The 57,671-nt window shown below is 71.7% G+C and carries 46 protein-coding genes and 1 tRNA gene (2 of these 47 running past the window's edge); 14 read left to right on the forward strand and 33 right to left on the reverse strand.

What is annotated here, in order from left to right:
• On the reverse strand, positions 1-915 hold the 5' portion of the coding sequence (locus OIE47_RS02380; protein WP_326559822.1) for an O-antigen ligase family protein. Its footprint begins 597 nt before the window's first position; the window shows 915 of its 1,512 coding nt (coding positions 1-915); the start codon lies at positions 913-915; the stop codon falls past the left edge of the window.
• Positions 916-1,266: 351 nt separating this feature from the next.
• The gene (locus tag OIE47_RS02385) at positions 1,267-2,574 is read right to left on the reverse strand and encodes a glycosyltransferase family 4 protein (RefSeq protein WP_326559823.1); all 1,308 of its coding nucleotides are present in this window, start codon (positions 2,572-2,574) and stop codon (positions 1,267-1,269) included.
• 268 nt (positions 2,575-2,842) lie between these two features.
• Between OIE47_RS02385 and OIE47_RS02390 the strand changes: the two genes are divergently transcribed.
• Both OIE47_RS02390 and OIE47_RS02395 read left to right on the forward strand, forming a co-directional pair.
• Positions 2,843-4,735 carry a CocE/NonD family hydrolase gene (locus OIE47_RS02390; protein WP_326559824.1) on the forward strand — a complete coding sequence of 631 codons (1,893 nt, stop codon included), beginning with the start codon at positions 2,843-2,845 and terminating at the stop codon, positions 4,733-4,735.
• A gap of 275 nt (positions 4,736-5,010) precedes the next feature.
• The gene (locus OIE47_RS02395; RefSeq protein WP_326559825.1) at positions 5,011-6,114 is read left to right on the forward strand and encodes an L-dopachrome tautomerase-related protein; all 1,104 of its coding nucleotides are present in this window, start codon (positions 5,011-5,013) and stop codon (positions 6,112-6,114) included.
• A gap of 63 nt (positions 6,115-6,177) precedes the next feature.
• Here OIE47_RS02395 and OIE47_RS02400 read toward each other — a convergent pair whose 3' ends face one another.
• On the reverse strand, positions 6,178-6,942 hold the full coding sequence (locus OIE47_RS02400) for an SDR family NAD(P)-dependent oxidoreductase (protein ID WP_326559826.1): 765 nt from the start codon (positions 6,940-6,942) through the stop codon (positions 6,178-6,180).
• A 146-nt stretch (positions 6,943-7,088) separates the two neighbouring features.
• Here OIE47_RS02400 and OIE47_RS02405 point away from each other — a divergent pair, with 146 nt between their 5' ends.
• Positions 7,089-7,730, forward strand: coding sequence for a TetR/AcrR family transcriptional regulator (locus OIE47_RS02405; protein WP_326559827.1), 642 nt, complete (start codon positions 7,089-7,091; stop codon positions 7,728-7,730).
• A gap of 112 nt (positions 7,731-7,842) precedes the next feature.
• Positions 7,843-8,652: a GNAT family N-acetyltransferase gene (locus OIE47_RS02410; RefSeq protein WP_326559828.1), complete on the forward strand. Its 810-nt coding sequence runs from the start codon at positions 7,843-7,845 to the stop codon at positions 8,650-8,652.
• A 108-nt stretch (positions 8,653-8,760) separates the two neighbouring features.
• Here the strand turns inward: OIE47_RS02410 and OIE47_RS02415 are convergent, their stop codons facing one another.
• Both OIE47_RS02415 and OIE47_RS02420 read right to left on the reverse strand, forming a co-directional pair.
• Positions 8,761-11,769 carry a Kelch repeat-containing protein gene (locus OIE47_RS02415; protein WP_326559829.1) on the reverse strand — a complete coding sequence of 1,003 codons (3,009 nt, stop codon included), beginning with the start codon at positions 11,767-11,769 and terminating at the stop codon, positions 8,761-8,763.
• Positions 11,766-16,226 (reverse strand): S8 family serine peptidase, encoded by a 4,461-nt coding sequence (locus OIE47_RS02420; RefSeq protein ID WP_326559830.1) that lies wholly within the window; start codon positions 16,224-16,226, stop codon positions 11,766-11,768. Before OIE47_RS02420 ends, OIE47_RS02415 begins: the two co-directional genes overlap by 4 nt.
• Before the next feature lie 182 nt (positions 16,227-16,408).
• Between OIE47_RS02420 and OIE47_RS02425 the strand changes: the two genes are divergently transcribed.
• Together OIE47_RS02425 and OIE47_RS02430 are read left to right on the forward strand one after the other, a co-directional pair.
• Positions 16,409-19,420, forward strand: a complete 3,012-nt coding sequence (locus OIE47_RS02425) for a helix-turn-helix transcriptional regulator (RefSeq protein ID WP_326559831.1) — start codon at positions 16,409-16,411, stop codon at positions 19,418-19,420.
• 85 nt (positions 19,421-19,505) lie between these two features.
• Entirely contained in the window at positions 19,506-20,258 is a 753-nt protein-coding gene (locus OIE47_RS02430) for a restriction endonuclease (RefSeq protein ID WP_326559832.1), read from the forward strand.
• A 42-nt stretch (positions 20,259-20,300) separates the two neighbouring features.
• Here the strand turns inward: OIE47_RS02430 and cpt are convergent, their stop codons facing one another.
• From cpt to OIE47_RS02490, 12 genes are all read right to left on the reverse strand, one after another.
• Positions 20,301-20,816, reverse strand: a complete 516-nt coding sequence (gene cpt / locus OIE47_RS02435; RefSeq protein WP_326559833.1) for a chloramphenicol phosphotransferase CPT — start codon at positions 20,814-20,816, stop codon at positions 20,301-20,303.
• A gap of 150 nt (positions 20,817-20,966) precedes the next feature.
• Entirely contained in the window at positions 20,967-21,719 is a 753-nt protein-coding gene (locus OIE47_RS02440) for an SDR family NAD(P)-dependent oxidoreductase (protein WP_326559834.1), read from the reverse strand.
• A 36-nt stretch (positions 21,720-21,755) separates the two neighbouring features.
• Positions 21,756-23,387, reverse strand: coding sequence for an aldehyde ferredoxin oxidoreductase N-terminal domain-containing protein (locus OIE47_RS02445; protein WP_326559835.1), 1,632 nt, complete (start codon positions 23,385-23,387; stop codon positions 21,756-21,758).
• The gene (locus tag OIE47_RS02450; protein ID WP_326559836.1) at positions 23,378-24,673 is read right to left on the reverse strand and encodes an L-fuconate dehydratase; all 1,296 of its coding nucleotides are present in this window, start codon (positions 24,671-24,673) and stop codon (positions 23,378-23,380) included. Before OIE47_RS02450 ends, OIE47_RS02445 begins: the two co-directional genes overlap by 10 nt.
• Entirely contained in the window at positions 24,670-25,503 is an 834-nt protein-coding gene (locus OIE47_RS02455) for a fumarylacetoacetate hydrolase family protein (RefSeq protein ID WP_326559837.1), read from the reverse strand. The genes OIE47_RS02450 and OIE47_RS02455 overlap by 4 nt, the downstream gene beginning before the upstream one ends.
• Entirely contained in the window at positions 25,500-26,336 is an 837-nt protein-coding gene (locus OIE47_RS02460) for an amidohydrolase family protein (protein ID WP_326559838.1), read from the reverse strand. Before OIE47_RS02460 ends, OIE47_RS02455 begins: the two co-directional genes overlap by 4 nt.
• The gene (locus tag OIE47_RS02465) at positions 26,333-27,355 is read right to left on the reverse strand and encodes an aldo/keto reductase (protein ID WP_326559839.1); all 1,023 of its coding nucleotides are present in this window, start codon (positions 27,353-27,355) and stop codon (positions 26,333-26,335) included. The genes OIE47_RS02460 and OIE47_RS02465 overlap by 4 nt, the downstream gene beginning before the upstream one ends.
• A complete protein-coding gene (locus OIE47_RS02470; RefSeq protein ID WP_326559840.1) occupies positions 27,352-28,908 on the reverse strand; it encodes a sugar ABC transporter ATP-binding protein in 1,557 nt (518 codons plus the stop codon). The genes OIE47_RS02465 and OIE47_RS02470 overlap by 4 nt, the downstream gene beginning before the upstream one ends.
• On the reverse strand, positions 28,908-29,891 hold the full coding sequence (locus OIE47_RS02475) for an ABC transporter permease (RefSeq protein ID WP_326559841.1): 984 nt from the start codon (positions 29,889-29,891) through the stop codon (positions 28,908-28,910). The genes OIE47_RS02470 and OIE47_RS02475 overlap by 1 nt, the downstream gene beginning before the upstream one ends.
• The gene (locus OIE47_RS02480) at positions 29,888-30,964 is read right to left on the reverse strand and encodes an ABC transporter permease (RefSeq protein WP_326559842.1); all 1,077 of its coding nucleotides are present in this window, start codon (positions 30,962-30,964) and stop codon (positions 29,888-29,890) included. The genes OIE47_RS02475 and OIE47_RS02480 overlap by 4 nt, the downstream gene beginning before the upstream one ends.
• On the reverse strand, positions 30,961-32,046 hold the full coding sequence (locus OIE47_RS02485; RefSeq protein WP_326559843.1) for a mandelate racemase/muconate lactonizing enzyme family protein: 1,086 nt from the start codon (positions 32,044-32,046) through the stop codon (positions 30,961-30,963). The genes OIE47_RS02480 and OIE47_RS02485 overlap by 4 nt, the downstream gene beginning before the upstream one ends.
• Positions 32,047-32,145: 99 nt before the next feature.
• Entirely contained in the window at positions 32,146-33,201 is a 1,056-nt protein-coding gene (locus OIE47_RS02490) for a sugar ABC transporter substrate-binding protein (RefSeq protein WP_326559844.1), read from the reverse strand.
• Positions 33,202-33,356: 155 nt separating this feature from the next.
• Here OIE47_RS02490 and OIE47_RS02495 point away from each other — a divergent pair, with 155 nt between their 5' ends.
• Positions 33,357-34,034: a GntR family transcriptional regulator gene (locus tag OIE47_RS02495; protein ID WP_326559845.1), complete on the forward strand. Its 678-nt coding sequence runs from the start codon at positions 33,357-33,359 to the stop codon at positions 34,032-34,034.
• 123 nt (positions 34,035-34,157) lie between these two features.
• Entirely contained in the window at positions 34,158-34,853 is a 696-nt protein-coding gene (locus OIE47_RS02500; protein ID WP_326559846.1) for a GntR family transcriptional regulator, read from the forward strand.
• 97 nt (positions 34,854-34,950) lie between these two features.
• Here the strand turns inward: OIE47_RS02500 and OIE47_RS02505 are convergent, their stop codons facing one another.
• Positions 34,951-36,552 carry a flavin monoamine oxidase family protein gene (locus tag OIE47_RS02505; RefSeq protein ID WP_326559847.1) on the reverse strand — a complete coding sequence of 534 codons (1,602 nt, stop codon included), beginning with the start codon at positions 36,550-36,552 and terminating at the stop codon, positions 34,951-34,953.
• 233 nt (positions 36,553-36,785) lie between these two features.
• Complete coding sequence (locus OIE47_RS02510; protein ID WP_326559848.1) at positions 36,786-37,370, reverse strand: sigma-70 family RNA polymerase sigma factor; 585 nt, start codon at positions 37,368-37,370, stop codon at positions 36,786-36,788.
• A 79-nt stretch (positions 37,371-37,449) separates the two neighbouring features.
• Here OIE47_RS02510 and OIE47_RS02515 point away from each other — a divergent pair, with 79 nt between their 5' ends.
• Positions 37,450-38,214, forward strand: a complete 765-nt coding sequence (locus OIE47_RS02515; protein WP_326559849.1) for a zf-HC2 domain-containing protein — start codon at positions 37,450-37,452, stop codon at positions 38,212-38,214.
• Positions 38,215-38,253: 39 nt separating this feature from the next.
• Here the strand turns inward: OIE47_RS02515 and OIE47_RS02520 are convergent, their stop codons facing one another.
• From OIE47_RS02520 to OIE47_RS02560, 9 genes are all read right to left on the reverse strand, one after another.
• Entirely contained in the window at positions 38,254-40,293 is a 2,040-nt protein-coding gene (locus OIE47_RS02520) for a bifunctional copper resistance protein CopD/cytochrome c oxidase assembly protein (protein WP_326559850.1), read from the reverse strand.
• Positions 40,290-40,895: a copper resistance CopC family protein gene (locus OIE47_RS02525; RefSeq protein WP_326559851.1), complete on the reverse strand. Its 606-nt coding sequence runs from the start codon at positions 40,893-40,895 to the stop codon at positions 40,290-40,292. The genes OIE47_RS02520 and OIE47_RS02525 overlap by 4 nt, the downstream gene beginning before the upstream one ends.
• A 113-nt stretch (positions 40,896-41,008) precedes the next feature.
• Entirely contained in the window at positions 41,009-41,476 is a 468-nt protein-coding gene (locus tag OIE47_RS02530) for a DUF5709 domain-containing protein (protein WP_326559852.1), read from the reverse strand.
• A gap of 99 nt (positions 41,477-41,575) precedes the next feature.
• On the reverse strand, positions 41,576-41,899 hold the full coding sequence (locus OIE47_RS02535; RefSeq protein WP_326559853.1) for a hypothetical protein: 324 nt from the start codon (positions 41,897-41,899) through the stop codon (positions 41,576-41,578).
• Complete coding sequence (locus OIE47_RS02540) at positions 41,896-42,171, reverse strand: hypothetical protein (protein ID WP_326559854.1); 276 nt, start codon at positions 42,169-42,171, stop codon at positions 41,896-41,898. Before OIE47_RS02540 ends, OIE47_RS02535 begins: the two co-directional genes overlap by 4 nt.
• Positions 42,172-42,235: 64 nt before the next feature.
• Positions 42,236-42,898, reverse strand: a complete 663-nt coding sequence (locus OIE47_RS02545) for a GOLPH3/VPS74 family protein (RefSeq protein WP_326559855.1) — start codon at positions 42,896-42,898, stop codon at positions 42,236-42,238.
• A gap of 28 nt (positions 42,899-42,926) precedes the next feature.
• A complete protein-coding gene (locus OIE47_RS02550) occupies positions 42,927-43,403 on the reverse strand; it encodes a hypothetical protein (RefSeq protein WP_326559856.1) in 477 nt (158 codons plus the stop codon).
• A gap of 619 nt (positions 43,404-44,022) precedes the next feature.
• Positions 44,023-44,097, reverse strand: a tRNA-Val gene (locus OIE47_RS02555).
• A 50-nt stretch (positions 44,098-44,147) separates the two neighbouring features.
• Positions 44,148-44,630, reverse strand: a complete 483-nt coding sequence (locus OIE47_RS02560; protein WP_442792040.1) for a TIGR02611 family protein — start codon at positions 44,628-44,630, stop codon at positions 44,148-44,150.
• A gap of 380 nt (positions 44,631-45,010) precedes the next feature.
• On the opposite strand from OIE47_RS02560, the gene OIE47_RS02565 reads away from it, so the two are divergent.
• Positions 45,011-45,442: an SsgA family sporulation/cell division regulator gene (locus tag OIE47_RS02565; protein WP_121159322.1), complete on the forward strand. Its 432-nt coding sequence runs from the start codon at positions 45,011-45,013 to the stop codon at positions 45,440-45,442.
• Positions 45,443-45,568: 126 nt separating this feature from the next.
• Here OIE47_RS02565 and OIE47_RS02570 read toward each other — a convergent pair whose 3' ends face one another.
• Both OIE47_RS02570 and OIE47_RS02575 read right to left on the reverse strand, forming a co-directional pair.
• Positions 45,569-46,345 carry an SDR family oxidoreductase gene (locus OIE47_RS02570; RefSeq protein WP_326559857.1) on the reverse strand — a complete coding sequence of 259 codons (777 nt, stop codon included), beginning with the start codon at positions 46,343-46,345 and terminating at the stop codon, positions 45,569-45,571.
• A 187-nt stretch (positions 46,346-46,532) separates the two neighbouring features.
• Positions 46,533-48,767, reverse strand: coding sequence for a glycoside hydrolase family 44 protein (locus tag OIE47_RS02575; RefSeq protein WP_326559858.1), 2,235 nt, complete (start codon positions 48,765-48,767; stop codon positions 46,533-46,535).
• Positions 48,768-49,016: 249 nt separating this feature from the next.
• Between OIE47_RS02575 and OIE47_RS02580 the strand changes: the two genes are divergently transcribed.
• From OIE47_RS02580 to OIE47_RS02590, 3 genes are all read left to right on the forward strand, one after another.
• Positions 49,017-49,487 (forward strand): hemerythrin domain-containing protein, encoded by a 471-nt coding sequence (locus tag OIE47_RS02580; protein ID WP_326559859.1) that lies wholly within the window; start codon positions 49,017-49,019, stop codon positions 49,485-49,487.
• Between the two features lie 156 nt (positions 49,488-49,643).
• Positions 49,644-50,786, forward strand: coding sequence for an AraC family transcriptional regulator (locus OIE47_RS02585; protein ID WP_326559860.1), 1,143 nt, complete (start codon positions 49,644-49,646; stop codon positions 50,784-50,786).
• A 47-nt stretch (positions 50,787-50,833) separates the two neighbouring features.
• Complete coding sequence (locus tag OIE47_RS02590; RefSeq protein ID WP_326559861.1) at positions 50,834-51,289, forward strand: RrF2 family transcriptional regulator; 456 nt, start codon at positions 50,834-50,836, stop codon at positions 51,287-51,289.
• Positions 51,290-51,320: 31 nt separating this feature from the next.
• Here the strand turns inward: OIE47_RS02590 and OIE47_RS02595 are convergent, their stop codons facing one another.
• A complete protein-coding gene (locus OIE47_RS02595; protein WP_326559862.1) occupies positions 51,321-51,929 on the reverse strand; it encodes a hypothetical protein in 609 nt (202 codons plus the stop codon).
• A 120-nt stretch (positions 51,930-52,049) separates the two neighbouring features.
• Positions 52,050-55,205, reverse strand: coding sequence for an AfsR/SARP family transcriptional regulator (locus OIE47_RS02600; RefSeq protein WP_326559863.1), 3,156 nt, complete (start codon positions 55,203-55,205; stop codon positions 52,050-52,052).
• Between the two features lie 376 nt (positions 55,206-55,581).
• On the opposite strand from OIE47_RS02600, the gene OIE47_RS02605 reads away from it, so the two are divergent.
• Positions 55,582-57,159, forward strand: coding sequence for an FG-GAP repeat domain-containing protein (locus OIE47_RS02605; RefSeq protein ID WP_326559864.1), 1,578 nt, complete (start codon positions 55,582-55,584; stop codon positions 57,157-57,159).
• 161 nt (positions 57,160-57,320) lie between these two features.
• Here OIE47_RS02605 and OIE47_RS02610 read toward each other — a convergent pair whose 3' ends face one another.
• Positions 57,321-57,671 carry the 3' portion of an NADPH-dependent FMN reductase gene (locus OIE47_RS02610; protein ID WP_326559865.1) on the reverse strand. 171 nt of this gene lie beyond the right edge of the window, so only the last 351 of its 522 coding nucleotides appear in the window; its start codon lies beyond the right edge, outside the window; its stop codon occupies positions 57,321-57,323.

Consider the following 57,671-nt stretch of genomic DNA (forward strand, 5'->3'; position numbering starts at 1 on the left):
GGCCACCACGACCAGCCCGATCGCCGCGCCGAGAATGGCGCTGCGGGTGTTGGTCAGCAACAGGAAGACCAGGGACAACCCGAGCATCACCCCGAGTACGACCCGCAGCCGGCGGCTCAGGAACCGGTACACGGCGAACCCGAAGATCACCATGAACATCAGGTAGCGCCCGAACGTGGTCGACTGGCTGAACGTACCGCTGATCCGGGTGAAGCTGCCCTTGACCTCGGCGGGCGGGTGCCCGAGCAGCGACAGCAGGACGGTGTAGCCGAGTGCCAGGACCAGCGAGACGTAGCAGGCCAGCAGGACCCGGCGGATCGCCGCGGTGTCCGGCATGAGCTGCTCGAGCACCACGAACATCACCACCACGGTGAGGATGCGGAGCGCCTCCAGCAGGCTGTTCGACGGTACGGCCGCACCGAGCGCGCTGACCAGGCTGGTCGCCCCGACCAGCAGCATGGTCCAGCCCATCGGCGAGCCCCGCAGCCGCCCCTGCCGGCTGAACTGGGCGGCCAGCCAGAGTCCGGCGGCGAGCAGGAAGAGCACGGCGAGCAGGGTGGACGGGTCGGTCGCCCGGCCGCTCTCCACGGGTGCGGCCTGGCCGGCGCTCGGTCCGGTGAGCTTGAACAGGTCGACGCAGGAGCGGACCGCGAGCATCAGCAGGACGTACCCGGCGAACCGGGTCAGGGCGAGGACCGCGACCGCGATCCCGGCGACGGCGGCGATCGGCAGCACCACGCCCCGGCGGTCACCGTCGGCCAGCGACAACCCGGCGACCACCGCGATGACCGCGGCGACGACTGCTGCCGCGCCGACGAGGAACCGGGCGGTCGTACCGCCCCGGATCGGCTCGACTCCGACGGTCGACGCACCGACGTCGCGTACGTCGACCAACTGCTGCGTGTGTTGTTCCACCGGTCCCACTGAAGCCGAATCGACGCTGCCCCGACCGCTGCCGGGCGCGGCCATCCCATGTCCTCCCGGACGAAGCGCATGTCCTCCCGGCACGAAGATCGGTTCAATCTAGCCCCGGTCGCTCATCCGGCAGAAGGGGCCGTTACGACGACCGGGCCATCCTCCCCCGGGTTGACCGGTGCCGACCGGCTGAGCAGGGCGGATGCCCCCGACCGGAAAGCGGAGCCGGCGCGGGACGGGGCTGAGCGGGAACACGCGCGGGACGGGGCTGAGCGGGAACACGCGCGGGACGGGGCTGAGCGGGAGCCGACACCGGCGGACCGGGAAGCCGGCACCGGACGGACCGGGAAGTCAGGCGGCGGGGGCTCGGGCGGCGAGCCGGGCGCGGGCCCGGCGGCCGGGGACCCGGGCCAGTTCGAGGTAGAGCTGTTCCAGTTCACGGGTGGCGGTGTCCCAGCTGTACAGGTCGGTCACCCGGTCGCGTAGCGCCTCGGCACCGACCCGCTCGGCCGCCGGGTCGGCGAGCACCGGGGCGAGCGCCCGGAGCAGGTCTTCCTCGTCGCCGTCGCGGAACAGCCGTTGCCCCGGCGCGTCGGACTCCAGCACCTCCACGTGCGGCGCGATGTCGCTGGCCACCACCGGCAGCCCGTACGCGGCCGCCTCCAGCAGGGTCAACGGCAGTCCCTCCAGGCGGGACGGCTGGACGAACCCGGCGGCGTTGGCGTACAGCTCGGCGAGCAGGTCACCGTAGGCGAAGCCGGTGAAGACGATCCGCTCGTCCCCCTCGGCCTCGCGGCGCAGCTTCGCCACGAAGTCGTCGGTGAACGAGGAGCCGCCGACGATCGCCAACCGCATCCGGGTGTCGCTGCGGCGGAACGCCCGGATCAGCAGGTCGGCGGCCTTCTCCGGAACCAGCCGGCCGACCAGGATCAGGTAGCCGCCCGGGGTCAGCCCGAACCGGGCCCCGATCTGCCGGGCCGGTAACGGTCGGGCGGCGTTCACCCCGTTCGGGATGTAGCTGGTGGGGCGGCCGAACCGGGTCTCGTAGTGGGCGGCGAGACCACGGGAGACGGCGACCCGCCGGTGCGGGACGTACCCGCTCATCCAGTGGGCGCTGCCCAGCACCGCCCGCGCACCCGCACCCCACTTGTCGCGCTGGTTGTCCAGCCCGTGCACGGTCAGCACCACCCGGGCCCGGGACAGCCAGCGCGGCAGCGGCGCGACCAGGCCCGGTCCGAGACCGTGGTAGTGCACGATGTCGGGCCGCTCGCCCATCGCCGCCATCGTCGAGGTGGCGGCGTGCACGATCGCGTCGAGGTGCTTGCTCGCGACCGTACGGACCTGGCGCAGTCGTACGCCCCGGTACCGGTCCAGCGGCATGCTGCCGTAGCTCTCCCGGCAGTAGACCGTCACCTCGTGGCCGTAGCCGGCCAGGCGGCTGGCGACCTCCTCGACGTGGCGCTCGATCCCGCCGTACGTGGCCGGCATGCCCTTCTGACCGATCATCGCGATGCGCAGCGGTCGCCAGCCGGCGCCCGGTCCGGCGGGATGCGCGGGAATCTCCCGCCGGACCGGAGCGCCCCGGCCGTGTTGGCCGGGAATGGCAGCTTTGTGAGGCTCGTGGTCTACTTTCTCGGCCTGCAGGTCGGGATGGACCACGGTGACTCCCTGCGTGACTAGATGCTCGCCCGCTGCCCGGGCAGATCAACACCCTGCCACGAACGGGCCGACCAGCCCGCTGAACATCTGTTGGAAAAGATCACTCGTGGTGTTCGTCACTCGTCGAAATGGCGTCCGGATGACGCGGAGACGCTCCGTGGTGTCGCGGGGTCGAACGGTGAACGAACAAATTCCTACAGGTGAAGATGGCGATCCGTGCATGCCGCCGCCTAACCTACCGAAGCTTCTGACCTAAAAGGAGAACTGCATGGGTCGCATCAGCAGGCTGTGGCGCACGGGTATCGCCGTGCTTCCCGTGGCCGCGCTCGCCGTCGTCGCGGCGGCGCCACAGGCACTCGCCATCGACACCCCCGCGATCGTCGTACAGGACGGCGTGACGCAGCCGGTCTTCGGCTACGCGGACGCCATCCGGGAACGACTTTTCATCGACTCCACTTTCGACAGCGACAACGACGGGCTGCGCGACATCATCGCGTTCGACGTCATGCGGCCGAAGGCCACCGCGAATGGCCTCAAGGTGCCGGTCGTCATGGACGCCAGCCCCTATTACTCGACCGTCTGCCGCGGCAACGAGTCCGAGTGCAAGGCCGACCTGGATGGCGACGGCCTGAACGACAAGTGGCCGCTGTTCTACGACAACTACTTCGTGCCGCGCGGTTACGCGGTGATCCTGCTGGACATGGTCGGCACCAACAACTCGACCGGTTGCCCGACCACCAACGCCAACGAGGACAACCTCAGCGCCAAGCAGGCGATCAACTGGCTGAACGGCCGGGCCACCGCCCGCAACGCCGCCGGTCAGGTCGTCAAGGCGGACTGGCACAACGGCAAGACCGGCATGATCGGCAAGTCGTACGACGGCTCGCTGGCCATGTCGACGGCGGTGACCGGGGTCAAGGGCCTCACCACCATTGTGCCGATCAGCGGCCCGACCGAGTACTACGACTACGTGCGCAGCAACGGGGTCATCACCCGGGGCAACAGCTACGTGGCGTCGCTCGCCAACACGGTGACCAACCCGGAGCGGCGGGACTACTGCAAGCCGACCCGGGACGCGATGGCCGCCGTCGACGGCGACGAGACCGGTGACTACACCTCCTTCTGGAACGAGCGCAGCTACGTCAAGAAGGTCCCGAACGTCACCGCGAGCGTCCTGCTCTACCACGGCCTGAACGACGACAACGTACGGCCGGACCACTTCAGCAAGTTCTGGTACGCGCTGGCCGAGAACAACGTGCCGCGCAAGCTGTGGCTGTCGCAGGAGGGTCACGTCGACCCGTTCGACTCCCGCCGCGAGGTGTGGGTGAACACCCTGCACCGCTGGTTCGACTTCTGGCTCCAGGGTGTGCAGAACGGCATCATGGAGGAGCCCCGGGTCGACCTGGAGCGTTCCGCCGACGTGTGGGAGACGTACGCCGACTGGCCGGTGCCGGGCAAGGCGGACACCGAGGTCTTCCTCCAGCCGGGTACCACCGGTGCCGGTGGCCTCGGTCTGGTCCCGACGACGAAGCCGGTCAACGGCGCGTTCACGGACAGCCCGACGCAGAGCCAGAACACGATGATCCTGAACCCGGACACCGTGCAGCCGAACCGGCTGGCCTTCCTCTCCGCCCCGCTCACCGCGCCGCTGCACGTCTCCGGTACGCCGGTCGTGCAGCTGCGTGCCTCGGCCGACCAGACCGACACCAACTTCGGTGCCATCCTGGTCGACTACGGCACCGCCGAGCGGGTCAACCACCGCGCCTCGGGCGAGGGCATCATCACCCTCGAGACCTCCGACTGCTGGGGTGAGAGCAGCCCGACCGACGACGGTTGTTACAAGCAGACCCAGAAGCGGGTGGCGACGGCCGACTACGAGCTGGTCACCAAGGGCGTCATGGACGCCCAGAACCGGCAGTCGATCCGTACCGCGGTGCCGCTGGTGCCGGGTCAGGCGTACAACTTCAGCTTCCCGCTGCTGCCGGAGGACTACGTCTTCCAGCCGGGTCACCGGATCGGCGTGATCATCGTCGGCAGCTACCCGCAGTACTCGAGCCAGGCCGACCAGACTCGGGCCAACATCGCGGTCGCGCTGAAGAGCAGCAACATCGTCCTGCCCGTGGTCGGTGGCACCGCCGCCGCGCACGCCGCCGGACTGTAAGACCCTCGGAACGTCTCCCGCGCAGTTGGCGTTCCACGGGAAAACCCGCAGGCCGGTGGCTCCATCAGCCCCGCCACCGGCCTGCGGCCCCGAACGTGAGTAAGAGCGTCTGGCGAGTTGACAGGTAACTGTCAACTCGCCAGACGCGTTCGGGGTCAGCCCCGGATCGGCGGACCGGTGGCCGAATCACAGCGTTCGCCCGCGAAGCGGTTACCACCGGACAGATGGGGGAAGTACCCGCCGGACACCGTGGTCACGCCGAGGGGGTACGACCCATGAGCGACAGCTTCATGACCGACGAGCCCTGCGGTGACCTGGAGGTGGTCGCCACCTTCACCGGGCCGATGCCGACCGGGGTGAGCGTGTCACACACCGGCCGAATCTTCGTCAACTTTCCGAAGTGGGGCGACGAGGTCACCGCCAGTGTCGCCGAGGTCGTCGACGGCCAAACCAGGCCCTATCCGGACACGGTCTGGAACAGCCCGGCGGGTGACGACGACCCGGACGCGTTCGTCTCGGTCCAGTGCGTGGTGGTCGACCCCGCCGACCGGCTCTGGGTGGTCGACACCGGCAGCCCGTTGCTCGCGCCGACCCGACCCGGCGGCCCGAAACTGGTCTGCGTCGACCTCACCACCAACGCCGTCACCCGGAAGATCGTCTTCCCGGCCGACGTGGCGCTGCCGACCTCCTACATCAACGATGTCCGGTTCGACCTGCGCCGGGGTGCCGCCGGCACCGCGTTCGTCACCGACTCGTCCGGCAACGGGCCGAACGGGATCATCGTGGTCGACCTGGCCAGCGGCGACTCGTGGCGACGCCTGCACGACCACCCCTCGACCAGGACCGAACCACTGACCGATTTCCACCCGCTGGTGGAGGGACGGGAGTTCCTTAAACGGCCGGCCGACGGTCCGCCCTCCCCGCTGACCATGGGATCGGACGGGATCGCCATCTCGGCCGACGGCGGCCGGCTCTACTACTGCCCGCTCACGTCCCGCCGGCTGCACAGCGTCTCGGTGGACGCCCTGGTCGACCGGGGGCTCGACGACGCCGAGGTGGCGGCGACCGTCACCGACGAGGGGGACAAGGGCTCCGCCTCCGACGGGCTGGAGAGCGACGACGCCGGCCGGATCTACCTGACCGCGTACGAGCAGAACGCGATCCTGCGCCGGCACCCGGACGGGCGGCTGGAGACGGTGGCCCGCGATCCCCGACTGCTCTGGCCGGACACCATGTCGATCGCCACCGACGGGTACCTGTACGTCACCGCCAACCAGCTTCATCGGCAGCCGGACTACCAGGGCGGGGTGGATCGCCGGCAGCGGCCGTACGTGCTGTTCCGGACCCGGATCGACGCCGGCCCGGTGCTGCTGCGCTAGCGCCCGGTCCTGCGTGGGTTGGTCGGTCGCTCCGGGACAGGTCCGAAGTGGATGCTCCCAACGTTACTCTGCGCTTTGATCGGGCACGGAGTCCCAGTTGGCCGATCCGGCCAGATCCCCGCCGTCCACCACGAGGTCGGCACCGGTGACGAAGCGGGAATTGTCACCGGCCAGGAACAGGACGGCGCCGGCGATGTCGGCCGGGTGCCCGACGCGCTTGAGGGCGACATGGGCGGTGTCGAAGTCCGCACCATCGGTCATGGGCGTGTCGGTCTGGCCGGGATGAACGGCGTTGACCCGGATGCCGTCCACGCCAAGCTCGAGGGCGGTCGCCTTGGTGAGCCCGCGGACTGCCCACTTGCTCGTGATGTAGCCGCTCATCAGCGGATAGGCACGGAACCCGCCGATTGATCCGACGTTGATGATCGAACCGCCGCCAGCCCGCCGCATGGCTGGAACAACGGCGGTGATGCCGTGGAACAGTCCCACCACGTTCACGTCCAGAGCATGCTGGAACGCTTCCGCGCCGTACTCGACCAACGGCGCCACCGGGGCAATGCCCGCGCTGTTCACCAGCACATTCACCCGTCCGAACGCGCTCTCCGCCTGGGTCACCACCCGGGACCAGTCGCCGGGGTCCCGCACATCCAGTTCCACGAACCGCACACGCTCACCCAGCACGGCGGCGAGTTTTTCCCCTTCGGCCACCCGGACGTCGGCGATCACCACCGCGGCACCGTCGGCATGCAACGCGCGCACCGCCCCCTCGCCGATCCCCTGCGCTCCGCCGGTGACGATCGCCGTACGGCCGGCCAGATCTCCTGCCATGTCGAGCCTCCTTGGTCCTGTGTCTGTTCTCAAGCCACAGCCTAGGATTTCGCTGAACGCCGTTCAACGAGATGAGGGTCACTGAACGCCGTTCAACGAACGGTGCGATACTGGTGCGCGGATGGCGACGAAGGAGCAGTACGCGCGTGACCGGACCGACCACGAAGCGACAGGCCGCCGCTGAGCAGACTCGCCAGAGACTGCTGGCTGCCGCGACAGAGCAGTTCTCCCGGCGCCCCTACGCCGAGGTGACGGTAGGAGACATCGCCCGCACCGCCGGGGTGTCCCAGGGACTGGTCGCACACCACTTCGAAAACAAGTGCGGCGCCTACCTGGCGACGCTGCGCGAGGTTCGCCGGAGCCTCGGAACCTTGCCAGCCACCCGCCCGGATCTGCCGCCCGGCGCCCGTCTGCGCCTGTACTGGGAAGGGCACTTCACGTATCTGGCGGCCCATCCGGACCTGGCCCTGAACCTGATCCTGTCCGACCCCGGCACAACCGAGGCCACCACCGAATTCGAGGCCGCCCGCCGCGAGGGCCTCCACGACATGTGCCTGATCCTCGATCTGGACCCCGACAACCCCGCCGTCACGATGGCGCTACGGGCATTCGGTGCGGGCATCGACCGACTCACCGCGGAATGGCTCCGCGCGGGACAATCATTCACCGTCCCGGTGCTCGTCGAGGCGGGCATCCAACTCCTGGCCGGAGCACTGCGCGGACTACCCCTGATCGAGCCCGGTACCCGGGTCGACAACGCCCTCCAACAACTCCTCGCGAAGCACTGAATCCTGTCCCACTGACACTGTCGGGCAGGTGGCCGGGTCGGGCAGGGCCGTGTCGACGAGCGCGAACCGGCCGGTGCCCTTGCGGTACCAGCGGCTGTGTGATCATTTTCGGATGCTGGTGGAGAGTGTGCACGACCGGGCCGAACTGGCCGACCTGTTGCTCCGTACACCGGACCTGCGGGCGTACGAGCTGGGTGACCTCGACGACCGCTTCTGGCCGTACACGACCTGGTACCGGCGGGGCGAGGCGTTGGCGCTGCTCTTCCACGGCGCCGGCATGCCCATCCTGCTGGCCCTGGACACCCCGGACCGGTCCGGTGCGCTGGCCGAACTGGTCGCGGATCTGCGCCCGCTGCTCCCCCGCCGGTTCTACGCCCACCTCTCCCCCGGGGTGACGGCGGCACTGGAGCCGGAGTTCGCGGCCGACTCGAACGGTCCGCACCTGAAGATGGCGCTGACCGAACCGACCCGGCTGGACCGTTGGTCGGCGGCGGAGATCGCCTCGACCGGCCCGGCGGAGGTGGTCGAGCTGACCACGACGAACCTGACCGAGGTGGCCGGGTTCTACGAACTGGCCTACCCGGCGCACTCGTTCGTCCCCCGGATGATCGAGCAGGGTCCGTACGTCGGGGTCCGGCGCGGCGGTGAGCTGGTCGCGGTGGCCGGGGTGCACGTCTTCTCGCCCCGCTACCGGGTGGCCGCGATCGGCAACGTGGCCACCCACCCGCAGGCCCGTGGCCAGGGGCTCGCCTCGGTGGCGGTGGCCGAGCTGTGCCGCCGGATGCTGACGACGGTCGACCGGATCGCCCTGAACGTCAAGGCGGACAACAACGCCGCGATCGCGCTCTACAACCGGCTCGGGTTCAGCCCGGTCGCGGACTACACCGAACTGACCTTCACCGCACGGGGTACGTCGAACTGACGTTCGCCGCACGGAACACGTTCGACTGACCTGCGCCACGCTGCGGTGACCCGGCCTCCGGGGTGGTGCGGGGATCCCCACATTCCGTACCACCCCGGAGGCCGGTGCTCAGGGACAGCCGGCCGGTACGAGCCGGAGGTCGGCCACACTGGTCGTGCCCGGGGACACCGGCACGGTACGACTGACCGGTGTCCAGTTCCCGCCGCCGGCCACCACGGCGACGCTGCCCGTACCGGCGTCGAGCCAGCGGGTGAAGCGTCCCTGGGGGTCGGTGGTCAGCGCGTACCGGGAGCCACCCGCGTCCAGCCATACCGGGATCCCGGCCAGCGGTCGGTCCACGCCCGCACAGTCCACCCCGGTCACCGTGCCACCGACCGCACCCCACCCGGCAGGAGCGGCCACGGTGAACGTCACCGGTACGACGGTGGTCGGGTACGGCGTGTTCCCGCGCAACAGCAGCGCGGCCGAGTACGTGCCCGGCTGGTCGAGTACGCCCGCGTCCAGGGTCACCGACAGCCGGACCGTACGGCCCGCAGCGAGCACGCTGGCGGTGGGGGTGGCGGCCAGCCAGGCGCTGTCCCGGTCACTGCCGCAGTCGGTCCGACCGGGCAGCACCTCGGCGAACGGCGCCCGACCGTACCGGGCGAAGCTGCCGCCGATCCGGTAGAAGCCGCACGCGCTCGCGCCCCGGTAGAGCGCGTTGACCGCGTTCGGCAGCGCCGACCAGGCATCGCTCACCGGGTCGTAGGCGAACCCCTGGTTGGTGATGGTGCTGCCGTCGTCGGTGACCCCGCCGGAGAGGTTGAGCCGGCCGTCGGCCACGGCGTAACCCGCCGCCCAGAGGTCGATCGGCAGGTCCGCGAGGCGGGTCCAGGTGTCGGTGATCGGGTCGTACCGGTACGTCGACCGGCTGCTCTCCTCGGCCACCCCGCCGGCGCAGTAGACCGCCGCCTCGATCGCGCCGCAGGAGACCCAGGCGACCGGTTCGGGGTAGCCGGCCAGGGAGTCCCACCGGTCGGCGACCGGGTCGTACCGGAAGACGTCGGAGGAGGATCCGCAGTCGTAGCCCTCGGGGTGGCATCCGCCGACCACGTAGAGCTGCTTGTCCAGCACGGCAGCCCCGGCCGCGGCGGTCCCCTGCGGGATCGGCGCCCCGGTGGACCAGGTGTCGGTGGCCGGGTCGTAGACGTCCAGGCTCGGTTCCACCTCGGCCGGGATGTTGGTGCCGCTCCAGCCACCGGTGACGTAGAGCCGGTCGCCGAGGAACGCCGCCACCGGCCGCTGCCGGGCCACCGGGAGCGGGGCGAACGCCGTCCACCGGTCGGTGGCCGGGTCGTAGACGTAGGCGTTGCGGACCCGGCCCGTGTCGACGTTCCCGCCGACCGAGTAGATCCTGCCCCGGTACTCGGCCGCCGCGTTGTCGGCCAGATCGAGCGGGTAGTCGGCGATGCTGCGCCAGCCGGACCCGGCGGTCGCCGCCCGCACCCCGGCGCGCTGCGGCGCCTCGGCCGGTTGCCCGGCCGGCCGGGCGAGCCCGTCGGCGTCCGGCGAGAAGCGTCCGCTGATCCGGCGCACCGGAGCCCCGGTCCCGTTGCTCGCGCCGCTCATGCTGGTCCCGCTGGTCGTGGCGCTCGCGCCGTTCATGCTGGTCCCGCTGGTCGCGGCGCTCGCGCCGCTCATGCTGGTCCCGCTGGTCGCGGCGTTCGCGCCGCTCATGCTGGTCCCGCTGGTCGCGGCGTTCGCGCCGGTCGCGTCGGTCGGCGGTACGGAGCCGTCGGTCGGCGGTACGGAGCCGTCGGTCGGGCCCGTACCCGGCCGCTCGGCGACGGTCAGCTCGATCGGGGCGGTGCCGGTGTTGGTCACGTCCAACGAGACGGTGGTCCGACCACCGATCGGGGCGGCGCCGGTCAGTGCCGCGGTACCAACCGTCAGTGCCCCGGTGGGCAGGTCGAAGTTGACCCTGGTGGTCTGGTCGGCCGGCACCGAGGGGCGCTTGCGCATCGGCTGGTAGCCGCGCATCGACGCAGTGAGTTGGGTGGTCGCCGTACTCGGGTTGAACATCCAGTAGAAGCCGTCGTCGAGCCGGGGGTCGTCCCCGGTCGCCGCCGTGGACACGGTCGCCTCCGCGACTCCCACCGTCGCGCCGACCAGCGGGGATGCGGTGTTGGCGTCCCGGACGTAACCGGCCACCAGCCCACCGGCGACGGGTACGCACGAGTGCTCGCCGACCCAGACCCGGTCCACCTGCCACCAGTCACCCGCGGTCAGCTCCCCCTCGAAGTAGTGGAACCGGATCCGCGCGTCCGGCTGGCCGGCGGCCTGCGGGATCGGCAGCGTCACCTGCACCGGTCCGCGTACGGCGTCGTCCGCGTGCCACACGTTCGACCAGCTTCCACCACCGTCGACGGAGAGGTCGACCTCGGCGATCCCGGCGTCCTCCGGGTAGTCGGGGGTGTTGAAGTCGCTGGCGAAACCAATGGTGGGCGAAGCGACCCCGGTCAGGTCGACCACCGGCGAGACGAGCGCGGTGTCCTGCCGGGCGGGTCCGCCGTACAGGTCGCTCTCGGCGATCGCGAACCCGCCGGTGGCCCCGGTCAGGTTGCCCCGCTCGCCCGGGTCGTCGAAGCTCCACACCTGCTCGTTGCCGAGGTTGTCCAGGACCGACCAGCCGTCCGGCGCGGTGGTCCCACCGGTGTCGAAGAGTTCGACCAGGCCGTTCGCCCGGTGGGTGTAACCGGGTGCGACGCACGCGTCCGCGTCGACCGGGAGCGCCAGGTCGACCACCGTGTCCGCGGTGCCGACCTCGATCTGCCGGGTCAGCTCGGGATAACCCGGATACCGGGACTGCACCCGCAGCGTGTACGGCTGGCCGACCGGCAACCGAAGCTGGTACGCGCCGGTGAACGGGGCACTGGTCGCGGTGGCAGCCGGTCTTCCGTCGACGCTGACCGTGGCCCAGAGCGGCCAGCCGTGCCCGGACGCGTCCCGTACCGCACCGCTGATCAGGACGGTGTCGGCGGCGTACGCGGCCGGTGCCGGTACGGCGGCGGTGAGCAGCGCGGCGAGCAGGCCCGCCGTACCGAGTCGCCGGCCGGGGTCGGATCGGCGCGGGGTCATGAGGTCCTCCCAGGGGTGGCACAGCCGGTGGAGTCGAGGGTGATGTCGTGGACCACGTCTGCGCCGGCGCCGACTTCGACGGTTGCCCGGTACGGGAACCACCCCTCGGCGACGACCAGCAGTTCGGGCCGGCCTTCGCCGGGATCGAGCCAGAGCCCGTAACCGCCGGAGGCGTCGGTGTTCACGGTGTACGCCGCCGCACCGGCGGTCACCCGTACGGTGGCGCCGGGCAGCGGGGTACGGGTGCCGGCGCAGTCGGAGCCGGTCACGGTGCCGGTGATCCGACCCCACCCGGCCGGCGGCGTGACCGTCAGCCGCACCGGCACCGTGACCGTGTCGTAGGGGGTGCCGTCGCGCAGCACCAGCCGGGCCGCGTACGTCCCCGGCTGGCTCAGCCGGGCCGCGTCGAACGTCACCTCGACCTCGACCTCACCCCCGGCCGGTACGGTGATCCGCGCCGGATCGGTGTGCAGCCACGACACCGCGTCGGTGCCGTCGCAGTTGGCGTAACCCGGCAGGGTCTCGGCCAGCCGGGTGCCGAGCCCGGCGTTCGCGGCACCACCGATCTTGTAGAGACCGCAGCCGCTCCCACCCCGGTAGAGGGCGTAGGTGGAGTTGGGCAGCGCCGACCAGGCATTGCCCACCGGGTCGTAGGCGAAGCCCTCGTTGGTCAGCTCCTCGCCCCGACTGGTCACCCCGCCGGAGACCAGCAGCCGGCCGTCGGCGACCGCGTACCCCATGCCCCAGAGGTCGATCGGGAGCCGGGCCAGCGTGGTCCAGGTGTCGGTCGCCGGGTCGTACCGGAAGGTCGACGCGCTGGTGACCGTCTCGGTGGCCCCACCGGCGCAGTAGAGCTGGCCGCCGATGCCGCCGCAGGCCGCCCAGGCGGTGTTCTTCGGGTAGTCGGCCAGCCGGGACCAGGTCTGCGCGACCGGGTCGAACCGGAGCACGGTGTTACTGCCGCAGAACCCGGAGACGCAGCCTCCGACCAGGTAGAGCTTGTCATCGAGTACGGCGTTCGCCGCACCGGCGCGTGCCTCCGGCGCCGCCGGGCCGGACGACCAGGTGTCGGTACCCGGGTCGTAGACGTCGACGTCGAAGCGGGGATCCCCGCTGGTGCCCCAGCCGCCGACCACGTAGAGCTTGCCGCCGAGGAAACCGACGGCCGGCTTCTGCCGGGCGCGGGGCAGCGGTGCGAGCGGCTGCCAGGCGCCGGCGGACGGGTCGTAGGCGAAGACGTCGGTGACCGGACCGGCCGGTCCGTCGCCGCCGACCGAGTAGATCCGCCCGTCGAGGGTGGCGACCGCGTTGTCCATCACCGGGATCGGGTAGTCGGCGATGGTGGCCCACGGTGCCGCCGCCACGGTTGCCAGCGGCGCGGCCGGACCGGTGGCCGCCGAAGCGCCCGGCTCGGTGGCCGCGGCAGGTGCGGTGGGCCGGACCCGGCCGAGCGGGTAGTCGCCCGGAATCCGCTGCCGGGGCGCTCCCGCGCCGGTCACGGAGGTGCCGCCGGTGGGTTCCTCGACCAGGTCCAGTTCGGCCGCGGCGGAGCCCGAGTTGCGTACGGTCAGGGTCGCCCGTCCCGACTCGCCCAGCCGTACCGAGGACTCCAGCGCGGACTGGGCCACGCTGACCTGACCGGCACCGAGGGTGAAGTTCAGCCGGGTCACCGCGTCCGCCGCCACCGTCACCGGTTTGGTCTGCGCGTGGTAGCGGTCCAGGGTGGTCCGCACCTGCGTCACCCCGTCGAGCGGGGCGAAGAGCCAGTAGAACCCGTCGTCCAGGCCGGCGTCCTCCGGGGTCGCCACGGTCGTGGTGGTCAGCTCCGGGTGTCCCACCGGCCGTACCGTCGCACCGGGCAGGGTCGCCCCGGTGTTGCGGTCGGTGACCGAACCGCTGACCAGTCCACCGGGCACCTCGACGCAGCGCCGGTCGCCGACGCGTACGTTGTCCACCTGCCAGCGCAGGTCGAGCACGGCCTCGTAGTGGAACCGGACCCGTACGCCCGACCGGTTGGCCGCCTGCGGGATCGGCACCTGAACGGTCGCCGGGCCGCGCAGCGCCTCGGTGGTACGCCGCCACGCGGTCGCCCAGGTCTCACCGCCGTCTATCGACACGTCGACCGACGCACTGGACTGCTGCCCGGTCTCGTAGTGGGTGTCGAACCAGACCGCCGGGGTGCCGACGCCGGTCAGGTCCAGCGGCGGCGAGACCAGTGCGGTGTCCTGCCAGCTGTCGGCGCCGTACTCGCCGCTGTCGACGGCGGCGAAGCCCCCGGACCCGCCGGTACGGTTCCGCTCGGTCGAGTCGTACCGCCAGACCTGCCCGGTACCGGCCGCGTCGGTTACCGTCCAGTCCGCCGGGGGTACGTCGTCGAAGTTCTGCGCGTACCGCTGCTCCGGCTCCTGCCCCCGGTAACCGGGTGCGGTGCAGGCGTACCGGTCGACCGGCAGGGTGAAGTCCCGGACCAGGTTCCGGCCGGCAACCTCGACGGGTGCGCTGACCGGCTGGTGGCCGGGGTATCGGGCGGTCACGGTGAGCTGGTAGCGCTGCCCGGCCGGCAGGGTGAACCTGTAGCTGCCGTCCGACGGCCGGGTGTAGAAGGTCCCGTTCGGTACGCCGGCCACCGAGACGGTCGCGTAGAGCGGCCAGCCGTGGTCGGCCCCCTCGGTCACCTTGCCGCTGATCGTGACCGTGTCCACCTTGGTCAGCCGGAAGTCGTGCCGGGCCTCGCCTGCGGTGGTGACGGTCAGCGTGGCGGTCTGCGGGGCGTACCCGAATCTGGTCGCCGTCACGGTGTAGTCGCCGACCGGGACGAGCGCGTCGAAGGCGCCCTGCGCGTCGGTGCCGAGGGTGCGGTTCGCCGCCCCGGTCAGGGTGAGTTCGGCACCGGCGAGCGGTGCGCCGCCGGCCGCGTCGACGACCGTCCCCCGGATCGGGCCGGCGGTCGCGCGGGGTGCGGCGGTGACGGCCGCGTACACGTCGAGCCGGCCCTCGCCGTAGACGTTGTTGTCGGCCGGGGTGCCGCCGCAGCTCGTGTCGTCGACGTCGACCGCGGTCCGGTCGAGCAGCGCCCTGGTGGCCGGGATGTCACCGACCAGGGCCGGGGCGGCCGACCAGAGCAGGGCGATCGCACCGGCCACGTGCGGGGAGGCCATCGAGGTGCCGGTCTTGGCCCCGTAACCGGATCCGGGTACGGCGGAGCGGACGTTGACGCCGGGCGCGGAGATGTTCGGCTTCACGTCCCCGTCGGCGCCCGGCCCCCGGCTGGACCACGGGTCGATCACCCCGTTCACGTCGTACATGCCCGCCGCGTACGTCAGCAGGCTGTCGCCGGGTGTGCCGGCGGTGTCGCAGGCCGGGCCGGAGTTGCCGTTGGAGTACATCGGGAAGATGCCCGAGGCCAGCCAGGCGGTGAGCACCTGGTCGAACCACGGGTTCTCCTCGCCGCCGTTGTCCTCGCCCCAGGAGTTGTTCACGATGTTCGGGCGTTTCGACGGCAGCGGGTTGGCGCCGGCGCTGTCGGTCGGGGCGAGCATCCACTCGGCGGAGGAGAGCAGGGCGAAGTCCGAGCAGCTACTGGCCTCGCAGCCCTTGGCGGCGATCCACCGGGCGCCGGGCGCCACGCCGATCCGGTTGCCGGCACCGCCGTCGCCGACCATCGTGCCCATGGTGTGGGTACCGTGGCCCGAGTTGTCGCACGGTTCGACCGCGCCGGCCGAGCAGATCGAGGCCGGGTCGTACCAGTTGTAGTTGTGGTCGAACGAGCCGTCGCCGTGGTTGCCCCGGTAGGAGGCGACCAGGGCCGGGTGGTCGTACTGGACCCCGGAGTCGATGTTGGCGATGACGATCCCCTCGCCCCGGTCGCCGTAGTCCCGCCACACCCGGTCGGCGCCGATGTCCGCCACACCCCACTCCACCTCGGATGCGGCGGCGGCCCGTGCCACCGCCGCACCGTCGGCCGGTCGGGGTTCGGGCAGGGCGTGCGTCTGTGCCGCGTACAGGCCGTGGACTTCGGTCCGGCGGGACAGCCGGTCGGCGAGTTCACGGTCACCGCCGAAGACGTAGACCGCGTTGGCGACGGAGAAGCCCCGGTAGCGCACCTTGGCGGTGGCGAGTTGGTCGCGTACCGCCCGCTGGCTCCGGTCGGCCTGCCGGCGCAGGGTCTCCAGTACGGCCGCCCCGCGCCCGTCCCAGTCACCGCTCGCGGCGGCGGCGTCCAACTCGGCCCGGTCCCGGGCGGTCCGGTCACCGAAGGTCACCAGGAAGTCGGTGCTGGCACCGGTGTCGAGGCTCCGGCTCAGCGCCACGTCGATCTTCGCCCGGGCGCCGTCCGGGCCGGCACCGGGCACCGATCCGGCGGCCCCGAACATCGCCGACACGACCAGCACCAGGGCGCAGAGCAACCCGGCCCCGAGCGGATGCGGGAAAGGTCTCGTCCGACTGGCAGACCGCACAGTTGCGCTCCCTCATGCTCGACCGGTGGCGGCACCGGTAGCTCGACCGGTGCCTGGACCGGTGCGTCGACAACCGTCCGAACATCTGTTGAACAGATGCCGCAACAGGTTGAAGGCAATGGATCATGCGGCGGTGGGTAGAGTGATCCGTACCCGCTACGGAACTTTGAAGGCGTACCCCGGTGTCGCACTCCCCCGCTGTCGCCGATCCGGCCCCCCGAGCCAGGCTGTCGGCCCAGGTCTCGCGGGTCCTGGTCGGCCGGACCGACGAGCTGACGACCCTGCGTACGGCCATCTCCGCACCGCCGTCGATCGTGCTGGTCGAGGGTGAGGCCGGGGTCGGGAAGAGCCGGCTGGTCGAGGAGGCGCTGCACGGTTTCGCCGGCCACCGGCTGCTCGGCCAGTGCGACGCGTTACGGGAGCCGTTCCCGCTCGGCCCGGTGCTCGACGCGCTGCGGGACGCCGCCGTACACCTGCCGCCGGCCCGACGGCTGAGCCCGCTGCTCGGTGCGCTGGTGCCGCTGCTGCCCGAGATCGCCGACCGGCTGCCGCCGGCCCTGGACCCGCTGCCGGACCAGCGGGCCGAACGGCACCGCCTGTTCCGGGCCGCCGCCGCGTTCCTGGACACCCTCGGCCCGGTCGCCCTGGTCCTCGAGGATCTGCACTGGAGCGACCAGGGGACCTGGGAGTTCCTGGCGTTCCTCGGTGCGCACCCGCCGGCCGGGCTCTCGATCGTCCTCAGCCGGCGTCCCGGTTCGCCGCTCGGCTCCCCGCTCGCCGAGAGCCTGTCCCGGTTGCGGACCCGACCACCGGTACGGGTGAGCGTGCCGCCGCTGACCCGCGTCGAGACCGGGCGCCTCGCCTCGACCCTGCTCGGTACCGAGCCGCTACCGGAGGCCTTCGTCGCCGAACTGTACGAGCGGACCGGGGGCATCCCGTTTGTCGTCGAGGAGGTCCTCCGCGACCTGGCGGAACGCCTCCCGGCGACACCGGAAGCGGATCCGGATGCGGTGTCGTCCCCGGAGCCCGCGGGCGGATGGCCTGCGAACACCAACCTGACCGCGCACACGCTGGCCGGGCTCGCCGTGCCGAACGGGTTGCGGGACGTACTGACCCACCGGCTCGACGGGCTGGACGAGCGGGCCCAGGAGGTGCTCGGGGCCGCGGCCGTACTGGGTCTGGTGCCCGACGAACGGACGCTGGCCACCATGGTCGGCGCCGACCGGGGCGAGATCGCCCGCGCGCTCGCCGGTGCGCTCGCCGCCGGACTGCTGTACGAGCGGGACGGCAGGTGCCGGTTCCGGCACGCGCTGGCCCGACAGGTCGTGTACGAGGCACTTCCGTCGCCGAACCGCCGGTGGCTGCACCTGCGGGCGGCCCAGGCGTTGGAGGGCGACCAGGACCGGGCGGCCCGACCGGTGGCCCAGTTGGCCCACCACTACCGGCACGCCGACCTGCCGGCGGAGTTCGTACGGCACGCCGAGGCGGCGGCCGATCTCGCGGTCGGGCAGGGCGACGACGCCACCGCCGCCGGTTACCTGCTGGAGGCGGTGGGGGTGCCGGAGCTGCCCCGACCGCTGCGGGTACGGCTGGCGGTGAAGCTCGGCCGGGCCGCGATCGAGGGCCTCGCGCACGCCGAGGCGGTCCCGGTGCTGGAGCGCCTGCTCGACGACGACCGGCTGCCGGCGCGGGCCCGGGGCGAGCTACGGCTGACCCTGGGCCGGCTGCTGCGCCAGCAGGGGCAGGCCGAACGCGGCTACGCCGAGATCGAACGGTCGCTGACCGACCTGGTCAACCCCGGTCTGCGGGCCCGCGCACTGGCCATCCTCGCCGCCCCGAACACCGCCGTCGGGAGGCGGCTGGACGAGCACCTCGCCCGCGCCCGGGAGGCCCGGTCGGCGGCTGCGGCGAGCGGCGACCCGCAGGCGGTGCTGGCGGTACGCAGCGCGTACACCTCGTTGGAGCTGGAGCGGGGCGCTCCCGGTGCCTGGCTGCTGGTCGACGAGTTGCTCGGTGACCCGGCCCTGGTCGCGAGCCCTCGGGAGCAGGCCCGTGCCTGCGTCAACCTCGCCCAGGCGGCGTTGCAGGCCGGGTACCTGGACCGGGCCGAAGGGCTGCTGCTGCGGGGTCAGGAGGTGGTCGACCAGGCCGACTATCCCCGGCTGGCGGCGGTGGTGGAACTGGTCGGGGTGCTGGTGGACCGGGCCGCCGGACGCTGGACCGGGCTGGAGGACCGGCTGCACCGGCTGCTGCGGCGCGGTTCCGAGTTCCCGGCCGCCGACCTCGACGTACGGCTGAACCTGGGCACGCTGCTGACCGCGTACGGCCGGGTGGACGAGGCCGAGGGGTGGCTGCGGGAGATGGTCGACCTGGCCAGGCGGGCGGGGGCGGTCTGGCCGCTGATCGCCGGGCGGGCGGCGCTGGCCCGGCTGTTGCTCGGCAACGGGGACCCGGCCGGGGCGGTCGCGGAGGCGTACCGGGGGCTGGAGCTGGTACGGCACAAGGGCATCTGGAACTGGGGCGCGGACACGGTGCAGGTGGCGGTCGACGCGCTGGCGGCCCTGGACCGGCTGGACGAGGCGGCCCGACTCACCGACGAACTCGCCGACGGGCTGGCCCTGGCCGAGGTGCCGATCGCGCAGGCCCGGCTGGCCCAGTGCCGTGCGGTGCTGCTGCGGGCACACGATCCGGACGCGGCGGCGGCCCTGCTCGACCCGACCCGCGTCGAACTGGCCCGGCTGGGCCTGGTCGCCGAGGTCGCCCGGCTGGACGAGATCCGGGGGGACTGGTGGTGCGCCGGTGCTGCCGGGCCCGACTCGGCCGGGCAGGCCCGGGGCGCGCAGTCGCTGCGGGACGCGCTGACGGTCTACGGCACGCTCGGTGCCGGCGCCGACATCGCCCGGGTCTGCCGGACCATGCGGACGCACCGGGTCGCCATCCCGTACCCGTGGCGGGGTGGCCGGCAGTCCTACGGCGACGCGCTGTCGCCGAGGGAACGGGAGGTGGCGACGCTCGCCGCTCGCGGTCGGACCAACCAGGAGATCGCCGTACGGCTGTGCCTGTCCCGTCGTACGGTCGAGAGCCATGTCGCGAACGCGCTGCGCAAGCTCGGCGGGCAGTCGCGGCGGGAGCTGGCCGCGTTGATCGACCGCACCGATCCGGTGCCAGGGGCAACGGACCTCGAGCCGGGTTGATCCGGAGTGGAACACTGGCCGCAAGAGCCGAGAGTGTCGGCAACACAGCGGACAGTAGGGTCCCCCTCCCCTCCAAGGAGTCCCGATGCACCGGGTCCGGTCGTACAGTCGCCGTGACGGCGTTCGGGTCAGATCGCACTACCGCCGAGGACGGGGACGCCGCTCGACGGTCCGCTTCCTCCGGGACCGGGACAGCTCGGGCCTCCTCGACGGTCTGGCGGGCTGGGCGCTGCTGGCGGCGCTGCCCGTACTCCTGCTGGTGGTGGCGATCGTACGGTTCGTCGAACGGCACCCGGTCTGGTCCGGGCTGATCGGCGTGAGCCTCGCCGCCGTCGGCGTCGCCGTACTCCGGGCGTGGTTGCGGGTTCGGGCCCGGCAGCAGACGGCGGAGGAGGAGGTGGGGCGGTCCGTGGCGGCCACCGACACGATGGCCGGCGAGCAGTTCGAGCAGTGGGTGGCGGACCTGCTCACCAGATCCGGGTGCACCGGAGTACGGGTGTGCGGGCGGACCGCCGACCGGGGCGCGGACATCGTCGGCCACACACCGGACGGGCGGCGTCTGGTGGTGCAGTGCAAGCGTCAGGGCTGGAACAACCCGGTGGGCAGTGCCGCCATCCAACGGTTCGCCGGCACCTGCCGCACCATCCATCGGGGCGAGGTCTGCATGATCGTCACGAACGGGCGCTTCACCGCCGGAGACGGCGCACAACTGGCCCGGGAGCTGGACATCGTGCTCGTCGACCGGTCCGTACTGGGCGGTTGGGCCGCGCACGGCGTCGTGCCCGTACGGCTCGGCACCCGGCTCGCCCCGACACCCGGCGCGGCGCGGTTGGGGTAGCCGAGTCAGCGCCCGCTGTACTCGTCCTGCCGGATCGGCACGTCAGACCACGTACGCGGCGATCGCGCGCGCACAGTCGAGGGATTCGGTGTGGCTGGTGTCCACCTCCACGTCGTAGACGACACCCTGATGCACGGTCTCAGCCTGGGACGCCGCCATCCCGATCACCCTGTCACCTCGTGCGATCTCCCGGCCCGCCGCGATGTTCGGGGCACAGCGCACCCCGACCCACAGCACCTCAAGGCCCGCCAGGTGCGTCCGGGCACGCTCCTGGGAGGAGGCGCCGCCGAGGAACACGTCGTCGATGATGACGGGCGCCCCCGCTCCCGCCATCGCCGCGACGCCGACCATCCAGGCGTGCTGCAGGTCGCCGAAGCCCCTACCCAGGACGACCTCGCCCTGCTGCCCGAACGTCACCATGGACGGTGGCAGCCGGTCGATCAGATCGTCGACGCCGAGGTCGATCCACGGATTCGGCAGGAGGTGCTTGAGGCACCGGACGATCCCGGACTTGCCCGAGCTGGAACCGCCGTTCAGCACGATGACCTGCGTCGCCACTTGATCGGCTCACCTTCCCCAAGGACCCGCTCAACCCCGCACAGACTGCCACATCTCCCGCTTCTCCCGGAGCGGCACGCGAAGTCCCGGCGTCGTGACAACAGCCGGGATGACCGCCGCGTGCCCGACGTCGGCGCGGTGCCGCACCCGCTACTTCGAGCGGGGCAGGCGCAGGCCGGACATGCCGCCGTCGACCGCTAGCGAGGTGCCGGTGGTGGCACGGGACAACGGGCTGGCCAGGTACGCGACCGCGCCGGCCACCTCCTCGGCGCGTACCAGCCGGCCGGTGGGCTGGCGGGCGGCGAGCCGTTCCTTCTCCCCCGCCGGATCGTCGGCCTTGGCCAGCAGCCGGCCGACCCACGGGGTGTCCACGGTGCCGGGCGCGACGCAGTTGACCCGGATGCCCTCGGTCACCAGGTCGGCGGCCATCGCCAGGGTGAGCGCGTGCACCGCACCCTTCGACGCGGAGTAGAGCGCCCGCTGGACCAGGCCGGCGGTGGCCGCGATCGAGGAGGTGTTCACGATCGCCCCGTGCGAACTGCGACGCAGGTACGGCAGGGCCGCCCGGGTGGTCCGGACGATGCCGATCACGTTGACGTCGAGCACCCGCTGCCACTCGGCGTCGTCGTTCGCCTCGACGGTCCCGACCGCGCTGATCCCGGCGTTGTTGATCAGGATGTCGATCCCGCCGAACGCCTCGGCGACCCCGGCCATCGCCCGGTCCAACGAGTCGGAGTCGGCGACGTCGGCGACCTGCCCGAGGGTCGCCCCGCCCTGCTCCCCCGGGTTCAGGTCGAGCACCCCGACCCGCCCCCCGCCGGCCACGAACGCCTCCACGCACGCCTTGCCGATACCCGACCCGCCACCGGTGACCACCGCGACCAGCCCGTCGAACTCGCCCACGTCAACTACCTTTCCTCGTACGTCTACCCGGGCCGCTCAGGCGAGCCCGGTGAATCCCAGTTCGCGGTGCAGTTGCGCCACCGCCCCGGTGAAGGCGGCCCGGTCGAGGACCGCGCCGAGGTACCTGCCCTCGGCGACCGGCTCGGTGAAGAACCGGTCCGGCAGGGTGTCCGCGTCCAGCCCGAAACCGAGCCGTTGGTTGATCTCGCGTTGCAGGAGCAGCCGCCGCGCCCCGAGCGCCAGCACGTCCGGCCGTTCCCCGGTGACCGCCTCCACCAGGTCCTCGACCAGGTCCAGGGTGAGCGGTCGGGTGGGCGTCGCGGCGAACGCGCAGACACCGAGGGCGTCCAGCCCGCTCCACAACCGCAACAGCGCGGCGGTACGACCCACGTCCAGCTCGCCCCGGGGACACGGCACGGTCGCACCGAGCCGGCGCAGCTCCGGATAGCTGTGCGGCAGCCCCTCCTCCGGGTCGAAGTCGAGGTCGTGTTCGACGATGTCGTAGCGCGGTCCGATCGGGGCGACCGCGTAACCGAGACCGAGGTTCGGTTGCACCCTCGGGTCGAACGGCGGCAGCTCCACGCCCTTGCTGGTCATCGCCGTCGCCGGATTGGCCCGCGCCGATCCCTCGCCCAGCGGGTGACCGCCGGCCGCGATCCGTTCGACCACCGCCGGCACCTCCCCCGCCGGTACGCCGGCCGCCACGAGGGTGCCGCCGAGCGACACCGGGTCGAGCCCGAGTTGCAGGCAGCGGGCGTGCAGGGCCCACGGGTCGGTGGCGCCGAGGTTCGGCCCGAGCATCGCCAACGCCTCCTGGTGCAGCCCGGCTCCGGCGTACACCTTGATGCAGTCGGTCGGGCAGCCCGGACAGGCCGCCACCCGGTCGGGTGCGGGCGCGGTGCCGACCCCGCCCCGGCTGACGGTGTCGGCGAAGTTCGCCACCGGGGCGTAACCGGGCTCGGCGTTCCAGACCCCGAAACCCGGCAGGGCGTGCTGCCAGGCGGTCAGCGAGTTACCGGGTTGTGCGGCGGCGTACCACTCGGAAAGGCGGCGCAGCGCCTGCGGGTCCGCGACCGGCACGGGATCCGGACCGGGTACGCAGACCACCGCCTTGACGTTCTTCGCCCCGAGGACCGCCCCCAGACCCAGCCGGGGCAGCGGATGGTCCCGGCAGGTGACGATCGAGGCGTACCGGACGCCGTTCTCGCCGGCCGGTCCGATCACCGCCACCGCCGCGTCGTCGCCGTACCTGGCGAGCAGGGCGTCGGTGGCGGGACCGGTCTCCAGGCCCCACCACTCGCCGGCCGGTTCCAGCCTGGCCCGGCCCGCCTGCACCACCACGCAGACCGGCTCGGCGGCCCGCCCGTACAGCATCACCCCGGTGACCCCGGCGGCCCGGAGGCCGGCGGCGTACGGGCCCTCGGCCCGGGTCTCGGCGATCCCGCCCGACAGCGGGGACAACCCGATCGCGGCGCACCGGGCCAGCCCCGGCGCGGGCACCCCGGCCACGGTGCCGGCGACCAGGGCCAGCGGTGCGTGCGCCGGCTCGGTCGGGCCGGAGATCATGTGCCGGAACAGCTCCAGCACGGCGACCGGCCCGCCGAAGCCGCCCGCCTCGCGGATCGCGAAGGTGTCGCCGGTGTCGAGCTCGACGTGGATCAGGACCACGCCGGCCCGTCCGGGTAGCGGTACTCGGCCAGCGTCTCCGGTCGCATCTGGGCCGAGAAACCCGGCAGGTTCGGTGCCCGGTACGCCCCGTCGACGATCACCACCGGATCGACGAAGTGCTCGTGCAGGTGGTCGACGTACTCGATCACCCGGTCGGTGAGGGAGCCGGAGACGGCGACGTAGTCGAACATGGACAGGTGCTGGACCAGCTCGCACAGCCCCACCCCACCGGCGTGCGGGCAGACCGGGCGGCCGAACTTCGCGGCCAGCAGCAGGATCGCGATGTTCTCGTTCACCCCGGCGACCCGGCACGAGTCGATCTGTACGAAGTCGACCGCGTCGGCCTGGAGGAGTTGCTTGAACACGATCCGGTTCTGTACGTGCTCACCGGTCGCCACCCGGACCGGTCCCCCGTCCGGGGTGATGTGTGCCAGCCCGCGCCGGATCGCCGCGTGCCCGAGTACGTCGTCCGGGCTGGTCGGCTCCTCGATCCACCACGGGTCGTACGGGGCCAGGGCGGTCATCCAGTCGATCGCCTCGGCCACGTCCCACCGCTGGTTGGCGTCCACCGCGATCCTGATGTCCGGCCCGACGACCTCCCGGGCCAGGGCGAGCCGGCGCACGTCGTCCTCCCGGTTCCCGCCGACCTTCAACTTGATCTGCCGGTACCCGTCGGCGACCGCCTGCTTGGCCAGCCGGGTGAGCTTGCTGTCGTCGTACCCGAGCCAGCCCGGCGAGGTGGTGTACGCCGGATAGCCGCGACGTTCCAGTTCGGCGATCCGCTCGGCCCGGCCGGGCAGGGCGGCCCGGAGGATCTCCAGCGCCTCGTCCGGGGTGAGGGCGTCGGTCAGGTAGCGCCAGTCGACCAGGTCGACGATCTGCTCCGGGCTCAGCTCGGCGAGCAGCCGCCAGACCGGCTTGCCGGCGACCTTGCCGGCCAGGTCCCAGGCGGCGTTGACCACGGCGGCGGTGGCCAGGTGGATGACGCCCTTCTCCGGGCCGAGCCAGCGCAGTTGCGAGTCGTGGGTGAGCCGCTTGGCGAACTCGCCCAGGTTGTCCACGGACTGACCGACGATGAACGGGACGAGCGCGTCGATCGCCGCCCGGCACACCTCGTTGCCGCGCCCGATGGTGAAGGTGAAGCCGTGGCCGTCCACACCCGCGTCGGTGTGCAGGACGACGTACGCGGCGGAGTAGTCGGGGTCGGGGTTCATCGCGTCCGACCCGTCGAGTTCACGGGAGGTCGGGAAGCGGATGTCGTACGTGTCGACCCCCGTGATGATCACGCGGCGTCCTTCACGGCCGAGCGCTGCCGCCCGAGCCCGTCGATCTCGACCTCGACCACGTCACCGTCGGCCAGGTACGGGAACCGCCCGGACAGCGCGACGCCCTCGGGGGTGCCGGTGCTGATCAGGTCACCCGGGTCCAGCACGGTGTACTGGGACAGGTGCCAGACCAGGTACGCCACGTCGAAGATCATGTCGGCGGTGACGGAGTCCTGCCGGGGCTCGCCGTTGACCCAGGAGCGCAGCGAGAGCTTGCCCGGATCGCCCACCTCGTCCGGCGTGACCAGGTACGGCCCGAGCGGGTTGAACGTCTCGCAGGACTTGCCCTTGGACCACTGTCCACCGGAGACGGCGAACTGGAAGTCGCGCTCGGAGATGTCGTTGGCGAGGGTGTACCCGGCGATGTGGGCCAGTGCCTCCTGCGGCGACTCCAGGTAGCGGGCGGTCCTGCCGATCACCACGGCCAGTTCCACCTCCCAGTCGGTCTTGGTCGACCCGCGCGGTACGAGCACGTCGTCGTACGGTCCGACGAGCGTGTTCGGCGCCTTGTAGAAGACGACCGGGTGCTCCGGGCTCGCCGCCCCGGACTCGGCGGCGTGTGCCGCGTAGTTCAGCCCGACGCAGAGGACCACACCCGGCCGGGCGATCGGCGCGCCGATCCGCAGCCCGGTGATGTCGATCTCCGGCAGCCCGGTCACGTCCGTCACCCCGCCGGTGGCCAGGAACGCGCCGTCGATGTCCCCCGTGATGCCGGACAGGTCGAAGTAGCGACCGTCCGTGTGGGCCACCGGGCGCTCCGCGCCGAACGGACCCACCCGCATGTACTTCATTCGATCTCCAACTTGTAGGTGCTGATCGCCGTGGTGGCGAAGATGGCGTCCGGAGTGCCGCCGAGGATCTGCTCCAGCGCGTCGCGTACCTGGGTGTAGGTGGCGGCCAGTTCGCAGACCGGCCAGTCCGAGCCGAACATGAGCCGGTCCGGCCCGAACAGCTCGATCGCGCTCGCCACGAACGGGCGCAGGTCCTCGACCGTCCAACCTGCCGGGTCGGCCTCGGTGACGAGGCCGGAGAGCTTCGCCACCACGTTTGGGCAGGCGGCGACGGGTGCGGCCATGGTGCGCCACTGGTCCAGACCGGCGGCGCCGGCCGCGATCCGGGGCTTGCCGAGGTGGTCGAGGACAAAACGGGAGTCCGGCAGTGCGGCGGCGGCCCGCGCCACCGCCGGCAACTGCTCGACCCGTACCACCAGCTCGTTGACCAGGCCGGCGTCGGCGATCGTACGGAGTCCGGCCCGTACCTCCGGCCGGTCCAGGTAGTCGTCGTCGGGCTGGCCCTGCACCTGGTCGCGGATCCCGACGAGCAGGTTGCCGCCGTCACCGGCCCGGTGTCCGGCGAGGGTGCCGGCGAGCGCCGGATCGGTCAGTGACGCCCAGCCGACCACCCCGGCGATCTCCTCGGTGGCGGCGGCGGTCGCCAGGAACTCGGTGGTCTCGGCGGCGTCACCACGACCCGCCTCGACGAGTACGGTCCGGTCCACCCCGGCCGCCCGCAGGTTGCGCCGGAGGTCCTCCACCCCGTAGTCGCGCCGGATCCGGGTCAGTGCCGGGTCGGCCAGCCAGGCGTAGTCGGCGGTCCAGAGGTGCTGGTGCGAGTCGACGATCACGGCGTCGGCACCTCCTCCGGAAGCAGCCCGGAGTCCTTCAGGTCACGCCAGAGCTGACCGGGGATCGGGTGGTCGAACATCTCCGCCGCGTCGGTCACCTCGTCCGCCGACCGGGCGCCGAGCACGACGCTGGCGACCGCCGGGTGGCCGAGCGGGAACTGGACCGCGGCGGCCCGCAGCGGCACCCCGTGCTTGGCGCAGACGTCCTGAATGGCCAGTGCCCGGTCCAGCAACTCGGCCGGCGCGGGCAGGTAGTCGTAGGTGGCACCCGGTTTCGGGTCGGCGAGCAGGCCCGAGTTGTAGACCCCGCCGGCGATCACCGAGACGCCCCGGTCGGCGCAGAGCGGGAGCAGTTCGGCCAGGCCGGACTGGTCGAGCAGGGTGTACCGGCCGGCGAGCAGGACCGTGTCGAGGTGACCGGTGCGGACGAAGTCGGCGAGCATGTCGGCCTGGTTCATCCCGACCGACACCGCGCCGATCCGCCCCTCCTCGCGCAACGCCACCAGCGCCGGCAGGGCACCGGCCAGCGCGTCGGCGTAGTGGTCGTCGGGGTCGTGGATGTGCAGCACGTCGGCCCGGTCCAGGCCGAGCCGGTCCAGGCTCTCGGCGTACGACCGGCGCGTCCCCTCGGCGCTGAAGTCCCAGGTCGGGGTCAGGTCGACCGGCTCGGCCCAGATCTCGTCGTTGTGGTCGACGGCCGGCTCGCTGCGGTGCCGGCCACCGCCGCGCGGCTGCTCCGGACCCGGCACGAGGATCCGGCCGACCTTGGTGGAGAGGGCGAACTCGGCCCGGGGCTTGCCGGACAGGACCGCGCCGGCCCGCTGCTCGGAGAGCCCGGCGCCGTAGAGCGGTGCCGTGTCGAAGTACCGGAAGCCCAGCTCCCAGGCCCGTTCCAGGGTGCCGGACGCCTGCTGCGCACCGACCGCCCGGTACAGGCCGCCGAGTGGGGCGAGGCCGAGGCCGAGGCGGGTCACCTCGACTTCGGTGCTGCCCAGTCGGGTCCGTTCAAATGGGTTCACGCGGCTGACTCCCCTGCTGCATCGGGCCGGTCCGGGCCGGTTCCCGTCTGCTCCCGGGCCGGTCCAGCGTGGATCATCCGGATGATCGCCTGACTCATCCGGCCGTAGTCGTGGTCGTTGGCGAGTTCACCACGAACGGTGAAATCGTTCATCACCGCGACCCGGTCCGCCAGGGTCACGATCTCCGGCAGGTCGGAGGAGATGAGCAACAGGGCCATGCCGGCGCCGGCCAGTTCGGCGATCAGCTCGTGGAAGGCGGCCTTGGTGCGTACGTCGATGCCGACCGTGGGCTCGTCCACGACCAGGATCTCGCACTGGGCGGCGAGCCACTTGGCCAGGCTGACCTTCTGCTGGTTGCCGCCGGAGAGCTGGCCGGCGAGCTGGCGCGGGGAGGCGGCCCTGATCCCGAGACGTTCGGTGTACTCGGCCACCACCTGCCGTTCGGCGGGCTCGGTGACCAGTCCGGCGCGGGCGATCCGACGCCAGATCGTCACCCCGATGTTGCGGGTGATGGGCTGGTCGAGGAAGACCCCCTCCTCCTTCCGGTTCTCCGTCACGTACCCGATCTTGTAGCGGTGCAGCGCCTCGCCGACCGTACGGATGCGTACCGGCTTGCCGTGGACCTCGACCGTGCCGGCGGTGATCCGGTCCAGGCCGAGCAGGGCCTTGGCCAGTTCGCTGCGGCCGGCGCCGACCAGCCCGTACAGTCCGAGGATCTCGCCGGGGCGGACGGCGAGCGAGATGTCGCGGTGCCCACCGGCGGTGCTGACCCCGGTCAGCCGCAGTGCCGGCGGGGTCTTCGGGTCGACGTCGCGCCCGGCCAGCGTGACCGACGCGTACGCCCGACCCACCATCAGGTCCACCACCTGGTCCTGGCTGTACGACGACAGCGGCTCGGCCTCGGCCACGCTGTGCCCGTCGCGGAGCACGGTGACGGTGTCCGCGACCGCGAACACCTCCTCCAGCTTGTGGCTGACCAGCACCACTGCCTGCCCGCTGTCGCGGAGCTTCCGGACGATGGCGTAGAGCCGGTCGGCCTCGTCGCCGGTCAGCGAGGCGGTCGGCTCGTCGAGCAACAGGACCTTGCTGTCCAGGCTGAGTGCCTTGGCGATCTCGACCAGTTGCCCGTGCGCCACCGAGAGGTCGGCGACCGGGGTGTCCGGGTCCAGGTCCAGGTCGAGCAGGTCGAGGCAGCGGCGCGCCTCGGCCCGCATCCGGGCCTTGTCCACCACACCGAAACGACGCGGCAGGTGGTGCAGCACGATGTTCTCCGCGATGGAGAACGCCGGGATCAGGTTCCGTTCCTGGTGCACCACCCCGATCCCGGCCCGCTGGGCGTCCAGCGGCCCGGTGAGCTGGAGTTCCTTCCCGTCGAGCACGATCCTGCCCCCGTCGGGGCGGTACACCCCGGTCAGCAGCTTGACCATGGTGCTCTTGCCGGCACCGTTCTCCCCCAGCAGCGCGTGTACGCTGCCCGCCGCCAGCCGCAGGGTCGCGCCGTCCAGCGCGCGTACCCCCGGGAACGTCTTGACCAGGCCCTCGGCCGTGAGCATCACGACGACCTCCGCAACAGCTTCTGCCGGACGGTGCCGAGCAGCACCGCTCCGAGGACAACCGCGCCGACGATCAGGTCGATCCAGCGACGGTTGATGTCGAACTGGGCCTGCAACACGTCCACCAGCCGGACCAGGAACGCGGCCAGGCAGGTCCCGGCGACGCTGACCGCCCCGCCGGTGAGCGCCACCCCGCCGATGATCGGCGCGGCGAAGCTGGGCAGCAGGAGGTCGTCGCCGATGCTCGAGTTGACCGAGCCGGACGAGGCGACCGTGATGACCGCGGCGACCCCGGCGAGCAGCCCGGACAGGGCGTGCGCGATCACGATCGACCGGTCGTTGGAGATCCCGGACAGCCGGGCGGCGAACGGGCTCCCGCCGCTGGCGAGCAACTGCCGCCCGGTGACCGTACGGGCGAAGAAGAAGGCGACCAGGGCGGCGACCCCGAGCGCGACCAGGAACACGACCGGCAGCCCGAGCACCGAGGCGCGGCCGAACTCCCGCAGCCCCTCCGAGTAGCCCTGGTAGGTGTCGGGGCCGTTCACCCCGTACCGGAGCCCCTCGATGATGGTCATGGTGGCGAGCGTGACGATGAAGCCGTTGATCCGGGTGAAGACCACCAGCGCCCCGTTGACCACACCGGCGATCAGGCCGACCGCGAGCGCGACCAGGACCGCGAGCGGCGCGGGCAGACCCGCCTCGACCATCGCCCAGGCGGCGACCATGGCGCAGAAGCCGGTGAGCGCGCCGACGGACAGGTTCATCTGGCCGATCGCCAGGACCACCATCTGGGAGAGCCCGATGACGATCGGCACGGCCAGGAACCGGAAGAACGCGCCGAGGGTGCCGGCGGAGAGCAGGTTGCCGCCGGTGGCGATGGCCAGGGCGACGAACCCGACCAGGGCGATCACGGCGAGGGTGAACTCGGGCCGCCGGGCGACCGAGCCCCACCGTGAGGTCTTCTCCTCGTAGAGCACGCTCATGCCCGCACCCCCCTGCGTTCGGCGAGCACGTGGCGTACCCGGTCCAGCGAGAGCGCGACCAGCAGCACCAGCCCGATGTAGAGCTTGAGCTGGTCGAGCTGGAACTGAAGCAGGTTCAGTCCCTTGTAGATGACCTGGGTGAGGGTGGCGCCGAGGACCGTACCCAGGATGCTGACCGCACCGCCGGCGAGCAGCGTGCCGCCGAGGACCGGGCCGAGGAACGACGGGAGCAGGAACTGCTCACCGATGTTCGCGGAGAAGGCGCCGTTGTTGGCCGCCAGCAGGAAGCCGGCGAGCCCGGCGAGCAGGCCGGACAGGGCGTGCGCCTGGACCACCCGGTTCTTCGTCGGGATGCCGGACAACTCGGCCGCCCTGGCATTGGCGCCGGTCATCAGGATCTCCCGGCCGAGCCGGGCGTACCGGAACAGAAGCCCGACCGCGAGCGCCGCGACCAGCGCGAACGGTACGACCAGCGGCACGTTCGGCCCGCACACGTTGCCCATGCAGTAGTCGGCGAAGGTGTCGTTGCGCAGTGAGGTCATGCTCGCCGGCTGGCTGCCGAACGCGACCCCGTCGGTGAACCGGGTGTAGAGGATCGTGATCAGGCCGATCATGGCGAAATCGAGGGCCAGGGTGACCACGAACGAGTTCACCCCGGTACGCGAGATGATCAGCCCGGCCAGCGCCCCGAGCAGGGTGCCGACGGCCAGTCCGATCACGAGCCCGACGAGCAGCGGTACGCCCAGCCGGTCGTACGCGAGCCCCATCGCGAAGGCGCTCATCGCCGCCATGCGGCCGACGGCCATGTTCATGTGCCCGAGCGAGAGCACCATGAGCTGGGCCAGCCCGACGACGGCGTAGACGCTGATGTCGGCCTGTAGCGGCACCAGGGTCAGCGCGGTGTTGAGGAACGCCGGCCGCAGCACGCTGAAGAGCACGACCAGCGCGATCAGCAGGACGACCAGGCCGAGGCGCGGGTTGGCCCAGAGCGGGATTCCCGGCGGCTTGCGAGGCGCCGGAGGCTCGGCCGCCGACGGCGCCTCCGGTGCGACCGTGGTGGTCTGATCACTCACTGGATTCTCCGGTTGTCGATCGCGTCGCGGTCCCAGTCGATGCCGAGTCCGGCGGTGGTCGGGGGCAGCGCGTGCCCGTCGACGACGTCGATCTCGCGCCCGGTGATCGCGCGCAGTTGCGGGATGTGTTCCAGGTAGCCGCTGTTGGGCACCGCGCAGCAGAGGCTGACGTGCAGTTCCATCAGGAAGTGCGGGCAGACCGTGACGTTGTACGCCTCGGCCAGGTGGGCCACCTTCAGCCACGGGGTGATGCCGCCGATCCGGGCCACGTCGACCTGGACGATGCCGGCGGCTCCCCGGTGCAGGTAGTCGCGGAACTGGCCGATCGAGTACATCGACTCGCCGACCGCGACCGGGATCGAGGTGGCCTCGGCCAGCGCCCGGTGCCCGGACACGTCGTCGGCCGGCAGGGGTTCCTCGAACCAGTACGGGTCGGACGCCTCCAGCAGCCGGGCCCGCCGGATCGCCTCGGCGGCGGTGAGCGACTGGTTGGCGTCGAGCATCAGGTCGAAGTCGGGGCCGACCTCGGCGCGAACGGCGGCGAGCCGCTCGGCGTCCTGCACCGGGGACCGGCCGATCTTGAGCTTCGCACCGGGCCACCCGGCCGCCTGGCTGGCCCGCGCCCCGGCGATCAGCTCGTCGGTGCTCAGGTGCAGCCACCCGCCCTCGGTGTCGTAGAGCGGGATGCGGTCCTTGGCGCCGCCGGCCAGCACCCAGAGCGGTTGGTCCGCGGCGCGGCATCGCCAGTCCCAGAGGGCGGTGTCGACGGCGGCGAGGGCGAGCGAGGTGATCGCGCCGACCGTGGTGGCGCGAGTGGCGGCGAAGAGGTCCCGCCACACCGCCTCGACCCGCCGGGGGTCCGCGCCGACCAGTCGGGGCACCAGGTAGTCGCGCAGGAGCGCGAGGACCGCGGTGCCGCCGGTCCCGATCGTGTACGCGTAACCGGTGCCGGTCCCACCGTCGTCGGTGCGGATCTCGACGAAGATGGTCTCCTGTTTGAGGAACGACTGGACGGCGTCGGTGCGTACGGTCTCGACCTCGAGGTCGACGAGGTACGCCTCGGCGTGGGTGATCGCGGGCAACGAGGCTCCTTCGAGGGGTGGCGAACGCGCCGGTTTCCGGGGGTGGGGCGCGTTCGACTACCGGGCCGGCCAGCGGTGACCGCTGACCGGCCGGGTCGACTACTGGCAGGTCAGGTACTGGCTGTCGAACGCCTTCTTCAGCTCGTCCGTCTTGGCCTGCCGGTCGGTCTCGTAGTTGTCCACGTTGGCCTTGGTGACCACGAAGGACCCGGAGTCGATGACCACGCCGGGCGTGCTGACCGTGCAGCCGCCGGAGAGCTTGGTCAGCGCGTACGACCCGACGGACGCCTGCCCGACCGGGTTCTGGAGCACGGTGCCGGCGACGGAGCCGTCCCGGATCCCGGCCAGGATGGTCTGGTCGTCGTCGATCGCGATCACCTTGATCGGCAGCTTGGCCTGCTTGACGCCCTCGGCGGAGGCGACCGCCGGGTTGTACGCGGTGTTGACGATGCCCTGGATCTGGGTGCCCTTGGCGGCGAGCAGGTCGGCGACGGCCTTCTGCGCGCTCTGCAGGTCCTTGTCCACGTCGGTCACGGTCTGCACCAGCTTGACCTTGCCGCCGGTCTCGTCGACCGCCTTCTGCACGCCGGCCATCCGGCGCTGGGTGTTGGAGTCGACCTTGTTGCCGGTGAGGTGGACCAGGTTGCCCTGGCCGCCGATCGCCTCGACCGCGGCCTGTCCGGCCTTGTACGCGGCGAGTTCGACGTCGGTGGAGAGGCAGAAGTCGGCCTTGTTGACGTCTCCGGCGGGGCAGGAGGCGAGCGAGGCGACGGCGAAGCCCTGGCCCTTGAGGTCCTCGAAGGTGGCGTTGATGTTCTCCGGGGCCACCCCGAAGATGCCGAAGGCGTTGTAGCCCTGGGCGGCCAGCGCCTTGAGCACGTCGTTCTGCTTGGTCTGGTCCCAGCCCGAGGTCTCGTTGAACGCGACGTCGGCCACCCCGAGGTCGGTCTTGACCTTCGCGGCCGTTTCCTTCCACGGCTGGAAGTACGGGTGGGCCCCGCCCGACACGAGGGCGATCTTCACCTGGTCGGCCGCCCGCGTGGTCGCGCCGGCCGCCTCGTTCTCACTTTTCTTGGTGCATCCGGCGGTGGCCAGGGTGCCGAGCACCAGGATGGCAGCCGCGGCGCCGAGCCGAGTCAACGGGCTCCGATTCATGACCGCACCTTTCGCGCATATCGTGGATCCTATAGGATGTATCATGGATGTTTAGTCGATCACACTCGCTCGCGTCAAGGCTTAACCTCGAAGAAACATGCCGTCGTTACCAAGGCGTGTCGGGCTGAGCGCGGCGGCACCGCAGGAGGAGACGGATGGTCAACCAGCAGCCGGTCCGTCCGCTACGCCGGTCGACCCTCGGCGAGGACGTGTACGAGACGCTCAAGGTCCTGGTGCTGGAGCACACGCTGACCCCCGGGGACCGGATCAACATCGACGCGCTCGCCCGTGACCTGGCCGTCTCCCCCACCCCGATTCGCGAGGCGCTGGCCCGACTCGAAGCCGACGGGCTGGTCCGCAAGCGTCCCCTGGTCGGTTACACGGTGAGCCCGCTGCTGACTCGGGCCGAGTTCACCCACATGTTCGAGATGCGCTCGCTGCTGGAGACCGCCGCCGCCAGGTACGCCGCCGAACGCGCGAGTGACCGGCTCCGGGCGGCGATCTGCGCCGAAGCCGCCACCACGGTCGACACCGACGACGGCGACCCGGAGGGCTGGCACTGGCACGCCGCGTTCACCACACTCGACGCCCGGTTCCACGAGCTGGTCGCCACCGCCGCCGGCAACCCGTTGCTCGCCGACGGGATCGCCCGGTTGCACGCCCACCTGCACCTGCACCGCCGCTACTTCCCGTACGCGGAGACCGGCACCACCGGCGCGGAGCACCAGCGGATCGCCGACGCGATCCGGGCGGGTACGCCCGACGCCGCCGAGGCGGCCATGCGGGACCACCTCGATCGGGCCCGGGACCGCCACCTGCCCGCTTTCGAGTAGCCCGTCCCTACTGGACTTCCGGAGGGTGTCCGAACGGGACCCGATCGATCAAGCACGATAAGGCCATCGTCGCTGGGCTATCCTCGTCATCTACGAGTTTCATCGCCCGGGCGGGAGACACCGATGGTCAATGCTCCGGTGCACCACGCGGACAGGCCGACCGGGCCGACGGCACTGGTCCCGCTGCCCGCCCGACAGACCCTGACCGAGGACGTCTACCAGGCGATCAAACGGCTCATCATGGACCACGTGATCCCACCCCGGGGCCGGCTCAGCATCGACCAGCTCGCCCGTGACCTGCGGGTCTCCTCGACCCCGATCCGGGAGGCGCTGGTCCGGCTCGAATCCGAGGGGCTCGCCGGGAAGGAACCCCTGCGGGGATACTCGGTCACCCCGATCCTCACCCCGGCCCAGGTCGACGACCTGTTCGAGTTCCGCGGTCTGATCGAGCCGTGGGCCGCCGCCCGCGCGGCACAGCGGCGCGACGAGGCCGGGCTGTCCCGGCTACGCGCCGAAGTGGACTCGGTCAGCACGTTGCCGGCCGGCGAGAGCTACGCCGACTACCAGGACCTCGCCGGACACGACGACCGGTTCCACCGACAGATCGCCGAACTCGCCGGCAACCACCAGCTCCTGCGGGCGTTCGCGCGTACGCACTGCCACCTGCACCTGTTCCGCCGCCGCTACACCGCCCCGCTGGGCAGCGCGACGGTGGCCGAACACCGGGACATCGCGGCGGCCGTCGCGCAGGGCGATCCGGATGGTGCGTACGCGGCGATGGAAGCGCACCTGGAACGGGCCCGGCAGCGGCTGACCTGAACGCGCGGACGCCGGGCCGGGAGCGGATCCTGCCGCGTCCCGCCCGGCGTCCACGATCAGCCCCTCCCGGTCCCACGTCCGGGAGGGACGGTGTCGGTCAGCTCGACATCACCCGCTGGTGCAGGGCGGTCACCACCGACCGGGCGGAGACGAACGAGCCGTGCTGCCACGCGGTCTCGTGGCTCAGCCAGTCACCGGCGAAGTAGACCCGCCCGGCCGGCTGGAGCAGCAGGTTGTAGCCGGCGGTGCCGTGCGGCGGCGAGGTCCAGGCACCCTCCAGGTAGCGGGTACGGTCCCAGGCGTGCGAGAAGGAGGTGGCCAGCTCGCTGCGGTACTTCTCCCCGTGGATCTTCACGCCCTGGGCCACGGCCCGTGCCTCCCGCTCGGCCGGCGTCAGCGCGCTGTACGTCCGCGCGTTCGCGCCGGTGTTGTAGTAACCGACGATCAGACCCCGCTTGCCGTGGAAGCCGTACGACGGGTACCAGATGTGCGACAGGTCGAGGTCGGTCTCGGTGATCCCGCCGTAGATCCGCTCGTCCGTCTCCCACCAGCGGCTGCGGTACTCCAGGCCGATCTTGCCGGAGGCGGTGACCGGGAAGCTGGCCAGCGCGGCGGTCACGTTGGTGCCGAGGTTGTGCGGCACCCGCGCCATCAGGTTCGGCGGCAGTGTTCCCACGCAGTAGTCGGCCCGGATCGACTTCTCGTGCCGGCCCTGGCGGTAGGTCACCTCCACCTCGTGGCCCCGGTTGGTCACCCCGGTGACCTCGGCGCCGAGCCGGATCCGGTGGTTGCCGACCGCCCGACTGAGCGCCTTCGGAATCGCGTCCATCCCGTCGACCGGCTGGAACATCAGCATCGCCTGGTCGTAACCGAGTTCGAAGGAGAAGTACCGTCCGACGTTGCTGGCGAACACGTCCGACAGCGGTGGCGGGGCACCGAGCAGGGTCCCGGCGTCGTTGCCGGCCCCGGGGTAGGCCGCGTACCCGCGCCGGCTGGTTCCGGTGTACGCGAACCCGCTGGTACGCCCACCGATCGCACCGAAACTCTGCAGGAACGACAGCAGGCGGGTCTTGTCCTCGGCGGTGAGCCGGGCGTCCAGCGCCCCCTGGTCGGTCGCCTTGGCGAGCAGTTCGGAGACGTAGCCGTACACGTCGGCCCTGGCGGTGCGGTAGCGCTGGGCCGAGGTCATCCCGGTCGCCTCGTTGTAGATCCGGGCGTCGGCGTTGGCGTTGGTGAACACCTCGATCGGCACCCCGAGCTCACGGCAGTAGTCCAGGGTGACCATCCACTGCGCCAACCGACCCGGACCCGCGTTGAGGTAGGTGCCGGAGGAGAACTTCGCCTTCTGGGTGTGCCCGTCCAGGTCGGTTTCGGAATCACCGCCGCGGATGGTGCGGTTACGGCCGCCGGCGACCGCGCGCGCCTCCAGGATCGTGCAGTCGTACCCGGCCTTGCCCAGCTCGTACGCGGTGGCCAGGCCGGCGATGCCGCCGCCGAGAATGACCACGCGCGCGGCACCGCGGCCGGTCAGGTGGAAGTCGGATCGCTCGGGTGCGCGGAACGCGGGCGCGGCCGACGCGGCGGTCGGCGCGAGTCCCAGGGCGCCCATGGTCGCGAGCATCGCGCCCGCTCCGCCGCTGGCACCGACTGCCCGCAGGAAGCCGCGCCGGTTCAGGGCGGGTTGCGTGTGGTGGCTCATACGTCCCCCTTTATCAAGATCCGTGGGACGCCGAGTCTCTGTGCCGACTGTTACCGGTGAAGCGAAATGATGTTGCCACCGCATTTCGCTGATCTTCGATGAACGCGGTCAGTCGCCGATCGATGGACGCGGACCACCAGCCCGACGGACATGGGCCGTCGCGGGCCACCGGGCCCGACGGACATGGGCCGTCGCGGGATGCCGTGCCTGTGACGGAGGTGAGCCGGTCGGGGTCAGCCGGTGACGCGTACGTGGTCGTCCGGGCCGCCCTGGGCCCGCATCGCGGCGACCAGGTCCGCCCGTGCCCGGGCCACCCGGGACCGGATGGTGCCCACCGGACAGTCGCAGACCTCGGCCGCCTCGGCGTAGCTCAGCCCGGCGACCTGGGTGGCGACGAACGCCTCCCGCCGGTCGCGCGGCAGCGTACGGAGCAACTGGTCGAGCACGACTTCCTCTTCGAAGCCGGACCCGTGACCGGCCCTGGCGGCGTCGGCCGCCCCCTGCCAGTCGGCCAGCTCGGCGGTGCGCGGGCGGCGGACCAGCGCCCGGATGTGGTCGGCCGCCACCCGGCGGGCGATCGCCAGCAGCCAGGTACGCGCGGACGACCGGGCCGCGAACCGGGGCAGCGCCCGCATCGCCCGCAGGTACGTCTCCTGGGTGAGGTCCTCGGCGTCGGCGTGCCCGATCAGATGCGTGACGAAACGGTGCACGTCATGCTGGGTGGCCCGGATGAAGGCACCCGCCGCGGTCCGGTCGCCGGCCTTCGCGGCCAACGCCCAGCGCGTGATCTCGTCGTCGTCGGACCCGGTCGCAGGCATGTTGGAAGGTTAACCTGTGCCGCCCCGGTTAGGGTTGCGGCAGTTCCATGGGAACTCGACGGATCCGGGGACCGACAATATGGGTGTGGGGTGTGAACAGTACCGGGAGACGCTCTCGGCGTGGCTGGACGGCGAGGATGATCCCGCCGAGCGGCCCGCCCTGGAGGCGCACCTCGGAGAATGTCAGGAATGCCAGTCCTGGGTTGATTCTGCCGCTTCGGTGACCCGGCTGGCCCGAACCAGCCTGGTCGGCACGATGCCCGTACTCGACGAGCGGGTGCTCGCGGCGGCACCCGGTCCGGGCCGGCTCCGGGTGGCCATCACGCTGCGGATCCTGCTCGGCGTACTCGGTGGGGTGCAGTTCGTCCTCGGTGCGGCGCAGATCGCCGGCATCGCGGGCACCCAGCACCTGCACAACCTCGCCGGGACCACCGTCCCGCCGAACCACCTGTGGCACGAGTCCGCCGCCTGGAACGTGGCGATCGGCGCCGGCTTCGGCTGGATCGCGCTGCGCCGTACCCGGCCGGTGGGGATCCTGCCCACGCTGACCGCCTTCGTGGCCGTACTCACCCTGCTCTCCGCGAACGACATGATCGTCGGACGGGTGGACGTCAGCCGGATCCTCAGCCACGGCTTCATCCTGGCCGGTTACGTGATCATCCTCGTCCTGACCCGGCCGGCGCTGGACCCCGGCGAGCCACCGCAGCGGCGCCAGCCCGGCCCGTCGCGCTGGCGGGCCAGCTTCGACGCCGACGAGGTCGCCGCCCCCGTCCCACCGCTGCGCCTGGTCCGCAACCACCCCGGCCCGGCCCACGCCCGCCACGACGACCACCGCGCCGCCTGAAAACTACCCCACTCGGCGACCCCCGCGCCGCGTGACGGGTTACCCGCCGCGGCCCTCCCGGCGGGCGGCCTCGGCCAGGAAGTTGTTGTAGCGGGCCAACTCGTCCTCCTCGCCGTTGGCCTGCGCCCGGTCGGCGGCCCGGTCGAGCCGGGCCTGCTCCCGCTCGTCCGCCCGGATCCACTGCCGTACCAGCAGGATCATCACGATCGCGGCCGGCACCTCACCGAACGACCAAGCGATGCCGGCACCGAGATGCTGGTCGGACAGGAGCGACCCGGCCCAGTCCGGATGGACAGCGTCGTACCAGTCGGGGGCGATGACCGTGGTCGACTGCATCAGGATCACGCCCAGGAACGCGTGGAAGATCATCGCGGCGAAGTGGATGATCACGAGCAACGGTTGGGGCAACGGCCGACGCCCGGGGTCGATGCCGATCAGCACCCAGAACAGCAGGTAGCCGACCAGTACGAAATGGGTGAGCATCGCCAGGTGCCCGAGGTGGTAACGCATCAGGGTGCCGAGCAGCCCGCTGAAGTACAGGCCGTAGAGGCTGGCGACGTAGAGCCCGAGGGCGACCAGCGGATGGGTCAGCACCCGCAGGACCCGGCTGTGGATCAGGATCAGCAGCCACTCCCGGGCCCCGCGCACCTGCGGATCGGTCGGCCGACGCAGCGCCCGCAGGGCCAGTGTGAGCGGTGCCCCGCCGACCAGCAGGATCGGCACCGCCATGGAGAGCACCATGTGCTGGACCATGTGCACGCTGAACAGCAGGTACGCGTACCGCGCGACGCCGAGGTTCGTGATCGCGGCGAGCAGCAGCATCCCGGCCACCCAGCTACCGGTACGCGACCAGGGCCAGTGGTGCCCGTCGCGGCGCAGCCGACGTACGCCGGCCAGGTAGGCGGCGATGCCGAACGCCGTCACCGCCAGGAAGAACATGTCCGGCAGCACCTCGCCGAGCATCCGGGCGGCGGTGGGTGCCGGCGGCATGCCGAAGCCGAGCAGTTCCACCAGCGGATCCGGGCCGACCGGGTTCACCGGTTCCGGGGTCGGGCTGCGGGACAGCGCCACCGCCAGGCCGAAGGTGGCCGCGAAGACGACCAGTTCCCCGGCGGCCAGCCGACCGAACGCCCACCCCGCCCCGGCTCGCAGGGCCGGCAGCGTACGGGCCCGGTGCACGACGCCGATCCCGCCCAGCACCAGCAGCGCGGCGATCTTCGCGAGGACCAGCCCGCCGTAGCTGGAGTGCCAGAGCTGCCCCCAGTCGCCCAGCCGCACCCACGCATTGGTCAGCCCGCTGGCCGCCACCACCACGAAGCAGGCCAGGGCGAGCCGGCTGTAGCGGGCCGCGGCGTCGGGCAGCAGCCGGCTGCGCCGGAGCATGAGCAGCCCGACCAGCCCACCGACCCACACCGAGGCGGCGAGTACGTGCAGGGCGAGGCTGGTCACCGCCAACTGGTGGTTGCCGGCACCGGCCGCGTGCCCGGTGAACGCCGGCGGCAGCACCGCGACCAGCGCCAGTACGGCCGTCGTCGCGGCCAGGGCCCGGGACACCCCGACCCGGGTCAGTACGGCCAGCAGCAGCGCCAGCCCGGCCTGCAATGCCAGTGCCCGGCCCTGGCTGATCGAGGTGGCGAAGCTGAACACGGTCGCCGAACGCAGCCGGTCGACCGGCTGGCCGAGCAGGTCGGAGACGGTCAGCACCAGCATGGTCGTCGCCGCCACCGCCCAGCCGACAGCCCACCCGGTCGCCCGGCGCAGCAGCAGGTAGCCGCGCGGCGAGACGCTGGCCCCGTCGCCGGGGAGCAGGAACGCCGCGGTGACCAGCAGGCCGACGGTCACGGTGGCCAGCCCGTCCAGGGCCACCCGGACGATCGGCATCGCCCACCGGGTGACCGGTCCGGGATCGGGCAGGCCGGTGATGACGGTGCTGTCCAGCCCGCCGCCGTACCGCAGTGCCAGCAGCAGCACCGCCAGCGCCGCCGCACCGACCGACACCGGCAACCACCACAGCCGACCGCCACGGACCGGCGAGGAGGTGACGGGAGCCTCGGGCACGGGTACGCCGTCGCCGCTCATCGGGTGGTACCGGTCGGTCGGCGTCGGCGTACCCGGATCAAGCCGGCGGCGACGGCGCCCAGGGTGACCGCGCCGGCCACCCACCACCACAGCGGAGTCGAACCGCCGGTCGTTGCGACCGGCGCCGCCGCCCGCACCGGTTCGGCCGGCGGGGCCGGCTCCCGGCCGGGCGGGAGCGCGACGGTGAACCGGAACTCGCCCTCGATCGGATGCCCGTCCGCGGAGATGGCCCGCCACGCCACCCGGTAGTCACCCGATCGCAGCGGGTGCACCGGTTGGCTCATCCGGTGGTCCACCACCCGCGCCGGCCCGTCGCCGTAGCCGGTGTGGTCCGCACCCTCGACCAGGACCGTGCTCAGGTCGGCCCGGACAACCTCGTTGAAGGTCAGGGTCACCGCCGGCAACGGACCGGTCACGGTCGTCCCGTCGGCCGGGTCGGTCCCGAGCAGCCGGGAGTGCGCCCAGGCCGGGGTGGTGAGGACCGGCAGACCGGCGAGCAGCACGGCCAGACCGGCCCCGGCCAGCATCGCCACCCGGATCACGACCCGTCGGCCCACCGGCAACCCGGACCACACCACCGCCAACCGACCGTGCACCACCACCGACCCCACTTCCACCGCCCGCGAATCCGGGTAGGTGGTCGTGCCGGCGTCCCGGTGAGTTCCCGGACACCGGTGCGGGCCGCGTCACACCAGGCGAAACGCCCTCAGGTGGGTCAGGGGAACTCGACGATGTGCATCGCGGCCTCCTCGGCCGACGCGCCGCCACCGTCGATCCCGACGTCGCTGCCGACGGACTCACCCTCGAGGTCCGGTCCGAGTCCCTGGTCGGGCGCGACCAGCCGGCCCGCGCGCAGGTCGCCGACCTCGTTGGCGTCGAGGAACTCGTCGGCCTCGCGGGACAGCGCGTCCTCGTCGACGTCGGTGAGGAGGGCGGGGCGTTCCCACGGGGTCGCCTGCTCCGGAACCTCCTGGGCGATCCGCTGGTCGAGCGACTCGCCGATGCTGGCCTCCTCGGCGGTCACGCCGAAGGCGGTCGAGCCCCGGTAGTTCTCCGGCGGGGAGTAGCCCTCGTCGAGGGCGTCGTCGAGCCCGCGGTCCTCCAGCGTGTCGTCCGCCGACAGTTGGCCCTCGTCGTGGGGGAACCAGACGTCCGTCTCGGCCGATCCGTCAGGGGTGGTCATGTCGAATCTCCTCGCTGCCCGTGGCCGGCACCCATGCCCGCCGTGGGCGAGCCTAGCCACCGCCGGTACGGACCGCAGCCGGGCAGCCCGGGGGTACGGTCAGCGGGCGCCACCCGGTAGGTCGAGGATCACATGGAACGCCTCCCAGACCCGGGCCAGGGTCTGGCCGGTGATCATCCCGACCGGCTCGCCGAGCGCGTCCCGCGACCGGCTGCCGATCGTGGCCACCCGGACCACACCCTCGACCGGGTCCCGCGAGGTCAGCGGGATGCTGATCCCCGAGGACGGCCACCCGGGCACCACGTCGACGCAGATCGGTCGGGAGACCGGGTCGGCGTTGAACTCGTCCGCCGAGACGACCAGCACGTACAGCTCCCGGCGCGGGCCGATCGGGCGGTACGGGCGGATCTCGCCCTGCCTCACGACGCGCGCGTCCGGCTGACCCTGTCCAGCTCCGCCGCGTACGCGACGCCCCGTTCGACCTCGTCCTGCTCGGCGTGCCGGACCAGTTCCGCCCGAACCGCCGGGTGCGCCGCCAGGTACGCGGCCTCGGCGCGCATCGAGTCGGCCAGGGTCTGCCGGCGGACCGCCCGGTTGACGTACGCGGAGAAGGAGACCCCGGCGGCTTCGGCGCTGCGCTGCGCGGCCTCGCGGGTGAGGGCATCGAGGGTGATGGTGACTCGATCGGTTGCCATCGAGGCAGCATACTCAGCCGCATACCAAAACGCATCGGTCACGTAAGCATTGTCGAGCGCCAGCTCAGCTGTTTCCACCCATGATCATCACGGTGGTGGTAGCGGCCAGCGCGATCTCCAGTTCGGCCAGCGCGTCGCGTACCGCCCGGTCCGCCCACTGCGGCTCGCCGAACGCGGCGAGCCGCCGCTTCACCTCCTCCGGCGGGTGGCCGGGGAAGGCCGAGGCGATCAGGCCGGTGCCGCAGACCAACGACCAGAGCGCATGCGTACGCGGGTCGGGCGGGGAGGTGCCGGCCAGGGCCAGTCCGAGCCGGCGGCGGGCGTCGAGTTCGGGTGCGGGTTCATCCGTGGAGGTCGACGGGTACCGGGAGGTGGGGAAGACCCACAGCACCCGCTCCTCCGTACGCCGGAGCAGGCCGCGCCCGACCAACCGGTCCAGCACCGCCTCGCGCAGACCCGCCCGCAACCGGTCCACCCACTCCCGCGCGGAACCGTCCGTAGGGGCCGACGCGATCTCGGCCAGTCCCCGGTCGACAACCGGGTCACCGGTCGGCGTCGGGTCGACCACTCGCAACCGGCCCTCGACCGGGGCGACCCGACCGGCGACCGCCAACTCGACCAGCACCCCGCCGGCCAGCCCGTAGTCCAGCCAGGACGAGTCCGGGGCGGGCGCCCCGTCCTCCCGGTAGGCCAGCAGGAGCAGTTCCTCGGCCAGATTGATGTCCATCCAGCCGATGGTAGGAACACCGAGCACGTCAGACGTCCGGCGGGCCGGCGGCCCCACGCCGACGCAGGTACAGGGCGGCGGTGGCCACCTGGCTCCCGATGACCAGTGCGACCGCGAACGGCACGAAGGACCGCCACGGCTCCGGCAGCCACGTTCCGAGCAGCCAGACGCCGGGCACCACGCAGACGACGGTGATCGCGTACGCGAAGAAGGCGCGCAACCGGTGGCCACGCCGCACCTGGTCGAGACCGTTGGCGGCCGCGGCGGCGGCCAGACCGACGAATTCGTTGATCCCGAAGATGTCCGCCACCACCAGGATCAGCACTCCGAGCAGGACACCCACCAGCGAGGAGTGGGCAGCGGCCCGAAGTGCGTCCGGTAGCGGCCCGTCCGGCAGCCCCGGCTCGTGGTCGTAGACGAGTGCACCCCTGCTGTCGTACACCCAGCGGTGGGGCGACTCGGTCGCCCCACCCGGATCGGACGGCCCGGGGGCATCCACGCTCATGCGTCCAGTGTGGATAAGGATCGCCAGGCGCGACATGACCGGTCGCCCGGCTCTCGCATCGTCCGGACGGACAGGTCGCGAACGGCGGTCGGCAGACGGCCGAGGAGTGGCGACGGCTTGCCGAACCGCGGGCCGGTGCTGCCCGGCCGCTCGTCGCACCACCGCTTCTCACGCGATCAACGACGGACCCTTACGCGGGTTACGGCGATCCCGATGCCCGCACCGACAGGACGGTTCCGGCTGGCCGTTCGGGTACCGCCGCCCCCCAATGCGGAAATGGACGAGCATTCCGAGCAGCGAGTCCGGAGAACGGGCGAGTCGTGTAAGTCGAGCCTTCGGACGGTTCCGACAATCGTCGGGATCCCGCTGATTCGGCTCGGGCCGGCGGCCGAATCGGCGGCGCCGTGGCATTGCGTATTGGGGCGTTTCCGCGCAGTGGCGCCACCGCCGGTCCCGACCGAAGTGATCACGCTCACGCCACGGGCGGGACCCTCGGTGTGCGCTCGGCGGTGCGCCGCAGGCGCGCCACGGCGGTCGGGCGTACTTGGGGACCGGTGTCGGGGCGGGGCACCCGGCAACGAAAAGAGGGTATGTCCATCAATGGACATACCCTCTTACCTGGTGGGCGATGCTGGTATCGAACCAGCGACCTCTTCGGTGTGAACGAAGCGCTCTCCCACTGAGCTAATCGCCCTCAGCGCGCATGACTGTACCTGATCCGGTCGGCACCGCGCATCTTCGGGGTCAGTGCGTCGCGAGGTAGTGCAGCGCCTCGGCGACGAGGTCGATACCGAGGCTGAGTTTCAGCGACAGCCAGACGACAACGCTGACGAAGACCAGGCCGAACGCGCCGAGCAGGAGACGTACGGGCCAGGACTGCCGGGTGGCCCAGCGGGTCCAGGCCTGGACGTTGCGCCGGGTGAAGGTGAGCAGGCGGCGGGCCCAGTGGTATTCGACCGCCCAGACGCCCAGGCCGGCGATCACCAGGAGCCAGCCCGGTCCGGGCAGCGGGATGAGTGCCAGGCCGACGAGCACCACGATCGCTCCGACCACCGCCACGATGACCTTGAGTGCGATCCGGCCGGTCGGGTTGGCCCGGATGATCTCCAGGGTGGTCTGGACCCGCTGCCGGAACCCCGTCGGCGGCTGTTCCCGCTCGGCCAACAGGGAGTCACCATCGGCCGGCCGAGGCTGGCTCTCGTAGGCGACGCGCTCGTCGTCGGGCACGTGGTTCCTCCGCTCCTCGACCACCAGTGTCCCCCATGCTCGACCGGGATCCTCGTGGTCGCCGTCACTGGTTTATTGCTCCATTGAGGAGCATTTCATGACCAATTCGCCCCCCAGTGTCGGCCCGGCCCGTCACTCAACAGGACGACTGGACGTTACCGGAGTGAGTCGACGTGTGAACCACCCGACGCCGGGTGGGATCAAAGACCTGGGTAGAACTGGACATCCTACCTAAATTTTCGATTTCGAGCGGCGTTTGGGGACCCTCTTCCCACTACTGGGTGAGATCAGCGTATGGCGGAGCGTAACCAGGTTCATCACCTGAGGATGGGAAAAGCGGGGCACGTACGCCCCGCAGCGGTGCCGGGGGGAGAACGTCCATGAGTGTCATCCGACCGACGACAGTCGAGGTCGAGACGTCGTTAAGGCTCGTCGCACCTGATGCCACCGCGCTGCCGGTGCGTGCCAGTCTGCGCTACGACCCAGCCGACCCGTACGCGGTTCATGTCCTGTTTCATGCCGAATCTGCCGGCGGCGAAGCGGTCAGTTGGTCCTTCGCCCGAGAGCTACTCGTCACCGGGCTCGACGAGCCCGCCGGAATTGGCGATGTCCGGGTCTGGCCGTGGGCCACACCTCGGGGGGACTTCGTCGCGCTCGCCCTTTCTTCACCAGATGGGAATGCCCTGTTTGAGGTGCCTCGCAGTGTTCTGGTCAGGTTCCTCCGGCGGACCTACGTGGTCGTGCCCCGGGGCCGGGAGAGCGAGCACCTCGACGTCGACGCCGCGGTCAACCGGCTCCTCGCCGGTCGCTGAGTCACGGCCCGGACAAACAGCGGCGCCGCGCGGACCTGCCGAGTCCGCGCGGCGTCGAACCGTCCCGATCGGGTACGCCGGTGCGTGGCGACCCAGCCGTGGGTGGTGAGCCCACGGGTCGACCGGTCAGCCGTGGGTGGTGATCCCACCGTCGACCGGGATGACCGCCCCGGTCAGGTACGCACCCGCCCGCGACGCCAGGTAGATCGCCGCACCGGCCATGTCGTCCGGTCGACCGATCCGGCCCAGCGGGACCTGGTGCTCGATCGCCGCCCGGGTATTCGGGTCATCCAACGCGAAAGCCATCATCTTGCTCTCGAACGGGCCGGGGGCGATGGCGTTCACCGTGATGTGCTCGGGGGCCAACTGGTGCGCCAGGCTCCGGGTCAGCATGTGCACCGCCGCCTTCGTCGCCGAGTAGGCGTACACCTCCATCGAGGGCACCCGGATGCCGTCGATCGACCCGATGTTGATGACGCGGGCCGGGTCCTCGACCGTCGCCGCTCCCCGTAGCGCCGGCAGCAGCGCGGTGGTGAGCGTGAACACCGCCTTGACGTTGACCGCCCAGAGCTTGTCGAACGCGCTCTCCGGGTACGCCTCCAGCGGCGCACCCCAGGTCGCCCCGGCGTTGTTCACCAGTACGTCGAGCGCGGGCACCCGTGCGGCCACCGCCTCGGCGAGCCGGAGCGCTCCGTCCGCGCTGGAGAGGTCCGCCGGGATCGACTCACAGGTGCCGAAGTCGGAGAGGCGCCGCGCCACCTCGTCGCAGACGTCGGCCCGACGGGAGGAGACGATCACGCGCGCCCCGGCCTCGACGAAGCCCTGGGCGATCATCAGCCCGATCCCCCGGGACCCGCCGGTGACCAGGACCGTCTTCCCCTCGACCGCGAACAACCCCGGCATGCGCACCTCTTCCAGGAATCGCCGTTTGTCACTCTTGTGACATCCCTAACCCATCCGATACTGTTCGGTAACTTAGTCGCGGTGCCGCCACCGGGGCAACCCCTCCGGACCCGCCCGTCCCTCGGGTCCGACCGTGCCCCGGTGGTGCCACCGCGCCCCTGACGACCTGCGACTCAGCCCAGACCCGTCAGGGCTCCGTGCCGGCGATCCGGACCCCGTCGAGATGGACGGTGACCCGGGGATTCGCGGCGTAACCGGGGGCCGCCGGCACCCAACTGTGGTCGTTCGTCTCGGTGAACGCAGCCCAGTCTGCCCGGCTCACCCGGAGCTTGACCGGCCCGGTCCCGGCACCGACCGCCAGCGTGCCGGCCTCCGGCGGGAAACCCACCTCCAGGTAACCGTCCGCCCCGGTACGCGCCACCGCCAGCGGCACCACCCGACGGCTGACCTTCGCGCAGCCGATCTCGGCCCAGTCGCACCACACGTTGATCGGCGCGGTCCCGCCCTCCCTGGTGAACCAGTAGCGCAGCGTCAGCCGGGAGAGCGGCACCGGGACGGCGCCCACGTTGTCGAGCAGCAGGACCGGCTTGAGCTGGTTGTCGGTCGGCGCCCAGTCCATGTTCCGGTGCCGTACGGACAGGGCGGGCAGGACGGCCGGCGGCGGCTTCTCGACCACGAACAGGGTCACCGAGTCGGCCGGGAAGGTGTGGTTGAGCACACCCGAGGGCGCGCCCGCGTACGGCGGTGGGACCAGGATCGGCTGGTCCGGCAGCCGCACGATCGAGGTCGGGTCGGTGGAGGCGTACCGGTGGACCTGGGCGTGAGGGGCCGTCCGGCCGCGCAGCGAGACCGTACTCGTCTGTTCGACCCCGCTCTTGTTGACCACCATCACGGTCAGCGCCCCGTCGGTGGAGCGCTCGGCCGCGTACACCGAGAGGCGTTCCCGGTCGGCGCTGCCGGCCCGTACCGCGATGTCGCCGAACCGGCCGCCGGCACCGTCGTAGTTGCGGTACATCCGGAACGCGTACGCGCCGGGCTGGTCGGCGGACGGCGGTGCCCAGAGGGTGGCCAGGTCGAGCCCCTCCCGGCCGAAGATGCCGAGGATGTCGGCCTGGGTCAGGGCGCCGTTGATGTGGTCCAGGGCGCCCCAGTTGTACTCGGTGATCGCGGTCTTCGTGCCGGGATAGTTCGCCGCGACGAGTTCCCGCATCCGGGGCACCAGCCGTACCTGGGTGTTGATCCAGCTCTCATCCAGGTAGGACGGATCCCAGAGCGCGCGGGTGGAACGCAGCCGCAGCGCGTTGGTCGCCGGGTCGGAGCCGTTGCCGAACGCCACCCCGGACGCCTGCGGGTAGAAGTGCATGTCGAAGTAGTCCAGCACCCGCAGGTCCTGCTCGTCCTCGTACCGCTTCATCTGTTGCAGGTACCAGGTGGTGAACGGCAGTCCGTCGCGCGCCGCCCGGTCCGGTGGGTCGGCCCAGCACCCGGTACGCCCACAGGTCTCCTGGTCCAGGCCCGAGTAGTCCCACGAACTCCACCCCCAGCCGACCGGGCCGAGGGTGGCCGCACCGGGATCGGCCGCCTTGACCGCAGCCCCGATCTCGTACGCCCGGTCCCGCAGCTCGACCGAACCGGCCCCGAGCGGGTGTACGTCGCGATGGGTGGAATGCCAGATGTCCGGCTCGTTGTCGAGATTGTAGAACCCGACCCCACCCTCCGCGGCGGTGCCGTATTTGCTGGTCAGATGCCCGATCCAGTCGCGTACGTAGGCACCACCGGCCGGGACGCTGGTGTCGAGCGGATCGTTGCCGGTGACCGGGGTCCCGTCCGGCCGCACCCCGTTGCCGCAGTCCGGCCGCCACTCGTCGGTACGCTGCTGCGCCCCGTACTTCGTTACCGAGAAACCGCAGGAGCCGTCGCGGGCCTTCGGCACCCAGCCGATCAGCGGCACGGTCAGGATGGTGTCGCTGCCGGTCCGCCGGTCCTGCTCGACGAACCGGTCGGTGGTGGACCCGTCGGGCAGCGCGTCGGGGTCCTCGTTCGCCTCGGCGATGTTCTCGAAGAACCAGTCCGACGCCCGGTTGCTGGTGTCGTGGCGGTAGTGGTACCGGGTGGTCGCGTTGCCGCCCCACCGGCGTACCGGCAGGTCAAGCTCGTCGGCGAGGGCCTCGTCGGCGAAGTTCATGCCGTAGATGTGCGGGCTGATCGGCTGCCGGTCGGCGGCGAGGTCGATCTCCAGTGCCGGCCCGGCGGCGTTCGTCCCGGCCCTCGGTGCGTCGGACCGGGCGGCGGCCGACGAGGATCCGGCGGGTAACAGACCGGCGGTGGTGGTGGTGAGCAGGGTGACAACCAGCAGGCCTGCGGTGCGGGCGCGCGGGGCGGGCCGACCGGGGACGGCGAGCGGGATGGATCGGTGGCGCATGGGCGGACTCCCGGAGACTCCGGCGCCCGTACGGGCGCGGGCGGACGGTGGAGGTGATGGGGGTGCGGCGACAGCCATCGCCCCACGGGCGTGCTCCCGCCGCGCTCGTCCAGCCCGGACTGCGGTCACGTTACCGATCCGCGACCGGACCAGTCAACGATCAACGTCGATGGCTGCTGCCGTCGGCCGTTTGGTCCGGGCTGGGCGCGGGTACCCCGCGACTGCCCGGGCTCCAGGAGGATGAGAACCATGACCGACGCGGTAAGCCTGATCCAGTCCGACCACCGGGTCCTGGAGAAACTGCTCCACCAACTTCGGGACCCCGATGTCGACCGGGTGGCGGTGGTGGACGAGGTCGCGGCCCGGCTGACCGCCCACCGGAGCGCCACCGAGCAGGTGTATCCCCTGCTGGCCGGGGCGGCGAAGCCGGCCGAGGCGGCGGCGGGACCGGCGCCCGCGATCCCGGACCTCGGCCCGGCGCAGGAGCGGCTGGACGCGCTGCGGTCCTGTGACCCGGACAGCGAGCGGTTCGAGGAGGCGTTGAAGGAGTTCGCCGACGCCGTCACCCACCACATCCAGGTGGAGGAGACGGACGTGTTGCCGGAGTTCGCGGTCGACGACGACCCGGCGCTGCTGGAGCGCGCGGGCGCCACCTTCGAGACCGAGCGGGTCCGCGAACTGAAGGTGTACGGCATCGACGACCCGACGCCCGGTCAGTAATCACCACCGCCGCCGGGGCCGGCACCGGCCCACCGTCCGGTGGGTCCCGCCAGCCGGCTCGGTGCCGGTCCCATCCGGTCACCCCGCGCAAATCGATCAGTCACGCCTCGGCGTGCGCAGATGCGCGGCGGTTGAGCTGCGGCTACCGTCAGGCGGATGGTCCGTTTCGGTCAGACTTCCCCCGACACGGCCGGGTCCGCTCCCGCACCGGGGGCGGGCATCGGCACCACGACGCTGCGCGAGTTGTCGGTCGATCCCGGGCGGAGACGGCCGGTGCTGCTCGATCACCACGTCCTGATCCTGGTGACCGTCGGGCACGGAACGTACGAGGTCGACTTCCGTACGTACCAGTGCCGGCCCGGCACGCTGATCCTGGTCCGGCCGGGGCAACTGATCCGCGCCGACGGCCCGACCGGGCTGGACGCGGTGGTGATCTGCTGGACGGGTGACGTGCTGGCCCGGATCGCCTCCGACGGGACCACGGGACATCCGTTCGGCACCACCCACTGGCAGCTCGCCGGGGAGGACCAGGACGCGGTGATCAACGAGGTGAGCCAACTCGTGGTCGACTGTCAGCGGCACGGCGGTGGTCCCCTCGCCGCCGAACTGCTCCGCCACCAGCTCGCCGTGCTGCTGCTCCGGCTCGCCCTGCTCCCCGACCAGGAGGCCGGGGTCGACGCACCGACGGCGAACGCGGAGACGACCGGCACCTACCGTCGGCTGCGCCGGGAGATCGAGGAGCACTACCGGACCAGCCGACGGGTGGAGGACTACGCCGCCAGGTTGGGCTGCTCGGTGCGTACGCTGACCCGCGCCTGCCTGGCGGCGACCGGGCGCAGCGCGAAGCAGCTCGTCGACGACCGGGTGGCGTTGCAGGCCCGGCGGCTGCTGGCGGCGACCGAGGAGCCGATCGCCGACGTCGGGCGGACACTCGGCTTTCCCGAGCCGACCAACTTCGGCCGGTTCTTCCAGCGCGAGGTCGGCCAGAGTCCCGGTACGTTCCGAGCCGGCCTCGACCGTGGCAGCCCAACCGGCGGCAGCTCGCTCGACGGCCCGTCGCACGGCAGCCCTCTCGGCGGCGGCCCAACCGACGGCGGTCCGATCGGCGGCAGCTCCATCGGTGAGCGGCAGCGGGCCGCCGGCACGGGCGGCGGAATCGGCCCCGGCGCCGGTGGCGGTGGCGGGCCGGGCGACGGGATCGGCGCCGGGCAGCCGGGCCAGCAGCGGGTGCCGGGGCAGCGGCCGGTGACATCCGGACCCCTGGTCGGAACGCCACCGCACGCGTCCGTGCGCACTTAGCGCGAGCCTGTTGCCTGTTCGACAGCGTCCGCAGGCATGATGGTGTCGTGCAAATCTCAGCGCGCGGCGACTACGCGGTCCGGGCGGCACTGAGTCTCGCCTCGGCGTACCCGTCGCTGATGTCGGCCCAGGCCATCGCCCAGCAGCAGGACATGCCGCGCAAGTTCCTCGAGGCGGTGCTGGCCGACCTGCGCCGGGCCGGCATCGTCCGGGCGCAGCGCGGCGCGGAGGGCGGGTACACCCTGGCCAGCCCGCCCCGCGAGGTCAGTGTCGGGACGATCCTGCGCGCCGTCGACGGTCCCCTCGCCGGCGTACGCGGGCTGCGCCCCGAGGAGACCCAGTACGACGGCGCCGCCGAGAACCTGCCCCGGCTCTGGGTCGCGGTGCGGGCGGCCGTACGCGACGTGGTCGACGAGGTGAGCCTGGCCGAGCTGGTCAGCGGACGGATGCCCGCCCACGTACGGAAGCTGACCACCCGTCCGGACGCCTGGCAGCCGCGCTAGGCGCACGAGGCGGCTACCACCTGCCCACGGCCTACCGGGACAGGGCCGCGCACGCCGTGGCGATCTCCGTGGGTAGGCCGTCGTCACCGCAGTCCAGACCCGCCGACGCCCGGCCGACCAGGCGCCAGGTCGCGTCCACCAGATGCAGGAAGACCTGATTCGAGGGGATCACGTCGGTGCTCCGCGCGGGCAGCGCGATCAGCCGGGCGTACGCGTTCCGGCAACCGAACACCTCGACTCGATCGACGGTCACCCCGGCCGACCGGTCGTCGACCAACACCCGGGTCGCCGGCAGCAGTACGGCGAGAGCGCACGACGGATCGTCCGCCACCGGTGCGGTCGGTGCCGGTGCCGGTGGCGCGGTCGGGTTCGGGGAATCGTGACCGCGCTGCCCGGACCGCCCGCCCGGACCGCTTGCCCCGCCCACCGCGTCGGCGTTGGCCGGGGCGACGCCGTCCGGAGCCGCCGGCGCGCCGCTGCCTTCGATCGGCACACGCGGCGGGGTCGAGGCGGTGGCGGTCGCGACGGTCGGCGGGGTCGGTTGCGTGGTACGCCGCTCGTCGGCTCGGGCACACCCCACCATCGCGGAGGTCAGGGCCAACGTGGTGGCCAGTACGGCGGTAGCGCCTCGGGTCCTCATGGTCGCCTCGCATCTCGTCGTCAGTTCCCTCCGGGGCCACTGCCCCGGTCCGGTCACGACGGTAGGAAAGGCGCCTTTCTCGAAGCTGAACCAAACCTTGAACGGCTGGTCGGGTGGCGTTCAGACGACCCCGGCCAGGCCCGAGCGGTCAGCCGCACCGGGCCGCGTCAGGTCGCACGGGCAGTTCCACCGCAGGTGCCACCCGTCCGCTTCGCCCGACTCCCGGGTACCCAACCGCTGGAACGTCGACCGGGCCTCGTCCCAGGCGGCGTGGGCCGCGTCCCGGTCACCGCGTAGCGCGTGCACCGCGCCGAGGTCCCGGAGCGTCCGCGCCTGGCCGAGGTCGTGGTCCAGTTCGCGCCAGGCGCCGTACGCCTGCTGCAGTGTGTCGTGGGCGGTGTCGAGTCGGCCGGCGGCGAGGTGCATCTCGCCGATCGTCCGCCGGACCAGTGCCGCCCCCAGCCGGTCGTGCAGCCGATGACACGCCGACAGGGAGCGTTCCAGCGGTTCCCGGGCCCGGTCCACCTCACCTCGTCGCAGCCAGACCTTGGCCAGCGCCTGCTCGGTGTAGCAGGCAAGATGCGCGTCCGCCCTGCTGCTGGCCATGTCGTCTGCCCGGGAGCACCAGAGTTCCGCCGCCTCCAGGTCGCCGCGTGCCCGGTGCACCAGGCCGATGCCCCGAACCGCGATCGTCTCGCCCCGCCAGTGGTCCAGCGCGCGGTACCGGTCGATCGCCTGCTCCAGCCACTCGATCGACCGGGCGTCGTCGCCCCGCTCCCGGTGACAGTGCCCGAGACCATAGAGGGCGTATGCGGCGCCGTCCTCGTCACCGTGCCGGGTGAGGGCGACAGCAGCCGCCTCCAGCAGGGGAATCGCGTCGCGGTGCCGACCCACCTCACGCAACACCGAGCCCAGACCGTTGCGTGCCGCGGCGGCACCTGGTTGGTGTCCGGCCTGGTCGAAGAGAGTTATCGCGGAGGAGAAGTACCGTTCGGCCTCGGCGAACCGGTCCTCCTTGTACCGCAGCAGCGCGATGCCGCACTCGATGACGGCCTGCGCGACCCGGTTACCGGCCTTGCGGGCGGCACCGAGCGCCGCCGCGTGCGTACGGTCCCAGCCGACAAAGTCGTTGTGTACGGCGAACGACGCGAAGACCAGCGCGTCGGCGAGCGCGCACGAGGCGCCGTCCATGCCCAGCTCGGCGGCCCGCTCGACCGCCGCGACCAGGCCGGGGCCCTCCGCGTCCAGCCAGCCGGGCCGGAGGTGGTCCGCGGCGAGCACGTACGACTCCAGGCTGACCGGGATGGGCGGCTGCCGGTACAGCGGCGGCACCGCGTGGGGCAGCCGTTCCCCGAGCCGTTCGCACAGTTCCGTGGCGGCCCGCAGCACCCGGGCGACCGCCAGGTGCAGGGCCTCCTCGGTGTCCTCGTGGACGGCACACTCCTGGGCGTAGAGCCGTACCAGGTCGTGCATGTGGTAGCGGACCACCCCGTGCACCGGGTCCTGGGCCACCTCCACCAGCCGTGCGTCGGCGAGCTGTTCGAGCAGCTCCTCGGCCATGTCCACCGTCTCACCGGTCAGTGCCGCGGCGAGCCAGTCGGCGAAGCTCGGCGAGTCCATGAACCCGAGCAGCCGGAAGACGCGTTGCGCCGCCGGGCTGAGGCCGCGGTAACCGACCGCGACGCTCGCCCGTACCGCCAGGCCGTCGGCGGTCAGCTCGTCGAGTCGTCCGCGCTCGTCACGGAGCCGGTCGGCCAGCCGGGAGATCCGTCGGTGTGGTCGGGCCGCCAGCCGCGCACCGGCGATACGCAGGGCAAGCGGCAGGCCGGCGCACATCTCGACCACCGTACGGGCGGCCTCCGGCTCGGCCGCGAGTCGCTCCGTCCCGATGATCCGCCCGAGCAGCGTCAGCGACTGGTCGTCTCGGAACATCTGCATCTCGAGGTGGTGCGCCCCCGGAATCGTGGTCAGCCGGGCCCGACTCGACGCGATCAGGGCACTGCCCACGGCACCGGGGACCAGCGGCAACACCTCCTCGCCACTGACCGCCGAGTCGAGCACGATCAGGATCCGGCGACCGCTGAGCGCGGCCCGGTACTGCCCGAGCTTCTCCTCCAGGGTGCGCAACTGCTGGACGTTGGACACGCCCAGGGCACGCAGCACCTGGTTGAGGGCGCCGGCCGGGTCACCGCGCCGACCGTCGAGCCCGACGAAGATCTGACCGTCCGGGTAGCTGTCCCGCAGCAGGTAGGCCAGCCGGATGCTCAACGACGTCTTGCCGATGCCGCCGGGTCCGGCCAGGATCAGCGGCGGCCGTGGGGTCGAGGACCGCTCCGGCCCCGCCAGCAGGGTGAGCGCCTCGGCGATCTCCGCCTCGCACCCGGTGTGGTCCGGGAGCGCGGCCGGGAGCTGGCAGCCCGGTCCCGTCGGGTCGGCCACCTCGTCGCTCTCCCACGGCCCCGGCTCGGCCGGCGGTGGCACCGTAACCGGTGGCGTCACCGGCTCGACGGTTGCCACCGAGAAGCGGGTGGGAAGCTCGTCGTGGAGGATCTCCTGGTGCAGCTTCCGCAGCTCGGCGCCCGGATCCACACCCAGTTCGTCGGCGAGCAGGGCACGCGTACGGGCGTACTGGTCGAGCGCCTCGGCGCGGCGGCCGCCGAGGTGCAGCGCCCGCATCAGGTGTAGTACCACCGGCTCGGCGAGCGGATCGCGCTCCAGCGCCCGGGCGAGCCGATCCGCGACCGGTCCGGGGCGCCCCTGCCGGAGTTCGCTGTCGGCCCAGTCGAGCAGTACCCCCAGCAATTGCTGCCGCAGCCCTTCCCGGACCCGGGCGGCCCAGTCCCCCGGCAACCCGTCCAGCGGGTCGCCGCGCCACAGGTCGACGGCCTCGCGCAGGAGCCGGACCCGCCGGGGGTCCTCCGACCCCAACTCGCGCGCCTGCTCGGCAAGGGTACGGAGCCGGTGCAGGTCGAACCGATCGCCGGCCGGGCCGAGCAGGTAACCGGACGGACGTCGGGCCAGCGTGATCGGGGTGACGTCGCCGGTGTCCGCACTGGACAACAGCCGCCGGATCCGGGTCACGTACGTGTAGAGCACGCCGCGTGCGTCGATCGACGCGGAGCTGTCCCAGACCCGGTCGATCAGCACCTCGGGCGGTACGGACCGGCCCGCGTCAACGGCCAGGGCGGCCAGGACCAGTCGCTGTTTCAGCGGGCCGAGTTCGAGTGGCCCTGCCGCGCCGATGATCTGTAGTTCGCCGAGTATCCGCAGTTCCACGGCACCGCCCCCGCACCCGTAGGACCACCGCTCCACCGGCTCTGAACTCCGCTGGTCGGGGGTGTCAAGGATTCGTTCAGTTTCGTTACCGGCCCGGCTGCGAACGTTTTGCCACGCACCGCTCCGGTGGTGGTGGGCAGGCCGCCACCCGCCATCGGAGACCTCACCCGACCTCCATCGGAAAGGAGCCGCAAGCCACAACTTCATCGGACGACCAAAAGGGAGCCGCGACCGGAACGGCGGCTCTCCCGGTGGTGTGCGTCCGCGATGACTGTAGCCGGCGCTTCGACGGCAGCCAATGCGGCTGTCGTGATGCCGGCACCGCCCGGAAAGTCCGTTCCGACCTGCAAACACCATTCAACTGAAGGACGTAGCTGTGAAGCTTTTCGTCAGAATTGCCGTGATCCGTGGCCTGGCCAGGGTGATCACCGGTGCCGCGCTCGGCGTACTCACCATCGCCGCCGGGACGCTGGTCGCCACCGCCCCGGCGCAGGCGTCGACCCTCAACGGGCCGATCGGTCGCGACGAGATCATCGACCGCGCCCAGAACTGGGTCGACCGGGACATCACGTACACCCAGACCGGAACCTGGGCCAGCGACCCCGAGGGTTCCCACACCTACCGCCGCGACTGTTCCGGCCTGGTCTCGATGGCCTGGCACCTCTCCCGCAGCTACGTCACCGACGACTTCCAGGGCGACAACGCGATGTGGGACACCCTCGGGAGCCTGCACGACTTCCAGCCGGGCGACGCCATGGTCCGCAGCGGACACATGGAACTGTTCTCGCACTGGAAGAACCGCAACGACCACACCGAGGGCGCCTACGTCTACTCCTTCAACAGCGACGGCCAGACCGTGCAGAACCCGTACGCGGACAACAACACCGGGGCACGCGGGTTCAACGGATGGAGCGACCTCCTGTCGTACAAGCCGATCCGGCGTACCGGTCTCGACAACTCGGCCGGAGCGAAGGGGCCGGCGCTGGTGCACGACGACGGCAGCAGTGCGATGACCATCCACCGGTGGACCTCGACCGGGTCGTCGTTCGCCCGGACCAGCGACTACACCTCCTCGGGCTCGTACAACCTGGCGGCCGTGGGCGACCGGGTCGCCTCGGGTGACGTGACCGGCGACGGCGTCGACGACATCGTGATGGCGTACCAGCTCGGCGACGGCACCTTCGGCTTCTACGTGTACAAGAGCGGCATAACCTCGCTCGGCCGCTGGTACACCTCCGGGCCGTTCAACCTCGACCCGGTCGGCGGTCGGCTGGTGGTGGGTGACTTCACCGGCGACGGCAAGGCCGAACCGGCCCTGGTACGCGACGAGGGCGACGGAGACATGACGATCTACCGATGGATCTCGACCGGAACATCGTTCAGCCGGACCACCGACTACTCCTCCACGGGGTCGTTCGAGCTGGCGAACGTGGGCGACCGGGTCGCCTCGGGTGACGTGACCGGCGACGGGATCGACGACATCGTGATGGCGTACCAGCTCGCCGACGGCACCTTCGGCTACTACGTCTACAAGAGCGGGGTCAACTCGCTCGGCCGCTGGTACACCTCCGGGCAGTACAACCTCGGCCCGGTCGGCGCCCGGCTGGTGGTGGGTGACTTCACCGGCGACCGCAAGGCCGAGCCGGCCCTCGTACACGACGACGGTGGCGGGGCCATGACGATCCACCGCTGGACGTCGAACGGCTCGTCGTTCAGCCGCACCACCGACTTCACCGCTCCCTCGTTCACCGTCAGCCAGGTGGGCAACCGGGCCGCCTCGGGTGACGTGACCGGTGACGGGATCGACGACATCGTGATGACGTACCAGCTCGGCGACGGCACCTTCGGTCACTACGTGTTCCGGAGCGGGATCAGCTCGCTCGGCCGGTGGTACACCTCCGGGCAGTACAACCTCGGCCCGGTCGACGGGCGCCTGGTTCTGGGGAACTGGTAACCACGGAGCAACACCCGAACCCGCCCCGGGCGACCGTCCATCGGTCCCCGGGGCGGGTCACGTTCGCGGTGACAGGCGCAGGCCGAGCTGGTACGTGGGCGGCAGAAGAGCCGCGAGCCACTGGTCCGGGCGGCCGGAGCAGGTAACGGGGTCGGCCCAGGTCAGGCGGACAGTCGCACCGCGCGACGGGCCGGTACGGCGGGCCGGGTGCCGAACAGCCGGGCGGCGTACGCGAGTGCCACCGCCCTCGGCCGGGCGACGAGCGTGTCCGGCACCAGCAGCGGCGGGTCCACCACCGAGGCACCCAGGGCGGTCAGCCACTCGGCAAGCTGCCGGTGGGTCTCGTGGGTGCCCCGCGGCTCGGGTGCGGTCACCACCGGCACCGCCCCGATCCCGAGCAGGCCCTCCGCGGGCAGGGCCTCACCGAGCAGCTTGAGTACGCCCGCGTACCCGCCCTGCCTGGTCGGGGTCGCGACGACCAGCAGGCTGGCCCGGCAGACCAGGTCGACGGC

The sequence above is a fragment of the Micromonospora sp. NBC_01796 genome (assembly GCF_035917455.1).
In the GTDB taxonomy this organism is placed as follows: domain Bacteria; phylum Actinomycetota; class Actinomycetes; order Mycobacteriales; family Micromonosporaceae; genus Micromonospora_G.

Coding starts and splice junctions, on each gene's coding strand:
- OIE47_RS02570 (WP_326559857.1), bottom strand. CDS start 46,345: ATGCCGGGGTTGTTCGCGGTCGAGGGGAAGACGGTCCTGGTCACCGGC.
- OIE47_RS02565 (WP_121159322.1), top strand. CDS start 45,011: ATGAGTGTCATCCGACCGACGACAGTCGAGGTCGAGACGTCGTTAAGG.
- OIE47_RS02545 (WP_326559855.1), bottom strand. CDS start 42,898: ATGGACATCAATCTGGCCGAGGAACTGCTCCTGCTGGCCTACCGGGAG.
- OIE47_RS02510 (WP_326559848.1), bottom strand. CDS start 37,370: ATGCCTGCGACCGGGTCCGACGACGACGAGATCACGCGCTGGGCGTTG.
- OIE47_RS02530 (WP_326559852.1), bottom strand. CDS start 41,476: ATGACCACCCCTGACGGATCGGCCGAGACGGACGTCTGGTTCCCCCAC.
- OIE47_RS02490 (WP_326559844.1), bottom strand. CDS start 33,201: ATGAATCGGAGCCCGTTGACTCGGCTCGGCGCCGCGGCTGCCATCCTG.
- OIE47_RS02455 (WP_326559837.1), bottom strand. CDS start 25,503: ATGAAGTACATGCGGGTGGGTCCGTTCGGCGCGGAGCGCCCGGTGGCC.
- OIE47_RS02585 (WP_326559860.1), top strand. CDS start 49,644: ATGGTCCGTTTCGGTCAGACTTCCCCCGACACGGCCGGGTCCGCTCCC.
- OIE47_RS02415 (WP_326559829.1), bottom strand. CDS start 11,769: ATGACCCCGCGCCGATCCGACCCCGGCCGGCGACTCGGTACGGCGGGC.
- OIE47_RS02390 (WP_326559824.1), top strand. CDS start 2,843: ATGGGTCGCATCAGCAGGCTGTGGCGCACGGGTATCGCCGTGCTTCCC.
- OIE47_RS02395 (WP_326559825.1), top strand. CDS start 5,011: ATGAGCGACAGCTTCATGACCGACGAGCCCTGCGGTGACCTGGAGGTG.
- OIE47_RS02515 (WP_326559849.1), top strand. CDS start 37,450: ATGGGTGTGGGGTGTGAACAGTACCGGGAGACGCTCTCGGCGTGGCTG.
- OIE47_RS02540 (WP_326559854.1), bottom strand. CDS start 42,171: ATGGCAACCGATCGAGTCACCATCACCCTCGATGCCCTCACCCGCGAG.
- OIE47_RS02595 (WP_326559862.1), bottom strand. CDS start 51,929: ATGAGGACCCGAGGCGCTACCGCCGTACTGGCCACCACGTTGGCCCTG.
- OIE47_RS02495 (WP_326559845.1), top strand. CDS start 33,357: ATGGTCAACCAGCAGCCGGTCCGTCCGCTACGCCGGTCGACCCTCGGC.
- OIE47_RS02520 (WP_326559850.1), bottom strand. CDS start 40,293: ATGAGCGGCGACGGCGTACCCGTGCCCGAGGCTCCCGTCACCTCCTCG.
- OIE47_RS02500 (WP_326559846.1), top strand. CDS start 34,158: ATGGTCAATGCTCCGGTGCACCACGCGGACAGGCCGACCGGGCCGACG.
- OIE47_RS02470 (WP_326559840.1), bottom strand. CDS start 28,908: ATGCTCACGGCCGAGGGCCTGGTCAAGACGTTCCCGGGGGTACGCGCG.
- OIE47_RS02575 (WP_326559858.1), bottom strand. CDS start 48,767: ATGCGCCACCGATCCATCCCGCTCGCCGTCCCCGGTCGGCCCGCCCCG.
- OIE47_RS02550 (WP_326559856.1), bottom strand. CDS start 43,403: ATGAGCGTGGATGCCCCCGGGCCGTCCGATCCGGGTGGGGCGACCGAG.
- OIE47_RS02580 (WP_326559859.1), top strand. CDS start 49,017: ATGACCGACGCGGTAAGCCTGATCCAGTCCGACCACCGGGTCCTGGAG.
- OIE47_RS02430 (WP_326559832.1), top strand. CDS start 19,506: ATGCACCGGGTCCGGTCGTACAGTCGCCGTGACGGCGTTCGGGTCAGA.
- OIE47_RS02400 (WP_326559826.1), bottom strand. CDS start 6,942: ATGGCAGGAGATCTGGCCGGCCGTACGGCGATCGTCACCGGCGGAGCG.
- OIE47_RS02475 (WP_326559841.1), bottom strand. CDS start 29,891: ATGAGCGTGCTCTACGAGGAGAAGACCTCACGGTGGGGCTCGGTCGCC.
- OIE47_RS02505 (WP_326559847.1), bottom strand. CDS start 36,552: ATGAGCCACCACACGCAACCCGCCCTGAACCGGCGCGGCTTCCTGCGG.
- OIE47_RS02410 (WP_326559828.1), top strand. CDS start 7,843: ATGCTGGTGGAGAGTGTGCACGACCGGGCCGAACTGGCCGACCTGTTG.